Genomic DNA, 57671 nt, shown 5'->3' with positions numbered 1-57671 from the left:
AGCGTGCCGCCGTCAGCCTGTTCGAAGCGCCCGCGACGCAGATTCGCCGCGCCGGTGAACGCGCCTTTCTCATGGCCGAACAGCTCGGATTCCATCAGGTCCTTGGGGATCGCCGCCATGTTCAGCGCAATGAACGGCGAGGCCGCGCGCGGGCTGTGGCGGTGCAGGGCGTGGGCGACCAGTTCTTTACCGGTGCCGGATTCGCCGTTGATCAGCACGGTGATGTTGGAGTGGCTCAAGCGACCGATGGCGCGAAACACTTCCTGCATCGCCGGCGCTTCGCCGATGATTTCCGGGGTGCGGGTCAAAGCAGGCACGACTTCCAGGCCTTGCTGTTCTTGCGCATGCTGATTGGCACGCTTGACCAGCGACACGGCCTCATCAACGTCGAACGGCTTTGGCAGATACTCGAACGCGCCGCCCTGATACGAGGCGACAGCGCTGTCCAGATCGGAGTGAGCGGTCATGATGATGACCGGCAACCGTGGGTGCTGTTCGCGAATCCGCGCCAGCAGATCCAGACCGCTGGCACCGGGCATGCGAATGTCGGAAATGATCACGTCCGGCTGCTGACGGGCCAAGCGACTCATCACGCCATCGGCGCTGTCGAAGCTCTGGGTGGTCATGCCTTCCTGCTGCAAGGCCTTTTCCAGCACCCAACGGATAGAACGGTCGTCATCGACGATCCACACGGTTTCACTACGGCTCATGTCGATGTGGCTCCTTGTTCCAGTGGCAGAAAGATCGAGAAGGTGGTGTGGCCTGGATGGCTGTCACACTCGATCAGGCCCTGGTGCTGGCTGATGATGTTCTGGGTAATGGCCAGGCCCAGCCCGGTACCGTCCGGGCGACCGCTGACCATGGGAAAGAAAATGGTTTCCTGAAGTTCCGCCGGGATCCCCGGACCGTTGTCGATGATCTCGATCTTGGTCACCAGACGATGGCGGACGTGGCCGATGGTGAACTGGCGCATGGTTCGGGTGCGCAGACTGATGCGGCCCAGGCGCAGCTCGTTCTGGCTGCTGATCGCCTGCATCGCGTTGCGCACGATGTTCAACACCGCCTGAATCATTTGCTCGCGGTCGATCAAGACGTCGGGAATGCTTGGGTCGTAATCGCGCACCAAGGTGATGCAGCCCTGACTTTCGGCTTCAACCAGTTGGCAAACGCGCTCCAGCACTTCGTGGACGTTGCACATGGCCAGCGACGGCAGCTTGTTCGAGCCGAGCATGCGGTCGACCAGATTGCGCAGGCGGTCGGCCTCTTCAATGATCACGTTGGTGTAATCGCGCAGGCTGTCTTCCGGCAGCTCGCGGGCCAGCAGTTGCGCGGCGCCACGGATACCGCCGAGCGGATTCTTGATTTCATGGGCGAGACCGCGCACCAGCATCTTGCTGGTTTCCTGCTTGGACAGCTGCGCCTCTTCCTTGGTGATCCGCAGCAAGCGGTCACGCGGATGAACCTCCAGCAGGAGCATGGTCGCGCCGTTGCTGAGGATCGGCGTCACCGCGTAATCCACGGTCAAGGTCTGGCCGGTGAGGGCGGTGAGCATCGCTTCGCGTTTGGTAAACGGGTGCGCCTGCTCTACCGCTTGGCGCAACGAATTCAGCGCCTCGGTGGATTCGGTGAACAGCTCGCTGATGAATTGCCCATGGCTACGCTGCCCGCTGATGGCGAGCAGCATCTCCGCCGCCGGATTCATGTACTCGAGGCGCAATTCGGCGTCGAGCAGGATGGTGGCGGTGGTCAGGTTGTCGAGCAGCAAACGGTGGATTGCGTCGCTAATAGTCATCGGAGCCTCTTTTGGGGGCGGAGCGTGCGCAAATAACAAGCGTCGGTGAACGGAAAATGCAAAAACCAAACCAAGGCTCTGAAAAGAAGCGTTCAACGCCTGAAACAGGCGTTTGACGCTCGTTTGCGTGGCATTCGGCCGGCCTTTGCGGGTACTTTCGAACCAAAATGGGTTGAGATCTGGGTATGGCGCAGACTATTGCACCAATATAGTGCGCAAAGCTGAATGGCGTTAGAAGAAACGCAGGAAGGGATTTTTCGGCTCTGGCGGTTTGTCTTTCAGCGGACATTCCGGACGTACGCCGTAGTCGTCGGCGACGCAGGGTTTGACCTGACGTTTCTGCGCGAGAGAGATGCGCAGCATGTGGAACGGCTGGTTGGCGGTGCGTTCGACCGTTCGCCCTTCGGCGTCGAGGATTTCCACCGAAAGGTTGTGGCTGCCACGGTCGATGTTACTCAGAGGAAAAACCGGCGTCAGGCCGGGTTCGCCAGTGGCCTGCCCATCCAGCAACAGCCGATAGCGATGACCTTTTTGCAGGCCTGGTTCGCTGGTGACGCTGACGATGATTTCACCGGCGCTGCTGCGAATCGTTGCATCGGGCTCGGGCACCAGGATGCGTAGCATGTCGTAATGGAACGGCGGTTGTTCCGGGGATTTTGTTGCCGTGGTGATTGGCGTGGTGGTCGTTGGGGTTGCGGACATGCGATTGCTGGTCGCGATGGGCACACGCTTGGCATTGCCGCGCGGTTGGTCGGTGTAGACGCGGTTGCCTTGTGCGTCGGTGTAGGTGAAGACCTCTGCTGAAGCCTGCAGGGTCAGCAGCGCCAGCACGACGAACAAACATGCGCGGATCATGGCTTGTGCACCCGCTGTACGCTGAGGAGAACTGGCGGGCTCTGCTGTATGACCGTTTGCCCGTCAATCACCTGCACCGCTAAACGATGTTCGCCGCGATCTACGTTTACCAGTTGCAGGATTGGCACGTTGCTCGGCTGACCGTAAGGCTCATCGTCCAATACCAGCCTTAATTGATGCGGCGGCAGCAGGCGGGGTTTGATCAGCACTTGAACGGTGAACGTGCCGTTATTGGCGCGCAGGGCCTCTTCGGTGGGCAAACCAGCGAGTTCAAGAATGTCATAGGCGTTGGGCGCAGGTTCACGGTTGTCGGTTTCGGGCGCGGGTGGTGCGCTGGGCGCCTGAGGCTCGACCCGATTGAGCGGCGGCAATTCCACCGGTTGTGCCTGCACGCCGTCCGGCGAGTGATCGCTGTACACCGTGTGGCCGTTGGCATCGGTGTATTTGTAGATCTGCGCGGCGGCGGGCAGGGCGATCATCAGCAATAGAATGTAGAGAAAGGTGCGACCCATGAAATCGACCGGGATTGAAAGCGATGGGGTGCAGCATAGGACAGGTGTGGCGGTTGGCCCAACCCTGCACACATCCAGAGATCATTCATACACCACAATTGATCGTTCCCACGCTCTGCGTGGGTACGCCTCAAGGGACGCTCCGCGTCCAGTGACGCGGAGCGTCACGGGCTGCATTCCCACGCGGAGCGTGGGAACGATCAGCATCACGTCATAAATGGCAGGCAAGAAAAAAGGCCTCCCGAAGGAGGCCTCTTTTTGTCACGCCGAAAAACGCGGCGCTACCGGATCAGCAGCTGTAGTACAGCTCATATTCCAGTGGGTGTACGAAGGTGCGAACCTTGATTTCTTCTTCCGATTTCAGCGCGATGTAAGCGTCGATGAAGTCGTCGGAGAATACGCCGCCCTTGGTCAGGAACGCGCGGCCCTTGTCCAGCTCTTCCAGGGCTTCTTTCAAGCTGCCGCAAACTTGCGGGATCTCTTTCGCCTCTTCAGGCGGCAGGTCGTACAGGTTTTTGTCAGCAGCGTCGCCTGGGTGGATCTTGTTCTGGATACCGTCCAGACCGGCCATCAGCAGTGCTGCGAAGGCCAGGTAAGGGTTGGCAGCCGGATCCGGGAAGCGGGCTTCGATACGGCGGGCTTTCGGGCTCGACACGTAAGGAATACGGATCGAAGCGGAACGGTTGCGAGCCGAGTAGGCCAGCATCACCGGAGCTTCGAAGCCTGGTACCAGACGCTTGTAGGAGTTGGTCGCCGGGTTGGTGAAGCCGTTCAGGGCCTTACCGTGCTTGATGATGCCGCCGATGAAGTACAGAGCGGTATCGGACAGGCCGGCATAACCTTCACCTGCGAAGGTGTTCTTGCCGTCTTTCCAGATCGACATGTGCACGTGCATGCCCGAACCGTTGTCGCCGTACAGTGGCTTCGGCATGAAGGTCGCGGTGCGACCGTAAGCGTCAGCAACGTTGTGCACAACGTACTTCAGGGTTTGGGTTTCGTCGGCTTTCTTCACCAGGGTGTTGAACTTGACGCCGATTTCGTTCTGGCCGGCAGTCGCCACTTCGTGGTGGTGAACTTCGACGGTCAGGCCCATTTCTTCCAGTGCGTTGCACATGGAGGTACGGATTTCGTGGTCGTGGTCGAACGGCGGAACCGGGAAGTAGCCACCTTTGACGCCTGGACGGTGCCCCTTGTTGCCGCCTTCGATGTCCTGGTCGGACATCCACGAACCTTGCTCGGAGTAGATCTTGAACATCGAGCCGGAGATGTCCGACTTGAATTTCACCGAGTCAAAGATGAAGAATTCTGGCTCAGGACCGGCGAACACGGTGTCACCGATACCGGTGGCTTTCAGGTGTTCTTCGGCACGCTTGGCGATCGCACGTGGGTCGCGGTCGTAGCCTTGCATGCTCGAAGGTTCGATGATGTCGCACACCAGGATCAGGGTGGCGTCTTCGGTGAACGGGTCGAGTACGGCAGTTTCGTCAACCGGCATCAGGATCATGTCGGAGGCTTCGATGCCTTTCCAGCCAGCGATGGAGGAACCGTCGAACATTTTGCCGACTTCGAAGAAGTCTTCATCCAGCGCATCGCGAGCCGGCATGGTCACGTGGTGCTGAGTGCCTTTGGTGTCCGTGAAGCGCAGATCAATCCACTTGACGTCATGATCTTTGATGAGTTGAACCGTCTTCGACATATGTCCTCCGGGTGGCTTCGGGCTTAGTAGTGGATGCCCTTAGAATTTGGGTGATGCCGGCGCGAATACTCTGCCAAGGCAACCTGCCTCACAAGGGAGCAAATTGCATGCCAGTGCCCCAGCATGGGTTTTTTGCCCCAAATTCACGCTTATAAAGGTGCAAAGCGTCTCAATGCGGAAAATCTCGCCCTTTAATGTAGCGTCATAAATCGAAAATGACCCGTTTTGGTGCATGCAAAACCTTCTGCACATTAACTGGTTAAACCTTGAGCAATTTCCGCTATAATCCGCGCCCCCCTTTTTCGGCTGGCCGTTCGCGCGCTGTTTTCATGAAACTAATCGTAAAAGTCTTCCCCGAGATCACCATCAAAAGCCGACCTGTCCGGACGAAATTCATCCGCCAGCTGGCCAAGAACATCCGCACCGTGCTCCGCGACCTGGACCCGGCCGTGGTGGTGAACGGTGTGTGGGACAATCTCGAACTGGAAACCCGCGTTACCGACCCCAAAGCCTTGAAAGAGATGGGCGAGCGCCTGACCTGCATGCCGGGCATCGCGCACTTTCTGCAGATCGACGAGTACCCGCTGGGCGACTTCGACGACATCACCGAGAAGTGCAAACAGCACTACGGCGATGCACTGGCCGGGAAGATTTTCTCGGTGCGTTGCAAGCGTGCCGGCAAGCACGCATTCAGCTCGATGGATGTCGAAAAATACGTCGGCAGCAAGCTGCGCCGTGAGTGCGGTGCTGCCGGGATCGACCTGAAAGCGCCGGAAATCGAAGTCCGCATCGAAGTTCGCGACAAACGGTTGTTTGTGATTCACAGCCAGCACAACGGCATCGGCGGTTACCCGCTCGGCGCCCTTGAGCAGACGCTGGTATTGATGTCCGGCGGCTTTGACTCGACCGTTGCGGCCTACCAGATCATTCGCCGCGGCCTGATGACGCACTTCTGCTTCTTCAATCTGGGCGGTCGTGCCCACGAATTGGGCGTGATGGAAGTCGCGCATTTCATCTGGAAGAAGTACGGCAGCTCGCAACGCGTGCTATTTGTCAGTGTTCCGTTCGAAGAAGTGCTGGGCGAAATTCTCGGCAAAGTCGATAACAGTCATATGGGCGTCGTATTGAAGCGTATGATGTTGCGCGCGGCCTCCAATATCGCCGACCGCCTGCAGATCGAGGCGCTGGTCACCGGCGAGGCGATCTCCCAGGTGTCGAGCCAGACGCTGCCGAACCTGTCGGTGATCGACTGCGTGACCGACAAACTGGTCCTGCGTCCGCTGATCGTGGCGCACAAGCAGGACATCATCGACACGGCCAACGAGATCGGCACTGCCGATTTCGCCCGGCACATGCCGGAATACTGCGGGGTCATTTCGGTCAATCCGAAAACCGCCGCCAAACGCGGTCGTGTTGAACACGAAGAGAAAGAATTCGACATGGCAGTCCTCGAGCGTGCGCTCGAAAACGCCAAACTGGTGCCGATCGATCGGGTGATCGACGAATTGGGCCAGGACGTACAGATTGAAGAAGTCAGCGAAGCACTGGCCGGCCAGATCGTGATCGACATCCGTCACCCGGATGCCGCCGAGGATGAGCCGCTGGAACTCGCTGGCGTAGAAGTACAGACGATGCCGTTCTACGCAGTGAACGCTCGTTTCAAGGAGCTGGATCCGACTCGCCAGTACCTGCTGTATTGCGACAAAGGCGTGATGAGTCGCCTGCATGCTCACCATTTGCTCAGTGAGGGGCATGCCAATGTGCGCGTTTATCGACCGAGCTAAGTGCCCGGGGCTGTTTGCCTGTGGCCTGCGTCACCGGCCCCCCGACACCGCCGTCAAGCTGTAACGGCCATGCCGGACACTACTGCTAATCGCTGCCAAGACTTGTCAGCAAACCGAATCCTCTGATCGAGATACACAAGTGATCGAAAATCTACGCAACATCGCCATCATCGCCCACGTTGACCATGGTAAAACCACCCTGGTAGACAAACTCCTGCGTCAATCCGGCACCCTGGAACGCAACGAGCTCAACGACGAGCGCGTGATGGACTCCAACGACCAGGAAAAAGAGCGCGGTATTACCATTCTGGCGAAAAACACCGCCATCAACTGGAACGGCTACCACATCAACATCGTGGACACCCCGGGCCACGCCGACTTCGGCGGTGAAGTTGAACGCGTAATGTCGATGGTTGACTCCGTTCTGCTGCTGGTTGACGCTCAAGACGGCCCTATGCCGCAAACCCGTTTCGTGACCAAGAAGGCTTTCGAAGCCGGCCTGCGTCCAATCGTGGTAATCAACAAGGTTGACCGTCCAGGCGCGCGTCCGGACTGGGTTCTGGATCAGATCTTCGACCTGTTCGACAACCTCGGTGCTACCGAAGAACAACTGGACTTCCAGGTTGTTTACGCTTCGGCCCTGAACGGTATTGCCGGTCTGGATCACACCGCCATGGCGGAAGACATGACCCCGCTGTACCAAGCGGTAGTCGACCACGTTCCGCCTCCGGCCGTTGACCGTGACGGTCCGTTCCAGATGCAGATCTCCGCTCTGGACTACAACAGCTTCCTGGGTGTTATCGGTGTTGGCCGTATCGCTCGTGGTCGCGTCAAGCCGAACACCCCGGTTGTCGCTATCAGCGCCGACGGCAAGCGCCGCAACGGTCGTATCCTGAAGCTGATGGGTCACCACGGTCTGCACCGCATTGACGTTGAAGAAGCAGCAGCCGGCGACATCGTCTGCATCAGCGGCTTCGACGAGCTGTTCATCTCCGACACTCTGTGCGATATCAACACCGTCGAGGCGATGAAGCCGCTGACCGTTGACGAGCCAACCGTTTCCATGACCTTCCAGGTAAACGACTCGCCATTCTGCGGTAAAGAAGGCAAGTTCGTGACCTCCCGTAACATCAAGGATCGTCTGGACAAAGAGCTGCTGTACAACGTTGCACTGCGCGTTGAAGAAGGCGACTCGGCTGACAAGTTCAAGGTTTCCGGCCGTGGTGAGCTGCACCTCTCGGTACTGATCGAAACCATGCGTCGCGAAGGCTTCGAGCTGGCCCTGGGCCGTCCTGAAGTGATCATCCGTGAAGTTGACGGCGTGAAGCAGGAACCGTTCGAAAACGTAACCATCGACATCCCTGAAGAATCGCAGGGCAAGGTCATGGAAGAGATGGGTCTGCGTAAGGGCGACCTGAGCAACATGGTGCCGGATGGCAAGGGCCGTGTTCGTCTGGAATACAACATCCCTGCTCGCGGTCTGATCGGTTTCCGTAACCAGTTCCTGACCCTGACCAACGGTGCTGGCATCCTGACCTCGATCTTCGACCGTTACGCTCCAGTGAAGTCCGGCCACATGTCCGGCCGTCAGAACGGCGTTCTGGTTTCGGTTGAAACCGGTAAGGCACTGACCTACTCGCTGGAAACCCTGCAGGCTCGTGGCAAGCTGTTCGTAGAACACGGCCAAGAGATCTACAACGGTCAAATCGTTGGTCAGAACAGCCGCGACAACGACCTGGGTGTGAACCCAACCAAAGGCAAGAAGCTCGACAACATGCGTGCTTCGGGTAAAGACGAAACCATCGCTCTGGTACCACCTGTTCGCTTCACCCTGGAACAGGCTCTGGAATACATCCAGGAAGACGAGCTGTGCGAAGTGACTCCTAAGTCCATCCGTCTTCGCAAGAAGATCCTGGACGAAAGCGAGCGTACCCGCGCTGCCAAGAAAGCCAAGGCGTAATTTAGCTCTGGTATAAAAAACGCCCCCGGTCGCGAGACCGGGGGCGTTTTTGTTTGTCTGCGATCAGCAGCGAAGCAATGGGCGAATCAAGCGTCGAACCAGCGAAACGCGAGGAAGGTTTCCGCGATCTTGCGCAGTACAACCTTGTCCGCTTTGTTGGCTATTCCATCGCCGTTCACATCGGAGTTAGTGAAGGAGTCGAGGCTGCCGTCATTGTCACCATCGTACGCGGCTGCGCGTCGGATTTTGATGGGTTTGCTCAGCTCGCCATCGTCTTCACTGAATTGAAGCGTGACCACATTGGGTGTGCCGTCCTGATGATGGTCGGTTGCGCCAATTTTCAGATAGCGCTCCCAGTTATCGCCGGCATTGAACCAGTTGAGCTGCAGGAATACCTCGGCAAAGGCCGTGAGTAGCAACTGATCCTGAAAGTTCTGCTCGCCGTCGCTGTTGATATCGCCGGCGAAGCCGAACTCAATGCAGCCATCGGCGGACATATCCAATGCAAAAGCTTCGTGGACGAGGTTGGCAGAACCATTGTGGAAGTGCAGCTGCACGGCATCGGCCTTGCCGTTACCGCTACGATCCTGGGCTGTCACTTTTAAATAACGCATGAGCATCTTCTCTGAGGGAGTGATGCTCCACACTAGTGTTGGGGAGAGATACTTTCTGTCGGGTGAATGCTTGATAAAGCATAGGAAATTGCGACAAGCGGGTAGGGTCGAGTTACCCGTCCCTGTAAGAACAATCTACGGACGGCACTTTAAGTGCGGAGCTCGCCTTTGGCCCATTCCAGGGTTGGGTCAGAACCGCTCGATCGCCCGGAAATTCTGCTCGCGCACCACTTCCTTTGGCTTGTACGCGCAATACCCAGGTCGCGGCCCGATCTTCGGGTGATTGCGGCAGGTATCCGGGCGCTTGTCATAAATGGTGCACAAGCGGCTCTTACGATCCAGGTAGTAGCAATCGTTGTTGCTCATGCGCTGCAAGGTGAAGATGCCGGACTTCTGATTGAAACGTTCAACCAGGCCTTCCTTTTGCAGGCGCTTGGCGATGTTCTTCGGCGGATCGCCCAGTTCGAACTCGTCGACCACGCCGATACGCACCAGATCCTTGATCTTCACCTCAACCGGCAGCGTGCAGCAGCTGGACACGCAGGAACCGCACATCGGGGCTGAGTATTTTGCCCACGTATCGAGACGGTCGATCTCGGCGGCGGCAATCAGGTTGGGCTTCATCATCGGGAGTTACCAGGCGTGTGTGCATCAGGGCGCGCGATCATACCGGGACTGGTGGATTTTTGAACAACCTTTCGCCAGATTTTTTCTCGATGCAGGCAATTTGCCGGAAAAATCGGCACGGCCCCTGCATTGATTAGCTCACTCGACAAGGTAATGCCGGGCTATCTCACAGTCTCGGGAAAAACTGCCGAACCAGAGCCGCTACCGTCGGTCAGACCGTCTAGGCTCAGACAATTCCCCGCTCGCTCGAGGTCCTATCGATGACTCAAGAACCACTAGTTCGCGAAGCAGAGGTGGCCGCATTCCGCGACGCCGTCCTGACCAAACTCACCTATGCGGTGGGCAAAGACCCCGATCACGCCTTCGATCATGACTGGTTCGAAGCCATCGCCCTGGCAGCGCGTGATCACATGGTCGAACACTGGATGGACCACACCCGGCAGATTTATCGCAAAGGCCAGAAGCGAGTGTATTATCTCTCGCTGGAGTTTCTCATCGGCCGCTTGCTCTACGACAGCCTGAGCAACCTTGGCCTGCTCGACGTCGCCCGTGAAGCGCTGACTGAACTCGGTGTCGATCTGGAGCGTATCCGTTTGCTGGAACCTGACGCAGCGCTCGGTAACGGCGGCCTCGGGCGTCTGGCGGCGTGCTTCATGGAAAGCATGTCGACCCTCGGCATCGCCGGTCACGGCTACGGTATTCGTTATGAACATGGCTTGTTCCGCCAAGCCATTGTCGACGGCTGGCAGCAGGAGCAGACCGAGCACTGGCTGGATTTCGGCAACCCGTGGGAGTTCGAACGGCCGGAAGTGGTTTACACCATCGGCTTCGGCGGCAGCGTTGAAACCGTCACCGACATTTCCGGTAAGTCCAAACAAGTCTGGTCGCCGGCGGAAACCGTTCGCGCCATTGCTTACGACACGCCAGTGGTGGGCTGGCGCGGGGCGAGCGTCAACACTTTGCGGCTGTGGCGTGCGCGCGCCATGGAAGATTTGCACCTGGAGCGTTTCAACGCTGGCGACCACTTGGGCGCGGTGGCCGAAGTGGCCCGCGCCGAAAGTATTTCCCGCGTGCTCTATCCGGCGGACAGCACTGAAGCAGGGCAAGAGCTGCGCCTGCGTCAGGAGTACTTTTTCGTCGCGGCCTCGTTACAGGATCTGCTGCGTCGTCACCGCAACATGCACACCTCGGTGCTGACCTTGGGCGATCACGCGGCGATCCAGCTCAACGATACGCACCCTTCGATTGCCGTCGCCGAGCTGATGCGTCAACTCGTCGACGTCTACGACGTCGCGTGGGATGCCGCGTGGCAAGTGACCGTCGACACGCTGTCATACACCAACCACACGCTGCTGCCGGAAGCACTGGAAACCTGGCCGGTGGGCCTGATGGAACGCATGCTGCCACGGCACATGCAGATCATTTACCTGATCAATGCCCAGCACATCGATTCGCTGCGGGCCAAAGGCATTCACGATTTCGACGTGCTGCGCGCGGTGTCGCTGATCGAAGAAGACAACGGTCGCCGGGTGCGCATGGGCAACCTTGCGTTCCTCGGTTCGCACAGCGTCAACGGCGTGTCCGGATTGCACACGCAATTGATGCGCAAAACCGTGTTCGCCGAACTGCACAAGCTGTATCCGGAGCGGATCAACAACAAAACCAACGGCATTACCTTCCGCCGCTGGTTGTATCAGGCCAACTCTGAACTGACTTCGATGCTGGTCGACGCGCTCGGCCCGGATCTACTGGATAACCCCGAAGAGCGTCTGCTCGATCTCGAGCCGTTTGCCGAAAAAACTGCGTTCCGTAAAGCTTTTGCCGAACAACGGCTGCACAGCAAAAAAGCCCTGGCCTATCTGATTCATGAACGGCTGGGCATCGCGGTCAACCCGGCGGCGATGTTCGACGTGCAGGTCAAACGGATCCACGAATACAAACGCCAGTTGCTTAACCTGCTGCACACCGTGGCGCTGTATCAGGCGATTCGCGCGGAGCCGGAAGTCGACTGGGTGCCACGGGTGAAAATCTTCGCCGGTAAAGCGGCGGCGAGTTATCACCAGGCCAAACTGATCATCAAACTGACCAACGATATTGCCCGCGTGGTGAATAACGATCCGACCGTGCGCGGCTTGCTGAAAGTGGTGTTCCTGCCCAACTACAACGTCAGCCTGGCGGAGAGCATTATTCCGGCGGCGGACTTGTCCGAGCAGATTTCCACCGCCGGTTTCGAGGCGTCGGGCACCAGTAACATGAAGTTCGGCCTCAACGGCGCGCTGACCATCGGCACACTGGACGGCGCCAACGTGGAAATGTGCGAGCGCATCGGTGCCGAGCACATGTTTATTTTCGGCCTCAGCGCGCAGCAGGTTGAAGCGCGTAAACAGAATCACGAGTTCAGCGCTTTGCCGGACATCGCCGCCTCCCATCGTCTGAACGATGTGCTGCAAGCGATCCGCAGCGGGGTGTTTTCGCCGGACGACACGTCGCGTTACACCGGGCTGATCGATTCGCTGGTGGATTACGACCGCTTTCTGGTCTGCGCCGACTTCGACTCTTATTGGGAAGCGCAGAAGCGGGTTGAAGCGCATTGGCACGATTCCAACAACTGGTGGCGTTCAGCGGTGCTCAACACGGCGCGGATGGGCTGGTTCTCGTCAGACCGGACGATTCGCGAGTACGCCACGGATATCTGGAAAGCGCTGGAGTAACTTTCCGTTCGGCTCGATATAATCGCGTGCCGGAAAAGATCGCAGCCTTCGGCAGCTCCTACACAGGTGTTCGCATAACCCTGTAGGAGCTGCCGCAGGCTGCGATCTTTTTGGGTCAGGCTGCGCTAATCTTCCCGGATTGGCCTTCGCGCTTAGGGATATCGACCATGCAATGGATGTTCATGTTGATCGGGCTGGTGCTCGGCTGGCTGCTCGACGAGTCGTTCAGTGATGCGCTGTTGGGCGCGTTGTTGGGGCTGGCAATCGGGCAGACGATCCGCATCGCGCGGCTTGGCTCGCAGGCGATGGAGCAGCAACGTCAACTTGAGCAGGCGAAGGTCGCTTTGCAGGGTGTCGAGCAACGTCTGTTTTTACTGGAAGGCGCGCCCATTCATGCCGCGCCGCCACCGAGTGCGGCGCCGGTTACCGAGCCCGTCGTAGAACCGGTCAAAGCCGCTGAAGCAGCCCCGGCCCCCGAACTGGTCTGGGAACTGCCGCCCGAACTCGAATCCATTCCCGCCGTCGCCAGCGAAACCAGTCAACCGCTGCCCGCTGATGTGTGGCGCCTCGACGCCGTCACGCCCGAGCCAGCAAAACCCGCCGAGCCCCGTGGCCCGAACCTGATCGAACGCGGCATCAATGCTGCGCGTAACTGGCTGTTCGGCGGCAACACCGTGCTGCGCGTTGGCGTGGTGTTGTTGTTCTTCGGTCTGGCGTTCCTGCTGCGCTACGCCACCGAAGGAATGGTCGTGCCGATTGAAGTGCGTTACGCCGGTGTCGCGGCGGCCGCGTTGGGCTTGCTCGCGCTGGGTTGGTGGCTGCGGCGGCGCAACAGCAATTACGCGTTGATGCTGCAAGGCACCGGGATCGCGGTGCTGTACCTGACGGTGTTTGCGGCGATGCGTCTGCACCCGTTGCTCGATCCGTCCGCCGCGTTGGGCTTGCTGGTGGCTGTGACGGTGTTCTCGGCGATTCTGGCGATCACCCAAGACTCGCTGGCGTTGGCCGCCGTCGCCGCATTGGGCGGATTCGCCGCACCGATCCTGACCTCGACCGGCGCCGGCAACCACGTCGCGCTGTTCAGTTATTTCGCGCTGCTCAACGCCGGCATTCTCGCCATCGCCTGGTTCAAGGCCTGGCGTCTGCTCAACCTGATCGGTTTCGTCGGCACCTTCGGCATCGGTTTCGCCTGGGGCTTGCGTTCGTATACGCCGGAGCTGTTGTGGAGCACCGAACCGTTCCTGATTCTGTTTTTCCTGATGTACCTCGCCATCGGCCTGCTGTTCGCCCGGCGCAAATTGCTCGACATGCCGGATGCGCCGGCGGCGGACGACCGCGAGGCGTTGCTGCACTGGTCTGCGCGCAAGGGCGATTACGTCGACGGCACGATGCTGTTCGGCCCGCCGATCATTGGCTTCGGTCTGCAGTTTGCGTTGGTGCAGCATCTGGAGTTCGCGGCGGCCTTCAGTGCATTGGCGCTGGGTATGATCTACATGGCGCTGGCCAAGGTATTGATGGGCGGACGCGCGGTGCTGCTGGGCGAAACCTGTCTGGCGCTCGGGGTGATTTTTGCCAGTCTGGCGATCCCGCTCGGACTGGATGCGCGTTGGACCTCGGCGGCGTGGGCGGTGGAAGGCGCGGGGATTTTCTGGCTCGGTTTGCGCCAGCATCGACCGTTCGCCCGCGCGTTTGCCTTGCTGCTGCAACTGGGTTCCGCGTTAGCCTTCCTCAGTCAGTTGCGGGTCGGCGAAAGCAGTCTGCTTGACGGTGCACCGTTGGGCGCGTTGATGCTTGGCATTGCCCTGCTGTTCAGCTTCTATCAATTGCGCAAGGCCTCGCCGCAACAGGCATCACTTTGGGAGCGTCAAGGCTTGCCGGTGTTGGCGTGCCTGGGCCTGACCTTCCTCTATCTGCTGGCGCCGCTGTTCTTCTTCGTTCAGGCCACGGCCATCAGTTGGGCGCTGGCCGGTCTGGTGACGTTGTTTGTCGGTCTGCGGATTCAATCGCGCACCTTCCTGTTCACCGCGTTTGCCGTGCAGTTGCTTGGCGGTGCGTTGTTCCTGTTGCGTCTGCAAGGCGCGGGCGAGGATTCGGCAGCGGTGTTCAGCGCCGGCTGGAGTGGCTTGCTCAGTGCTTCGCTGATCGGTCTGGCGTTGATCGCCGGCATGCTGTTGGCGGCCCGTGATGAAATGGTGCGCGGTGATGTACGTCTGCTGCGCGGATTGTCGGTGGTGCTGTTGGCTGGTCTGGTGCTGATCAATCTGGCGGTGCTGTTTGTCCTGCCATGGCAGACCGCGAGCGCGGTGTGGGCGGCCAGTGGTTTGCTGATTATCTGGTTGAGCCTGTACCTCAAGCAGCGCGTGAGTTTTGTTTTCGGTTTGTTGTTGCAAGTGATCGGTGGCGCGGCGTTTTTGCTGGCCGGTCCGGAATTGCTCGGGCCACTGTCCAGCGAAGGTTTGAAACCGCTGGCCCATGGCGGATTCTGGACGCCGCTGGTACTGGGGCTGGCGGCGATGATCGGTGCGTGGCGCCTGCAACTGGGCAATCACGCCTCGGCATTCGATGCGTTGAGTTTGCAGCGCTTGTCCGAAGTATTGCTGGTGTGGGGCGCGGGTTGGTGGGCGCTGGCGTGGGTTAGCGAGATGCTGCGTTTTGCTGCTCCGAATTTGCAAGGCACGTTGCTGCTGTTGGTAGCAGCCGTAAGCGTGGCGGTGTGGACTGTGTTGGCGCTACGTTTGAAATGGCCGGCGCTGGGCTTGCTCTGCACCTTGCTGATTCCGGCGGCAGGTCTGGTGTTGCTCGCTGCTTGGCATTCGCGTTATCACCCGGCGACGGATTTCGGCTGGCTGGCGTGGGCGGCGGTGTTCGCCGTGCACTTCTTCAGTCTGCGGCGCCTGGCGCCGATGTTGCCGGCGCGCGCCTTGAGTACGGCGCATGTATTGGGCTGTTGGTTGCTGATTGGCGTGCTGGCGCTGGAATTGCGTTACGGGCTACTGCTGTTGTCCGAGCAATACAACGCCTGGCGTTGGTTGGGTTGGGCGATTCTGCCGAGCGTTTATCTGCTGCTGGCAGCGGCCCCGCGCTCTTGGCCGTGGCCGGTCGCAGCGTTTGCCCGCGAGTACCGCTTGTACGCCGCCGCGCCGCTGGCGGTGCTGATGCTCGCGTGGTTTTGGTTGGCGAATGGCGTCAGCGATGGCAACGCCGAACCGTTGCCGTATGTGCCGCTGCTGAACCCGCTGGAGCTGGGTCTGTTGTTTGCTTTGTTCGGCGTTTATGTCTGGTCGCGCAGTGCAGTTTCGCAACTGTCGATTCGTCAGGACTACGCCGAATACGCGACGCAACTGATCGCCGGGGTATCGCTGTTCGCTTTCTGCACCGCGCTGGTCACCCGCGCGGCACACCATTGGGCGGGGATTCCGTTCGAGCTCGATCAACTGCTCGGCTCGATGCTGGTGCAGGCCGGATTGTCCATCGTCTGGACGTTGATGGCGCTCGGGCTGATGATCGGCGGGCATCTGCGTCATCGTCGCGAAGTGTGGTTGATCGGCGCGGCGCTGATTGCGCTGGTGGTGGCCAAACTGATTTTTGTCGAACTGAGCAACCGTGGCGGCCTTGCCCGGATCGTCTCGTTTATCGGCGTTGGCGTGTTGCTGTTGGTGGTCGGCTACTTCGCGCCACTGCCGCCCAAACGCGTCGACGCTGACCCGGCGGCGGACAAACCGGCCCCGAACACCGAAGGAGTTTCATCTTGAGTCGCATGCGAAATCTGGGTTGGTTGGCGTTGGGCGTGGTGATGGTGGCCGGTGCTCAGGAAAAACCGGCGGACTTCGCCACGCAGGTGCCGCTGTCTGTGAGCGGCAACGGCCCGTGGTATCGCCTCGACTTACCGTTGAGCGTGCAATTGCAGGCGCGCCAGACTGATCTCAGTGACTTGCGGGTATTCAACGCCGCTGGCGAAGCGCAGGCCTACGCCTTGGCGCGCGAGTCGGCGCAGACCCGCGATGACGGCCAGTTGCACGAGGTGAAATGGTTCCCGCTGTACAACGCCGCCGACGCCAGTGAGCGCGCGCCGAATGTGCGCGTGCAATCGACCACCAACGGCACGTTGGTCGAAGTGCAGCCATCCAGCCAGTTGGAGGCGGGTGAAGAAGTGCTGCGTGGCTGGCTGCTGGATGCCAGCGCGATCAAGGCGCCGTTGCAGCAATTGATCCTCGACTGGACCAGTGAGCGCGACGGCTTTCAGCGTTTCAGCATTGAGGCCAGCGATGATTTGCAGCACTGGCAGCCGTGGGGCGAAGGTCAGGTCGCACGACTGACTTTTTCCGATGAGCGCATCGAGCAGCACGAAGTGACGTTGCCGGGGCAATCGGCGCGTTATGTGCGGCTATTGTGGGAGTCGCCGAACTCGGCGCCGATTTTGACGGCGGCACAATTGAAAAGCAGTGATCCGCGCGATTTGCCGCTGCCGTTGGTCTGGTCGCAGGCATTGGCCGGCAGCAGCACCAAGGCCGGGGAATATACCTGGCAGTTGCCGATGGGGCTGAATGTCGAACGCGTGCAGGTTGAACTCAAACAACCGAACAGTCTTGCGCCGGTGATATTGGCGGGGCGACGTGAAAGCAGCCTGCCGTGGCAGGAACTGAGCAGCGGCTTGCTCTATCGCCTGAGCCAGAATAATCAGGATGTGGTGCAGAACGAGTTGCAGCTCTACGGGCAGACCGTGCAGCAGCTGAAGCTGACGGTGGATGAACGTGGCGGTGGTCTGGGCGCGCAGGCGCCGAGCGTGAAATACGCAGTGCGGGCGACGCAGGTGATTTTCCTTGCTCGCGGGGAGGGGCCGTACAGTCTGGCGCTGGGTAATCCGACGGTGAAAACGGCGAACTTGCCGTTGGCGACGCTGATTCCGGATTTCAAGCCGCAGAAGCTGGCGTCGTTGGGCAAGGCGTCGGTGCAGGGTGAAGCGGTTGGTACGCAGACATCGACGGCGACCACAGCGGCGGTGGCGGAGACCAATTGGAAGAAGATTGGGTTGTGGGCAGTGTTGTTGTTGAGTGTGGTGTTTTTGGGGGCTATGGCGTTTAGCTTGTTGCGCAAGCCTCCAACCAACACCTGAGAATGGCTGGCGCTGCGCGCCAATCGCTGGCAAGCCAGCTCCCACAGGTTATTTGGTGTACACAAAATAGATGAACGACCGAAGTCCTTGTGGGAGCTGGCTTGCCAGCGATGACGGCCGATCAATCAACAAAAATCCTCTAACCGCCGCTATCACTCAACCACCATCCGTCCCGAACCGGTCTACGCTAAACCCGCTACCTGAACTCTCCACCCACATTCACGTCTCATGCAGGCAATTACACCCCAACGCACGTTACCGGGCGTCTTCGCTCGCTACGTTTTCAGACTCCCTGTAAACTGCGCGGGTTTTTAGCCCCCCATTCCACCGGAGCCGTCCATGTCCCGCGTTACCCTGAGTCGCTATTTGATTGAGCAGACCCGCAGCAATAACACTCCTGCCGATCTGCGTTTCCTGATCGAAGTGGTGGCGCGTGCTTGCAAAGAAATCAGCCACGCCGTGTCCAAAGGCGCCCTGGGTGGTGTTCTGGGCAGCATGGGCACTGAAAACGTCCAAGGCGAAGTGCAGAAGAAACTCGACGTGATCTCCAACGAGATCCTGCTCGAAGCCAACGAATGGGGCGGTCACCTGGCCGGCATGGCGTCCGAAGAAATGGACAATGCCTACCAGATCCCGGGCAAATACCCGAAAGGCGCCTATCTGCTGGTATTCGACCCACTGGACGGTTCGTCGAACATCGACATCAACGCTCCGGTCGGCACCATCTTCTCGGTACTGCGTTGCCCGAACGAATACCTGAGCCAGAACGAGCCGCTGAACGAGAAAGCTTTCCTGCAGCCAGGCACTCAGCAAGTTGCCGCCGGTTACGCGATCTACGGCCCGCAAACCATGCTGGTACTGACCCTCGGTGACGGCGTCAAAGGTTTCACCCTGGACCGCGAAATGGGCAGCTTCGTGCTGACCCACGAAGACATCACCATTCCTGAATCGACCCAGGAATTCGCCATCAACATGTCCAACCAGCGTCACTGGGAAGCACCGGTACAACGCTACGTGGGCGAGCTGCTGGCCGGTGAAGAAGGTCCGCTGAAAAAGAACTACAACATGCGTTGGGTCGCGGCGATGGTTGCCGACGTACACCGCATCCTGACCCGTGGCGGTCTGTTCATGTACCCGCGCGACAGCCGTGAGCCGTCCAAGCCAGGCAAACTGCGTCTGATGTACGAAGCCAACCCGATGTCGTTCCTCGTTGAACAAGCGGGCGGCGCGTCCACCGACGGTCATCAGCGTATTCTCGACATCCAGCCTGAAGGCCTGCACCAGCGCGTAGCAGTCTTCCTCGGCTCGAAAGAAGAAGTCGCTCGCGCTACGGCTTACCACAAGGAATAAACCATGACTGCGCCCTGGCAGCCGTTGCTCGATTGGTGGTTCGGACATGCCGAATCACCGGACGAGATTTCGGCTGACAAGGGCAAGTTGTGGTTCGGCAAGCGAGACAGCCAAGACCTCGAAGCGCAGACGCGTTTCGGGGTCTTTGTCGATCAGGCCCTGGCCGGCGAATTGACCGAGTGGACGCAACGTCCCGAAGGTTGGCTGGCGCTGGTGCTGTTGCTCGATCAATTGCCGCGAATGATCTTTCGCGACACTCCCAAAGCGTTTTCCGGTGATCTGCGCGCGCAGAAACTCGTTGCCCAAGGCATTGCGGCGGATTTCGATCGGCAGTTGAAACCGATTCAGCGTGTATTCATTTATCTGGTGTTCGAACACTGCGAAAACCTCGCGGTGCAGAATGAGGCGGTTTCCAGATTTATCGAGCTGGTGGCTGAACAGCCGGGGTCGGAGCGGGCGGTGTTTGCGGATAATCTGGATTATGCCGAGCGGCATCAAAAGGTGATTGCGCGGTTTGGCCGGTTTCCGCATCGCAATGCGGTGTTGGGGCGGGAGTCAACGGCTGAAGAGTTGGTCTTTCTTTCCGAACCTGGGTCAAGGTTTTAAGGGCTTACCCTCACCCTAGCCCTCTCCCAGGGGGAGAGGGGACTGACCGAGGTGGATGTTGGAGGTACATCGACTTGAGAGACCTGAGTCGAACTCAGGTTTTGAAAGGCTTGAAGATCTGCTCCCTTTCCCCCCTCGCCCCCCTGGGGGCGGTCCGACGTTTCGGGAGGGCTGGGGTGAGGGGGTAAAGCCCTTGATCTTTAAATCCTGAAACTACCCACCAACTGCTTCAACCGCGCCGCCTGCTGCTCCAGATCCGAGCACGCCCGCAACGTTGCCTGCAAGTTCTCCACACCTTCCTGATTCAGCGTGTTGATCTCGTTGATATCGACGTTGATCGACTCGACCACAGCGGTCTGCTCTTCAGTCGCGGTGGCCACCGACTGGTTCATCCCGTCGATCTCACCAATACGCTGAGTCACGCTGCCCAACCGCTCACCGGCCTGGTTGGCGATGCCGACGCTGCTTTCACTCTCGCGCTGGCTCTCGGTCATGATGCTGACCGCCTGGCGCGCGCCGACTTGCAGCTCTTCGATCATCTTCTGCACTTGCTGCGCCGAATCCTGGGTGCGGTGCGCGAGGTTGCGCACTTCGTCGGCAACCACGGCGAAACCACGACCGGCTTCACCGGCACGCGCCGCTTCGATCGCGGCGTTGAGCGCGAGCAGGTTGGTCTGCTGGGAAATACTGGTGATCACTTCGAGAATCTGGCCGATGTTCACCGTGTTGCTGTTCAGGGTTTCGATGTTGCCGCACGAATCGCTGATCTTCGCCGACAGCTGCTGCATGGCGTGGATGGTTTTATCGACAACCTGCTGGCCGTCGACCGCGAGGCTGCGCGCATCGCTGGAGTGCTGCGAGGCGAGGGCGGCGTTCTGGGCGATTTCCTGCGCGGCGGCGCCGAGTTGGTTGATCGCCGCGGCCACGCTGTTGGTGCGCGAGGCTTGCTGATCGGAGTTGTACATCGACGAGTTCGACGCTGCGACCACGCGCAGGGCGACTTCGTTGACCTGGCCGGTGGCCGAGGACACTTCACGAATCGAAGTGTGAATGCGCTCAACAAAACGGTTGAATGAGGTGCCCAGTGCGCCGAACTCATCGTTGCCGTGGATCACCAGACGTTTGGTCAGGTCGCCTTCACCTTCGGCGATGTCGTGCATCGCGCGGCCCATGGTCAGCAGCGGTTGCATCAACACGCGAATGAGCATGCCGAGCAGGGCGATGATGATTACCACGGCAATAACCATGGCGATCAGCGCCGAGGTGCGGAATTCGCTGAGCATGGCGAACGCGGTGTCTTTATCGAGCACCAGCGCCACGTACCAGTCGGCCGACGGCACGCCGTTGACGCGGGTGAAGGAGATCAACTGCGTCTTGCCGTCGAACTCGACTTCTTTCAGGCCCGGGCTGACTTTTGGTGCGCCGTTCGGGTAGGCCTCGGCGAGGGTCTTGAGCACCAGTTTGCTGTCCGGGTGGATAAGGATCTTGCCATCGGCACTGACGATGAACGCGTGGCCGTGGCCACCGAAGTTCAGCGAGTTGATGATCGCGCTGACGCTGGTCAGGTCGATGTCGGCACCGGCGACGCCGAGCATCTGGCCCTGGCGCTGCACCGGGGTGGCGACAGTGATTACCAGTTTGCCCGAGGACGCGGCGATGTACGGTTCGGTGACGATGGTCTGTTGCGCGCTGTTGGCCGCTTTGTACCAGCCGCGTGCGCGTGGATCGTAATCCGGCGCGCGATTGCCGGCCGGCACCGAGAACATCACGCCGTCGGCGCCGCCAAAATAGCTGAGCTGGAAATTGCCGGTGTAGGCGGGCAGGTCGATGATGCGTTTCAGGCTGGCGGGGGCGTTGCCGTCGACAGCCACTTGCTGCGACAGCGATTGCAGCAATTGAATGCGGCTTTCCAGCCAGGTCTGGATGTTGCTGGTGGTCAGGCTGCCCAGTTCCTGCATCGAGGCTTCGGTGCTGCTGCCCAAGGCTTCGCGCTGTCGATAGTCGTTGAAGAAAATGAAACAGGCGAACGCAACGGCCACCACGAGGGCGGCAGCCAACAAGATCTTGTGGCTGAATTTCATGTTTCTGGTCATCGAATGAACTACCGCGAAGGGGCTGGTCAAGAAAGGGCGGCAATTTGCCACACTCGGGGGCTTTGCGCTGCTCTTATTTCGACCGCGACGCGCCAAAGATTAGGCGTCTTTGGCGAAAGGCGACGAAATGCTCAATAGCCCTACAAAGTGTCTGATTTATCGGCAAATGCCAGACAGGCGGGCTAATAAATAGCCGTCCGCCCACGGAACCAGATGAGGGTTTTCTCTTCTAAGCTTCTGGTTGGCACCATGCCATCCCCCCTCGTTCCAGGAGTTACACCATGTCGCTGCGATCTATCGCCCTTCTGACGTTTTGCGTGCTGTTGGCCGCATGCAGCAAGGTCAATCAGGAAAACTATTCGAAGCTTTCGGCCGGTATGGCCAAGGCCGAAGTCGAGACTCTGCTCGGCAAGCCCACCGATTGCTCGGGCGCGCTCGGCATGTCCAGTTGCACCTGGGGCGACAAGAACAGCTTTATCAGCGTGCAGTATGCCGGTGACAAAGTGCTGATGTTTTCCGGCCAAGGCCTGAAGTAAACCGGGGCTTCGCGCCCACGGAGAAGAAAAATGAAGCGGTTATTGCTGATCCTTTTTGCCGGCCTGGTACTGGCCGGCTGCGCCACTTCCGGCGTAGACCCGTTGGCGCCGAAAACCGTCAACAGCGTCAATCTCAAGCGTTATCAGGGCACCTGGTATGAGCTGGCGCGCTTGCCGATGTACTTCCAGCGCAATTGCGCGCAGTCCGAAGCCCATTACACCCTCAAGCCTGACGGCAATGTCGCGGTGCTCAATCGCTGCCTGACGCCGCAATGGCAGTGGGAAGAGGCCAAGGGCACGGCTTATCCACAGGTGCCGGGCAAGACCGATAAACTCTGGGTCGAATTCGATACCTGGTTCTCACGCCTGATTCCGGGTGTGGCAAAAGGCGAATACTGGGTGTTGTACGTCAGCGATGACTACAAGACCGCCATCGTCGGCGACCCGAGTCGCAAGTACATGTGGTTGCTGTCACGCACGCCGACCGTCAACGGTGTGGTGCGTGAAGAGCTGCTGAGCAAGGCGCGTCAGCAGGGTTATGACACGACGCGACTGATCTGGCGTGCGACTGATCGACAGATGGCCAAGACTTCAAACTAAAGAACACCGCCAACCCCCTGTAGGAGTGAGCCTGCTCGCGATAGCGGTTTGTCAGCCATAAATATGTGACTGATACACCGCTATCGCGAGCAGGCTCACTCCTACATTGGGTTATGTGTGTCAGCCTAAAAGGTCGCGCAGGACCTGGGTGAAGGCACGAGCACTGTCCTCTTCCCCTGCATGCCGACCATCACGCACTACCCACTGGCCGTTGACCAGCACATCGCGCACCTGCCGATCGCCGCCGGCAAACAACCAGCGATTCAAAATCCCGTCACCCGTGGCCGTCGCCAGATACGGATCGCTGCCATCGAGCACAATCCAGTCCGCACGCTTGCCCACCTCCAGCGCACCAACCGGCTGCCCCATCGCCTGCGCACCACCGTCCAGCGCCGCGTCATACAACGTACGTCCAACCATCGGCTGATCCGCGCCATACAAGCGATTACGCCGCTGATCACGCAGGCGCTGGCCGTATTCCAGCCAACGCAATTCCTCGACCACACTGAGCGAGACATGGCTGTCGGAACCGATACCCATGCGCCCACCCTGGGCGAGGAAATCCACCGCCGGGAAAATTCCGTCGCCGAGATTCGCTTCGGTGGTCAGGCACAGCCCGGCGATGGCGCGACTTTTGGCCATCAGCGTGACTTCTTCCGGGTTGGCGTGGGTGGCGTGCACCAGACACCAGCGTTGATCGACTTCGGTATTTTCGTAGAGCCATTGCAGCGGACGCCGACCGCTCCAACTCAAGCAGTCATCGACCTCTTTCTGCTGTTCGGCGATGTGAATGTGCACGGGGCATTGCTTGTCGCTGGCCGCCAAGACTTCGCTGATCTGCTGCGGGGTCACCGCGCGCAACGAGTGGAAGCACAGGCCCAACGACTGCGCCTTTTGCTGCGCCAGTAACGGCTGCAAACGCGATTGCAGATTCAGGTAATTTTCGGTGCTGTTGATGAAGCGGCGCTGGCCGTCATTCGGCGTCTGGCCGCCAAAACCGGAGTGGCTGTAGAGCACCGGCAACAGGGTCAGACCAATGCCGCTTTCGCTTGCGGCCTGACTGATGCGCAACGCCAATTCAGCCGGATCGGCATACGGCTGACCATTGCTGTCGTGGTGCACATAGTGAAATTCAGCGACCGAAGTGTAACCGGCCTTGAGCATTTCGATGTACAGCTGACGGGCAATCACGCCGAGCTGATCCGGGCTGATTTTTCCGACGAGCCGATACATCAGATCGCGCCAGGTCCAGAAACTGTCGTTCGGATTGCCGGCCACTTCAGCCAGACCTGCCATCGCTCGCTGGAAGGCATGGGAGTGCAAATTCGGCATGCCCGGCAGCAGCGGGCCGCTCAGCCGTTCAGCGCCATCTGCGGTGGAATCGGCCTGGATTCGGGTCAGCAAGCCCTCGGCGCTGACCTCAAGACGTACATTGTTGGCCCATCCGTTAGGCAGCAGCGCGCGTTCGGCAAAGAAGGCGGACATGGTTCAGCACCCCATCGTGTGTTATTTGTATATACATATACAGACGTTTGCCTGCCCGGTAAACTCCGGCAAGCTAGCCACTTTCATCCAATGAACAGGGATCAACCGTGCCGACTCCGCCTCCAGTCTCCCCGTTGGCCGCGAACATGGGCGACAGTCCGGCGCCCTTGTACGCCCGCGTCAAACAGATGATCACCCAGCAGATCGACAGCGGAAACTGGCCGCCGCACTACCGCGTGCCGTCCGAGAGCGAGCTGGTCAATCAACTCGGTTTCAGCCGCATGACCATCAACCGTGCCCTGCGCGAGATGACCGCCGACGGTCTGCTGGTGCGCATGCAAGGCGTCGGCACGTTTGTCGCTGAACCGAAGAGCCAGTCCGCGCTGTTCGAAGTGCACAACATCGCCGACGAAATTGCCTCCCGTGGCCATCGCCACACCTGCCAGGTGATCACCCTCGAAGAAGAGGCCGCCGGTTCCGAACGTGCGCTGGCACTGGACATGCGCGAAGGGCAGAAGGTGTTCCACTCGCTGATCGTGCATTACGAAAACGACATTCCGGTGCAAATCGAAGACCGTTTCGTCAACGCGCTGGTCGCTCCGGAATACCTCAAACAGGATTTCACTCTGCAAACGCCGTACGCCTATCTGAACCAGGTGGCGCCGCTGACCGAGGGCGAGCACGTGGTTGAAGCGATCCTCGCCGAATCCTCAGAGTGCAAGTTGCTGCAGATTGAAAAGGGTGAGCCGTGCTTGTTGATTCGTCGCCGCACGTGGTCGGGGCGTCAGCCGGTTACCGCTGCACGATTGATTCACCCGGGTTCCCGTCATCGTCTGGAAGGGCGGTTCCATAAATAGAGAGCATAAATGAATGGTTTGAGGGTTTTACGCGCCGAAGGCTACCCGCGCATGCCGTGGAAAAACGGCGGCGGCAGCACTGAAGAAATCACCCGTGACGCGGGTGCCGGGCTGGACGGTTTTGGCTGGCGTCTGTCGATTGCCGACATCGCCGAATCCGGTGGTTTTTCAACATTCGCCGGTTATCAGCGGGTGATCACCGTGTTGCAGGGTGACGGCATGACCTTGTGCGTTGACGGCGACGATACGCGGCCGCTGTTACCGCTCGACCCGTTTGCCTTTAGCGGTGAAAGCCAGGTGTTGTGCACGCTGCTCGGCGGTGCGATTCGCGATTTCAACCTGATCTATATGCCGCAGCGTTACAGCGCGCGGTTGCAGTGGCTGGACGGTGAGCAGCGTTTCTTCAGCTCGGCGGGGACGGTGTTGGTGTTCAGTGTCAGTGAGTTGCTGGAAGTCCGGATCGGTGACAGTGTTTCGCAGTTGGGGCGACATGATTGCCTGCAACTGGACGGCAACAGCGGTCTGGCCGAAGTCTCCACCAATGCGGGTTGCTGCGTCATTGAACTGACTGGACGCTGATTCAGAAATCTTAAAAGATCGCAGCCTTCGGCAGCTCCTACAGGGTGTACATCAAACCCAGTGTAGGAGCTGCCGAAGGCTGCGATCTTTTGCTTTTGGGGTGTTCCCAACCCACGCACCAACTTGTTACCGAACGCCCCAGCGTGGCGCAAAACCACGCTCATGTAACAAAGCCCGCGCCTCCCTAAATCATCCCCAGGAAAAATTTCATCCACGCCTGAACCCTTGATTCAGGCGCTCTCCAGCCTTTCCGGCGATTTTTCTTGAACGACCCTCCAACAAGTTGGCCGCTTGATTGCATATGCTTGTATGTACAAGTAAAGACGTATGCGTATGAGTCGCTCGAGACTCTCCGCAGCGTCCACTGATTCGCTTGTCGCGCATCGAAGCGCACAGGCTGCTTGCCCACTGCCAGGGTTGGTTTGAATTGATCGCTGAGGAGTCTTTTTCGTGACTGACAATAAGCCTACAAAGTTTCGCAACGTTGAGATCCGCGCCGCCCGCGGCAACAAGCTGACCGCCAAGAGCTGGCTGACCGAAGCGCCGCTGCGCATGCTGATGAACAATCTCGACCCGGAAGTTGCCGAGAACCCGAAAGAGCTGGTGGTCTACGGTGGTATCGGTCGCGCCGCGCGTAACTGGGAGTGCTACGACAAGATCGTCGAGAGCCTGACCAACCTGAACGACGACGAGACCCTGCTGGTGCAATCGGGCAAGCCGGTCGGCGTGTTCAAGACTCACAGCAACGCCCCGCGTGTGTTGATCGCCAACTCCAACCTCGTGCCGCACTGGGCCAGTTGGGAACACTTCAACGAACTCGACGCCAAAGGCCTGGCCATGTACGGCCAGATGACCGCCGGCAGCTGGATCTACATCGGCAGCCAGGGCATCGTCCAAGGCACCTACGAAACCTTCGTTGAGGCCGGTCGCCAGCACTACAACGACAACCTCACCGGCAAGTGGGTTCTCACCGCTGGCCTCGGTGGCATGGGCGGCGCACAACCTCTGGCGGCAACTTTGGCCGGCGCGTGCTCGCTGAACATCGAATGCCAGCAGGTCAGCATCGATTTCCGTCTGAAAAGCCGTTACGTCGACGAGCAAGCCACAGACCTCGACGACGCTCTGGCGCGCATCGATAAATACGCCAAGGAAGGCAAAGCGATCTCCATCGCCCTGTTGGGTAACGCCGCAGAAATTCTCCCGGAACTGGTAAAGCGCGGCGTGCGCCCGGACATGGTCACCGACCAGACCAGTGCCCACGATCCGCTCAACGGTTACCTGCCTGCCGGCTGGACCTGGGACGAGTACCGCGCCCGCGCCAAGACCGAACCGGCCGCGGTGATCAAAGCCGCCAAGCAGTCGATGGCTGTGCACGTCAAAGCCATGCTGGAATTCCAGAAGCAAGGCATCCCGACCTTCGACTACGGCAACAACATCCGTCAGATGGCACAGGAAGAAGGCGTCGAAAACGCGTTCGATTTCCCGGGCTTCGTACCGGCCTACATCCGTCCGCTGTTTTGCCGTGGCATCGGCCCGTTCCGCTGGGCGGCACTGTCGGGTGATCCGCAAGACATCTACAAAACCGACGCCAAGGTCAAAGAGCTGATCCCGGATGACGCGCACCTGCACAACTGGCTGGACATGGCCCGCGAGCGCATCAGCTTCCAGGGTCTGCCGGCACGTATCTGCTGGGTCGGCCTGGGCCTGCGCGCCAAGCTCGGTCTGGCCTTCAACGAAATGGTCCGCAGCGGCGAGTTGTCGGCGCCAATCGTGATCGGTCGCGACCACCTTGACTCCGGCTCGGTCGCTAGCCCGAACCGTGAAACCGAATCGATGCAGGACGGTTCCGACGCCGTGTCCGACTGGCCATTGCTCAACGCATTGCTCAACACTGCGAGCGGGGCGACCTGGGTTTCCCTGCACCACGGCGGCGGCGTCGGCATGGGCTTCTCGCAGCACTCGGGCATGGTGATTGTCTGCGACGGTACTGACGAAGCGGCCGAGCGCATCGCGCGCGTGCTGCACAACGACCCGGCCACCGGCGTCATGCGTCACGCCGATGCCGGTTACCAGATCGCCATCGACTGCGCCAAAGAACAGGGCCTGAACCTGCCGATGATTACCGGCAAATAAATGCAAAACCCCTGTAGGAGCTGCCGCAGGCTGCGATCTTTTGATGTTGGTTTTTCAAGATCAAAAGATCGCAGCCTGCGGCAGCTCCTACAGAGAATCTAACAATCCACAGAGGTTGAATCATGGCTGTCAACACCGATCGTGCAGGCAACAAACCGTTGATCGAAAGGCGTTCGATCGACTACATCCCGGAAGCGGAAAGACACGGTCGTCTGTTTAGCCAGTTCACCCTGTGGATGGGCGCCAACCTGCAAATCACCGCGATTGTCACCGGGGCCTTGGCCGTGGTGCTCGGCGGTGATGTGTTCTGGTCGTTGATCGGTCTGTTGATCGGTCAATTGCTGGGCGGTGGAGTGATGGCGCTGCATGCCGCGCAAGGCCCGAAGCTGGGCCTGCCACAGATGATCTCCAGCCGCGTGCAGTTTGGCGTTTACGGCGCGGCGATCCCGATCGTGCTGGTGTGCCTGATGTACCTGGGTTTCACCGCGACGGGCACTGTGCTTTCCGGCCAGGCGCTGGGGCAGTTGTTTAACGTCAGCGACAGTGTCGGCATCCTGATTTTTGCCAGCGTCATCGTGCTGGTGACGGTGCTCGGTTATCGGGTGATCCACTGGATCGGCCGTGTTGCCAGCGTCATTGGCGTGATCGCTTTCGTGTTCCTGTTCTGGCGTTTGATGAGCCAGACCGATGTCGGCGCACTTCTGCAAATCCGTCACTTCAGCTGGAGCAGCTTCCTCCTCGCGGTGTCGCTCGCGGCCTCCTGGCAGATCGCATTCGGCCCGTACGTGGCTGACTATTCCCGTTACCTGCCGAGCAATACCTCGGCGGTCAAAACATTCTTCGCCGCCGGTGCCGGCTCTGTGGTTGGCGCACAAGTGGCGATGATCCTCGGCGTGTTCGCCGCGGCTTCCTCCAACGGTCAGTTCGCCGGTCATGAAGTCGCCTACATCGTCGGTCTGGGCGGCACCGGTGCCACCGCGGCGCTGCTGTACTTCAGCATCGCGTTCGGCAAGGTGACCATCTCGACGCTGAACTCCTACGGCAGCTTCATGTGCATCGCGACCATCATCAGTGGTTTCAAAGGCCATCTGACGGTGACCCGGATGCAGCGGCTGGTGTTTGTGCTGGTGATCGTCGGCGCCGCTACTCTGATCGCGCTGCTCGGTCAGCACTCGTTCCTCGGTGCGTTCAAGTCTTTCATCCTGTTCCTGCTCGCCTTCTTCACCCCGTGGAGCGCGATCAACCTGGTCGACTACTACTGCATCACCCGTGAGCGCTACGACGTGCCGGCGCTGGCCGACCCGAATGGCCGCTACGGTCGCTGGAACCTGCTCGGCATCAGCGTCTATGTGTTCGGTGTGCTGGTGCAGTTGCCGTTCATCTCCACCAAGTTCTATACCGGTCCGCTGGTGGCCGCCCTCGGTGACGTCGATATCTCCTGGATCATCGGCCTGGTGCTGCCGGCCGTCGTCTACTACGTGTGCGCAAAAAAATGGCACAGCGCAGTGCCCGATCAACTGATTCTGCCGGTCGAGCAGAACAGCGTTGTACAACCTAAAACAAGCGGGGCCGGTCGCGCTGCGGCGCAGGCCTGATTTGGACGTGGACAGGGCTGGATGCCTCTTGACTGCCGTAAGCCAATTCATGATTAGGAGCGTCACAACAATGAAATCGAACAAGACCCTGCTGACCACATTGCTGTCCATGGGCCTGCTGGCCAGTGCCGGTGCGTCCCAAGCCGCGGGCTGGTGCGAATCGGGCAAACCGGTGAAGTTCGCCGGGCTGAACTGGGAAAGCGGCATGCTGCTGACCGACGTCCTGCAAGTGGTGCTGGAGAAAGGTTACGACTGCAAGACCGACAGCCTCCCGGGCAACTCCATCACCATGGAAAACGCCCTGAGCAGCAACGATATTCAAGTGTTCGCCGAAGAATGGGTCGGCCGCAGCGAGGTCTGGAACAAGGCCGAGAAGGCCGGCAAGGTCGTCGGTGTCGGCGCTCCGGTAGTGGGCGCGGTGGAAGGCTGGTACGTGCCGCGTTACGTGATCGAAGGCGACGCCAAGCGCAAGCTTGAGCCGAAAGCTTCAGACCTGAAAAACATCGCTGACCTGGGCAAATACGCCGCCGTGTTCAAGGACGCTGAAGAGCCGTCCAAGGGCCGTTTCTACAACTGCCCGGCCGGCTGGACCTGCGAACTCGACAACAGCGAAATGCTGAAAAGCTACGGCCTAGAAAGCAGCTACACCAACTTCCGCCCGGGCACCGGTCCTGCGCTGGATGCAGCAGTGCTGTCGAGCTACAAGCGTGGCGAGCCGATCCTGTTTTACTACTGGTCGCCAACCCCGCTGATGGGCCAGGTGGATCTGGTCAAACTGGAAGAAAAACCGGGCGTCGACAAGACCGTGAGCATCAAGGTCGGCCTGTCGAAAACCTTCCACGACGAGGCCCCGGAACTGGTCGCCGTGCTGGAAAAGGTCAACCTGCCGATCGACCTGCTGAACCAGAACCTGGGCCGTATGGCCAAGGAGCGTATCGAGTCGCCGAAACTGGCGAAAATCTTCCTCAAGGAACATCCTGAGGTCTGGCATGCGTGGGTGAGTGCAGACGCAGCCAAGAAAATCGACGCGGCGCTGTAGGTCGATACCTCCCGGTCAACCGTGAGGCTGGCCGGGGGATATGCCGTAAACGCTTGATTGAGATTTCTGATTGAGAGCCGCTTATGTTTCCCGAAAGCTTTACCTTTTCCATCGCCGACTGGGTCAACGGTTGGGTCGATTCGCTGGTCACCAACTACGGTGATGTGTTCCGCCACATCTCCGACACACTGCTCTGGGCCATCGTCAACCTCGAAGGCTTGCTGCGCGCAGCGCCGTGGTGGTTGATGCTGGCGATCGTTGGTGTGGTCGCTTGGCATGCCACGCGTAAAGTCGTGACCACAGCAGTCATCGTCGGTCTGCTGTTCCTCGTCGGCGCCGTTGGCTTGTGGGACAAGCTCATGCAGACCCTGGCGTTGATGATGGTCGCGACGATCATTTCGGTGCTGATCGGCATTCCGCTGGGGATTCTTTCGGCGCGCAGCAATCGCTTGCGTTCGGTGCTGATGCCGCTGCTCGACATCATGCAAACCATGCCGAGTTTCGTGTACCTGATCCCGGTGCTGATGCTGTTCGGTCTGGGCAAGGTCCCGGCGATTTTCGCCACGGTGATCTACGCCGCACCGCCGCTGATTCGCCTGACTGATCTGGGCATTCGCCAGGTCGACGGCGAAGTGATGGAAGCGATCAACGCCTTCGGTGCCAACCGCTGGCAGCAGCTGTTCGGCGTGCAACTGCCGCTGGCGCTGCCAAGCATCATGGCCGGGATCAACCAGACCACCATGATGGCCCTGTCGATGGTGGTGATCGCCTCGATGATCGGTGCCCGTGGCCTGGGTGAAGATGTGCTGGTGGGGATTCAGACCCTCAACGTCGGACGCGGCCTCGAAGCCGGTCTGGCGATCGTGATTCTCGCAGTGGTCATCGACCGCATTACTCAGGCGTACGGTCGGCCACGGCATGAGGTGAGCAAATGAGCAACGCAACCGTGAGCAAGATCGAAGTCAAAAACGTCTTCAAGATTTTCGGCAACCGCGCCAAGGATGCGCTGGCCATGGTCGGCCAGGGCAAGACCAAGGATCAGGTGCTGAGTGAAACCGGTTGCGTGGTCGGCGTTAACGACCTGTCGCTGAGCATCGGCACTGGCGAGATCTTTGTGATCATGGGCCTGTCCGGTTCCGGAAAATCGACACTGGTGCGCCACTTCAACCGGTTGATCGACCCGACCAGCGGCGCGATCCTCGTCGATGGCGTCGACATCCTGCAATACGACATGGATGCCCTGCGCGAATTTCGTCGACACAAGATCAGCATGGTGTTCCAGAGCTTCGGCCTGCTGCCGCACAAGACCGTGCTCGATAACGTCGCCTACGGCCTGAAAGTGCGTGGCGAGAGCAAGCAAATGTGCTCGGAACGCGCGCTGCACTGGATCAACACGGTCGGCCTCAAAGGCTACGAAAACAAATACCCGCACCAGCTCTCCGGCGGCATGCGCCAGCGTGTCGGCCTGGCCCGCGCCTTGGCGGCGGACACCGACATCATCCTCATGGACGAAGCGTTCAGTGCGCTGGATCCGCTGATCCGCGCCGAGATGCAGGACCAGTTGCTGGAGCTGCAAAAGACCCTGCACAAGACCATCGTCTTCATCACCCATGACCTCGACGAGGCGGTGCGTATCGGCAACCGCATTGCGATTCTCAAGGATGGTCGCCTGATTCAGGTCGGTACGCCGCGCGAGATTCTGCATTCGCCGGCGGATGAGTATGTTGACCGGTTCGTGCAGCGGCGGGCGGCAGTGGTTTGATCTGAATTATGCAGTGCACTGACTGGCCCTATCGCTGGCAAGCCAGCTCCCACAGGGGTTGTGTGAACAATGAGGGCTCGCAGGCCCAGTTCCTACAGAGATTGTGTGAACACTGGAGATCCTGTGGGAGCTGGCTTGCCAGCGATGAGGCCGGTAAAGCTGCATCAATATTACGGTTGAGGTTTTAGATGTCTCAGGCTGAAAAAATCGTTATCACCGGCGCCCCTCTGCGCTGGCAGGACTTGGTCGCCGTTGCCCGTCATGGCGCGCTTCTGGAGCTGTCCAGCGACACCTGGGCGCGCATCGAAAACGCCCAAGGCATCGTCCAGCGCATCGTCGCCAGCGGCGAGCGCGCCTATGGCGTCAATACCGGCCTGGGCGGTTTGTCCAACGTCTCGCTGCAGGACGAACAACTCAGCCAGCTCTCGCGCAACACCTTGCTCAGCCACGCCTGTGGCGTCGGCCCGGTGCTTGCCGACGAACAGACTCGCGCGATCATCTGCGCCGCCATTCACAACTACAGCCACGGAAAATCCGGTCTGCATCGCCGGGTCGTCGAAGCCCTGCTGGCGCTGCTCAATCGCGGCATCACCCCGCAAGTGCCGTCGCAAGGTTCGGTGGGCTACCTGACGCATATGGCGCACATCGGCATCGCGTTGCTCGGCGTCGGCAATGTCAGCTATCGCGGGCAGATCATTTCGGCGCAACAAGCGCTGGCCGAAGAGGGGTTACAACCGGTTCAGCTCGGCGCAAAAGACGGTTTGTGCCTGGTCAACGGCACGCCGTGCATGACCGGCCTCAGCTGTCTGGCGATTGCCGACGCGACGCGTCTGGTGCAATGGGCCGACGTCATCGGCGCGATGAGTTTTGAAGCCCAGCGCGGCCAGATCGATGCGTTCGACGCTGAAATCATCGCGCTGAAACCGCATCCGGGCATGCAGCAGGTTGGCGTCAATCTGCGCGCCTTGCTCGATGGCAGCGAAGTGATTGCGTCGAGCAAAGGCATTCGCACTCAGGATGCGCTGAGCATCCGTTCGATCCCGCAAGTTCACGGCGCCGCGCGCGATCAGCTCGATCATGCAATCAAGCAGGTCGAGGCCGAACTCAACGGCTGCACTGATAACCCATTGTTGCTAGGCACGCCGGACAACTTCCGGGTGATGTCGCAAGCCAACCCGCACGGCCAATCGGTAGCTATGGCGGCGGATTTGCTGGCGATTGCCATGGCCGAAATCGGCTCGATTGCCGAACGTCGTCTGGATCGTCTGGTGAATCCGCACGTCAGCGGTCTGCCGGCATTTCTGGTGGCCAATCCGGGGGTGAACTCCGGGATGATGATCGTCCAGTACGTCGCTGCGTCACTGTGTGCGGAAAACCGCCAATTGGCGCAACCGGCGGTGCTCGACAACTACATCACTTCGGGCCTGCAGGAAGACCATTTGAGCATGGGCACCAACGCTGCGCTCAAGCTGCATCGTGCGCTGGAAAACTGCACGCAGATTCTCGCCATCGAATATCTGCTGGCGGCGCAGGCCTTTGAATTTCTCAAGGAACAGCGCTTCGGCGCGGGCACTGACCGCGCGTGGCGACTGCTGCGCGAAACGGTCCCGGCCTACGATCAGGATCGCTGGCTGGCGCCGGATATCGCCGCCGCCGCGAGCGTGTTGAAAGCCCCGAATGTGCTGGGCAACGTTTTACCGAATTTGCACTGAAAAATACCCACGCCAGCGTGCCAAGGCGCGACTCCCCAAAAGGCGAGACGCGACGGACAACGGACATCTCCGGAGCGTCTGGCGAGTTAATAACAAACTCTCAAAAGGAGCACAAAATGACTGCGCTGAACCTGATTCCCGGCCAACTGAGCCTGGCCCAACTGCGTGACGTCTACCAGAACCCGGTCAAGCTGACGCTCGACAACAGCGCCTCGGCGCAGATCGAAGCCAGCGTCGCTTGCGTCGAGCAGATCCTCGCCGAGAACCGCACCGCCTACGGCATCAACACCGGTTTCGGCCTGCTGGCCTCGACGCGCATCGCCAGCGAGGACCTGGAAAACCTCCAGCGTTCGCTGGTGCTGTCCCATGCCGCCGGTGTTGGCCAGCCGATCAGTGATGAGCTGGTGCGACTGATCATGGTGCTTAAGGTCAACAGCCTCAGCCGTGGTTTCTCCGGTATTCGCCGCGTGGTGATCGATGCGCTGATCGCGCTGATCAATGCCGAGGTTTATCCGCATATTCCGCTGAAAGGTTCGGTGGGCGCTTCGGGCGATCTGGCACCGTTGGCGCACATGTCTCTAGTGCTGCTGGGCGAGGGCAAGGCGCGCTACAGGGGCGAGTGGATGGAAGCCACCGAAGCGCTGAAAGTGGCTGGCCTGACGCCGCTGACGCTGGCGGCGAAAGAAGGTCTGGCGCTGCTTAACGGTACTCAGGTTTCCACGGCGTTCGCGCTGCGTGGTCTGTTTGAAGGTGAAGATTTGTTCGCGGGCGCGCTGGCGCTGGGTGGTTTGACGGTTGAAGCGGTATTGGGTTCGCGTTCGCCGTTCGACGTGCGTATCCATGCGGCTCGTGGCCAGAAAGGTCAGATCGATGCTGCCGCTGCGTACCGTGATCTGCTCGGCGATCGCAGCGAAGTCTCCGACTCGCACCAGAACTGCGAGAAGGTGCAGGATCCGTACTCGCTGCGCTGCCAGCCACAAGTCATGGGCGCCTGTCTGACGCAGTTCCGTCAGGCCGCTGAAGTACTGGCGGTCGAAGCCAACGCCGTATCGGATAACCCGCTGGTCTTCGCCGCTGAAGGCGATGTGATTTCCGGTGGTAACTTCCACGCCGAACCGGTGGCCATGGCCTCTGACAACATGGCCCTGGCTATCGCCGAAATCGGCTCGCTGAGCGAACGCCGCATCTCGCTGATGATGGACAAGCACATGTCGCAGCTGCCGCCGTTCCTCGTCGCCAATGGCGGCGTGAATTCCGGTTTCATGATCGCTCAGGTGACAGCAGCGGCGCTGGCCAGCGAGAACAAGGCCTTGTCGCATCCGCATTCGGTGGACAGTCTGCCGACCTCGGCTAACCAGGAAGACCACGTATCGATGGCCCCGGCGGCTGGCAAGCGGCTGTGGGAAATGGCTGAAAACACCCGCGGGATTCTCGCGGTGGAATGGCTCGCGGCGGTGCAAGGACTGGACCTGCGTAACGGTCTGAAGACCTCGGCGAAGCTGGAGCAGGCCCGGGCGATTCTGCGTAAGGAAGTGCCGTTCTATGAGAAAGATCGGTTCTTTGCGCCGGATATCAATGCGGCGACTGAATTGTTGGCTTCGCGGTGCCTGACCGAGCTGATTCCGGCGAAACTTTTGCCTAGTTTGTAAGTGTTTTTTCAGGGAGAGCTTTGTTGTTACTGACATCGATCCCCCTCACCCCAGCCCTCTCCCCCAAGGGGGGAGAGGGGGAAGGGAGCCGATCTTCGTGGTTTTCAAAGCCTGAGTTCGGCTCAAGATTTCCAGGTCGATGTACCTCGACAGAGCAACCCGGTCAGTCCTGCTTCTTCCTGGCAAGAGCAGGGAGCCGATCTTCATGGTTTTCAGAACCTGAGTTCGGCTCAAGACTTTCAGGTCGGTGTACTTCGACAGAACAACCCGGTCAGTCCCCTCTCCCTCCGGGAGAGGGCTAGGGTGAGGGGCTTTTCAGAGGCTACCCACCAAACCAAACACAACGGAGGCCAACAGTGAAAACCCTCTGGCAACACTGCCACGTCGCAACCATGGCGCAGGGCGTCTACTCGATCATCGAGGATGCGGCCATCGTGACGTCCGGTGCGCTCATCGAGTGGATCGGCCCGCGTAATCAACTGCCATCCGGCGAATACCCGGCGGTCAATGACCTGCAAGGCGCGTGGGTCACGCCCGGCCTGATCGACTGCCACACCCACACGGTGTTCGGCGGCAACCGCAGCGGCGAATTCGAAAAGCGCCTGCAAGGCGTCAGCTACGCCGAGATCGCAGCCTCCGGCGGAGGCATCGCCAGCACCGTGCGCGCGACTCGCGAGGCCACTGAAGACGAGCTGTTCGCCAGCGCCGCCAAGCGCCTGAAAAGCCTTATGCGTGACGGCGTGACCACGGTTGAAATGAAGTCCGGTTACGGCCTCGATCTGGTCAACGAACGCAAAATCCTTCGTGTCATCCGTCGCCTGGAAAAAGAGCTGCCGATCAGCGTACGCAGCACCTGCCTGGCCGCCCACGCGTTGCCACCGGAATACAAAGATCGTGCCGACGACTACATCGATCTGATCTGCAGCGAGATGCTGCCCGCTCTGGCTGCCGAAGGACTGGTCGATGCCGTGGATGCGTTCTGCGAATACCTGGCGTTCTCGCCAGAGCAAGTCGAGCGCGTGTTCATCGCCGCGCAAAAACTCGGTCTGCCGGTGAAACTGCACGCCGAACAATTGTCGTCGCTGCATGGCTCCAGCCTCGCCGCGCGTTACAAGGCGTTGTCCGCCGATCACCTGGAATTCATGGACGAAGCCGACGCCATCGCCATGGCCGAGTCCGACACCGTCGCGGTGCTGCTGCCGGGCGCGTTCTACTTCCTGCGTGAAACCCAATTGCCGCCAATGGACGCCCTGCGCAAGCACAAGGTGAAAATCGCCATCGCCAGCGACCTCAACCCCGGCACTTCGCCCGCGCTATCGTTGCGGCTGATGCTGAACATGGCCTGCACCTGCTTCCGCATGACTCCGGAGGAAGCCCTGGCCGGTGCGACGATTCATGCCGCGCAAGCGCTGGGCATGGCCGACACCCACGGTTCGCTGGAAGTCGGCAAGGTCGCGGATTTTGTTGCCTGGCACATTGATCGTCCGGCGGATCTGGCCTATTGGCTCGGCGGTGATCTGGACAAACGCGTCGTGCGTCACGGCGTCGAATCAAATCTGTAGGAGGGCGGTTGTGGATAAGGTTCTGAACTTCAAACAAGGACGCGTGCCGCTGCTGATCAGCATGCCTCACGCCGGTGTGCGCCTGACCCCAGCGGTGGAAGCCGGGTTGATCGCCGATGCGAAAAGCCTGCCGGACACTGACTGGCATATCCCGCAGCTTTACGATTTTGCTGAACAACTCGGCGCCAGTACGTTGGCTGCCGAGTACTCGCGATTCGTCATCGATTTGAACCGGCCGTCCGACGACAAACCGTTGTATGCGGGCGCTACCACCGGGCTCTACCCGGCGACGCTGTTCGACGGCATTCCGTTGTTCCGCGAAGGCCACGAGCCGTCGAAAGAAGAACGCGCGACTTATCTGGAGCAGATCTGGACGCCGTATCACCGTACGCTTCAGGAAGAGCTGGCACGGCTGAAGGCCGAATTCGGTTACGCGCTGCTGTTCGACGCGCACTCGATCCGCTCAATCATCCCGCACCTGTTCGACGGCAAACTACCGGACTTCAACCTCGGCACCTTCAATGGCGCCAGTTGTGATCCGCAATTGGCCGCGCAACTGGAAGCGATCTGCGCTGGTCATAGCAACTACAGTCATGTTCTGAACGGACGCTTCAAGGGCGGCCACATCACCCGTCATTACGGCAACCCGGCCGAGAACATCCACGCGGTGCAACTGGAGTTGTGCCAGAGCACCTACATGGAAGAGTTCGAACCGTTCCGCTATCGCCCTGACCTCGCCGAGCCAACGCGGGTGGCACTAAAGGAATTGCTGCAAGGCTATCTGGCCTGGGGCGAAAAACACTACCGCGGCTGACTCACCCCTGTAGGAGCTGCCGAAAGCTGCGATCTTGATCGTTCCCACGCAGAGCGTGGGAACGATCAGGCCCCGGAGCATGCTCATTGACGTAAATCGGGTTTATGATGCCCAACGGCAGAATAATAGAAGTCCCCCCAGGGATGACCTCGACCCCTTACGGAGCGCGCAATGCAGACTTTGTTTCCGCAGATCAAACCTCACGCCCGGCACGATCTGGCTGTCGATGACACCCATACGCTGTACGTCGACGAAAGCGGTTCACCGGAGGGTTTGCCGGTTGTGTTCATTCATGGCGGCCCCGGCGCCGGTTGCGACGCGCAGAGCCGTCGCTATTTCGATCCGAACCTGTATCGCATTGTAACCTTCGACCAGCGCGGTTGCGGGCGTTCCACGCCGCACGCCAGCCTGGAAAACAACACCACCTGGGATCTGGTTGCCGACCTTGAGCGCATCCGCAAACACCTGGGCATCGACAAATGGGTGCTGTTCGGCGGCTCGTGGGGTTCGACCCTGGCGCTGGCCTATGCGCAAACCCACCCTGAGCGTGTTCACGGTCTGATCCTGCGTGGGATCTTTCTCTGCCGTCCGCAGGAAATCGAGTGGTTCTATCAGGCCGGTGCCAGTCGTCTGTTCCCCGATTATTGGCAGGATTACATTGCGCCAATCCCGCTGGACGAGCGCGACGATCTGCTTAGCGCATTCCACAAGCGCCTGACCGGCAACGACCAGATCGCCCAGATGCACGCGGCCAAGGCTTGGTCGACGTGGGAAGGGCGCACCGCGACCCTGCGGCCGAACCCGCTGGTGGTCGATCGCTTCTCCGAGCCGCAGCGCGCGCTGTCGATTGCGCGGATCGAATGCCATTACTTCACCAACAACGCCTTCCTTGAGCCGAACCAGCTGATTCGCGACATGGGCAAGATCGCCCATCTGCCCGGCGTGATCATTCACGGTCGCTATGACGTGATCTGCCCGCTCGACAACGCCTGGGAACTGCATCAAGCCTGGCCGAACAGCGAACTGCAGGTGATCCGTGATGCCGGCCACGCCGCATCCGAACCGGGCATCACCGATGCACTGGTGCGCGCCGCGGGCAATATGGCTCGGCGCCTGCTCGACCTGCCGCCCGAAGAAGCATGAAGGGGCTTCTACAGCGGGTACGCGGTGCGCGGGTTGAAGTCGCGGGTGAGGTAGTCGGGGCGGTCGATCACGGTTTGCTGGTGCTGGTGGCGGTCGAACCCGACGACACGCGTACCAGCGCCGACAAACTTCTGCATAAGCTGCTTAACTATCGGGTATTCAGTGATGCGGAGGGCAAGATGAACTTGTCCCTCGCCGATGTCGGTGGCGGGTTGCTGCTGGTCTCGCAGTTCACCCTTGCGGCCGACACCAAAAGCGGGTTGCGCCCGAGCTTTTCGACAGCCGCGCCACCGGCGTTGGGCGAGGAATTGTTCGACTATCTATTAAGCAGTGCGAAACAGGTGCATGGCACTGTGGCATCAGGTAGATTCGGCGCCGATATGCAGGTGCATTTGGTCAACGATGGCCCGGTTACCTTTTTGTTACAGACCTGAAAGCGCTTGAAACACCTTTTTGGGAAATTTCGACCGTTTTTAGGGTGTTTTCGCGATAAATACTTTGTTACCCCTGATGCGTTGTCATGCGGGCTACTAGATAATCGCGCGCACTGGGATCAGCGTTCGCTGATCCATTTTCACTTAGGTAGAGACTTGTCCGGATCCGATTGGGGAATCATTTTGCCCCAGCGGAGTCGGAACAATGCTCGCCAACCTGGCATATAGATAGCTGGCCGTTGGTTTTTTGATCTGTTTTCGGCGAGGGTTGCTCGTGATTGTTAGTCCCTGTAATGCAGCAAAAATGTCTGCCAAACGCATGCGAAGTGCCCTGGTAGCGGGTTCGGCGCTCCTGTGCCTGCTCAGCGCCGGCCAGCTTTGGGCGTTCAATCTTGACGATGTATCGGCGAAGGCGAAAGAACTGGCCGGGCAGAAGTTCGAAGCCCCGCGCAGCAATCTGCCGAACGAATTCCGCGACATGAAGTTCGCGGACTATCAGAAAATCCGCTTCCTCACCGAAAAGGCTGAGTGGGCTGATCAGAAAACCCCGTTCAAACTGTCCTTCTATCACCAGGGTATGCACTTCGATACACCGGTGAAAATCAACGAAATCACAGCGAACACCGTCGAAGAGATCAAATACGATCCGACGCGCTTCGATTTCGGCGACCTGAAATTCGATCCGAAAGCCACCGAACAACTGGGTTATGCCGGTTTCCGTGTGCTGTACCCGATCAACAAGGCCGACAAGCAAGACGAAATCATGACCATGCTCGGCGCGAGTTACTTCCGCGTTGTCGGCAAGGGCCACACCTACGGCCTCTCGGCGCGTGGTCTGGCGATTGATACCGCGCTGCCGTCGGGTGAGGAATTCCCGCGTTTCCGCGAGTTCTGGATTCAACAGCCGAAGCCGGGCGACAAGCATCTGGTGATCTTCGCCCTGCTGGATTCGCCGCGTGCCACCGGTGCCTACCGTCTGATCCTGCGTCCGGGCAGCGACACCATTGTCGACGTCAAAGCGCAGATGTTCCTGCGTGACAAGGTCGGCAAACTGGGCATCGCGCCACTGACCAGCATGTTCCTGTTCGGCGCCAACCAGCCGTCGAAAGTCCTCAACTACCGTCGTGAACTGCACGACTCCAGCGGTCTGTCGATCCATGCCGGTAACGGCGAGTGGATCTGGCGTCCACTGAACAACCCGAAACACCTGGCCGTGAGCAACTTCAGCATCGAGAACCCGCGTGGTTTCGGTCTGCTGCAACGTGGCCGCGACTTCAGCCACTACGAAGACCTCGACGACCGCTACGACAAGCGCCCAAGCGCCTGGATCGAGCCGAAGGGCGAGTGGGGCAAGGGCACCGTTGATCTGGTAGAAATTCCGACCGCCGACGAAACCAACGACAACATCGTTGCGTTCTGGAGCCCGGAAAAAATGCCGGAGCCGGGTCAGCCGCTGGAATTCGCCTACCGCATGCACTGGACCATGGACGAAGCGGCGATTCATGCGCCGGACAGCGCCTGGGTTTCGCAGACTCTGCGTTCGACCGGTGACGTCAAGCAATCGAACCTGATCCGTCAGCCGGATGGCAGCGTTGCCTACTTGGTCGACTTCGAAGGTCCATCGCTGGCCGCGCTGACCCCGGATGCCGACGTGCGCAGTCAGGTCAGTGTTGGTGACAACGCCGAGCTGGTTGAAAACAGCGTGCGCTACAACCCGGAAACCAAAGGCTGGCGCTTGACCCTGCGCATGAAGATCAAGGACGCGAGCAAGTCGACCGAGATGCGTGCCGCCCTGGTTCAGCCAGTCGTGACTGCTGATCTGGCGAAATCGGTGCCGGCGTCCAACTCGTCCGTTGCCAAGGCCGACAAGGTTGCCGCCAAGCAACAAGAGAAACTCGACAAGGAAGCCAAGGCCGCCGAGGCCAAACAGGCCGACGCCAAGCCAGCTGCAGATGCCAAGGACAAGGCCAACAAAGACGCCAAGCAGCCAGCGGCTGCGGACGCGGCCCCAGCCACACCGGAATCGGCACCGACTGAAGAAGTCCTGACCGAGACCTGGAGCTATCAGTTGCCTGCCGATGAGTAACTCTCAAGTACAGCCAGAGACTCTGTCCGAGTATCTGGCGCATCTGCCGATGACCGACGAGCAGCGCGCGGAACTCGCGGGCTGCCAGTCGTTCAGCGAGCTGCATGAACGCCTGTCGTCTTCAACGTTCGACGCTCCTGCCGAGGCCGCCCAGGCTTCGGTGGGCAAGCGCCTGACCCTGAGCACCGCCGAAGAACTTGAAGACGCGGAGATGCTGGTGCTCGACGCCAGCGGTCGCGTCAGCATGAAGGCGACGCCGCCGATCCGTCGGACCAAGGTCGTGCCGGAGCCGTGGCGCACCAATATTCTGGTGCGTGGCTGGCGCCGTATGACCGGTCGTACCAACCCGCCGCAGCCGCCGAAGGACGAAAACGTCTTGCCGGCCGCGCGCTGGCGCACCGTCGGCTCGATCCGCCGCTACATTCTGTTGCTGCTGATGCTCGGTCAGACCATCGTCGCCGGCTGGTACATGAAAGGCATCATGCCGTACCAGGGCTGGTCGTTCGTCGATCTGGAAGAAGTCCTGCATCAACCGCTGCTGCAAACCGCCACGCAAGTGCTGCCGTATGCGCTGCAAACCAGCATTCTGATTCTGTTCGGGATCCTGTTCTGCTGGGTGTCGGCTGGTTTCTGGACGGCGCTGATGGGCTTCCTCGAGTTGCTCACCGGTCACGATAAATACCGTATCTCCGGCAAAAGCGCCGGCAACGAGCCGATTGCCAAAGACGCGCGTACCGCGCTGGTGATGCCGATCTGCAACGAAGACGTGCCGCGTGTATTCGCCGGTTTGCGAGCAACGTTCGAATCGGTTGCTGCCACTGGTGATCTGGACCGCTTTGACTTCTTCGTGCTCAGCGACAGTAATGACACAGACATCTGCGTCGCCGAACAACAGGCCTGGCTGGATGTCTGCCGCGAAGCCAAAGGTTTCGGCAAGATCTTCTACCGTCGCCGTCGCCGTCGTGTGAAGCGCAAGAGCGGCAACCTCGACGACTTCTGCCGTCGTTGGGGCGGTGACTACAAGTACATGGTCGTGCTCGACGCCGACTCGGTGATGAGCGGTGAGTGCCTGACCAGTCTGGTGCGCTTGATGGAAGCCACGCCGGACGCCGGGATCATCCAGACCGCGCCGCGTGCGTCGGGCATGGACACTCTCTATGCGCGTATGCAGCAGTTTGCGACCCGCGTGTACGGCCCGCTGTTTACCGCCGGTCTGCACTTCTGGCAGTTGGGTGAATCCCACTACTGGGGTCACAACGCGATCATCCGCATGAAGCCGTTTATCGACCACTGCGCCTTGGCGCCGTTGCCGGGTAAAGGCGCGTTCTCGGGTGCGATTCTGTCCCACGACTTCGTTGAAGCCGCGTTGATGCGCCGTGCCGGTTGGGGCGTGTGGATTGCCTACGACTTGCCGGGCAGCTACGAAGAACTGCCGCCGAACCTGCTCGACGAACTCAAGCGTGACCGTCGCTGGTGCCACGGCAACCTGATGAACTTCCGTTTGTTCCTGGTCAAAGGCATGCACCCGGTGCACCGCGCGGTGTTCCTCACCGGCGTGATGTCGTACCTGTCGGCGCCGTTGTGGTTCTTCTTCCTGGTGCTGTCAACCGCGCTGCTGGCGGTGAACACGCTGATGGAGCCGCAGTACTTCCTCGAGCCGCGCCAGCTCTATCCGCTGTGGCCACAATGGCACCCGGACAAGGCGATCGCGCTGTTCTCGACGACCATCGTGCTGCTGTTCCTGCCGAAACTGTTGAGCATCATCCTGATCTGGGCCAAGGGCGCGAAAGAGTTCGGCGGCAAGTTCAAGGTGACCCTGTCGATGCTGCTGGAGATGCTGTTCTCCATGCTGCTGGCGCCAGTGCGGATGATTTTCCACACGCGTTTCGTCCTCGCCGCGTTCCTCGGCTGGGCCGCGACCTGGAACTCGCCGCAGCGTGACGACGACTCGACGCCATGGAGCGAGGCGGTCAAACGCCACGGTCCGCAGACCCTGCTGGGCTTCTGCTGGGCGCTGCTGGTGATCTGGCTGAACCCGAGCTTCCTCTGGTGGCTGGTGCCGATCGTCGGTTCGCTGATGCTGTCGATCCCGGTGTCGGTGATTTCCAGCCGCGTTGGTCTGGGCCTGAAGTCCCGTGACGAGAGCCTGTTCCTCATTCCTGAGGAATACAATCCGCCACAGGCGCTGCTGGCGACCGACCAGTACACCCACGAAAACCGTTACCACGCCCTCAACGACGGCTTTGTCCGCGCGGTGGTCGATCCGCAGCAGAACGCTTTGGCGTGTTCGCTGGCGACCTCGCGTCACGGTCAGGCCGAGCCGATCGAATGGCTGCGTCAGGAGCGTGTGCGTCACGCGATCAAGGTTGGCCCGGCCGGGCTGAATAATCATGATCGCTTGCAACTGCTGAGCGACCCTGTTGCCTTGGCGCGTTTGCATGAGCAGGTCTGGGCCGAAGGTCACGCTGAGTGGCTGGATGCATGGCGGGCTTCGGTGAAAGCCGATCCCCATGCGCCGTTGCTGCCGCTGCGACCGGTGAGTATGCAGGCGCAACCGGCCTGATGAGAAAACCCCGCTGATTCAGCGGGGTTTTTTTATGGCGCCGAAAAGCCCCTCACCCTAGCCCTCTCCCCGAGGGAGAGGGGACCGACCGAGTTGGATGTTCGAGTTACACCGACCTGAGATATCGAGTCGAACTCAAGTGTTGAATATTCCCCGATCTGCTCCCTTTCCCCCTCGCCCCCTCGCCCCCTTGGGGGAGAGGGTTGGGGTGAGGGGGTAGCTCTTGATTGTTAAACAAATCGTCCATTAAACCTTGTGCAAAAAAACGAGTGCGTTAGCATCCGTCCCCGAATTGGCGCACCCGGGCTTTTTTGCCTGTCTCTGTTGGTTTTCGCGCCGCACACGCAATGGTTTTGGGGACTTGAAGATGAAGAAGTATCTGTCGATGCTGCTGGTCGGCGTCACGGCACTGGTTGCAGTCAATGCGGCGCAGGCCGGCGCAATCGATGACGCGGTCAAGCGCGGCACGTTGAAAGTCGGTATGGATCCGACCTACATGCCGTTCGAAATGACTAACAAGCGCGGCGAAATCATCGGTTTCGAAGTCGACATCCTCAAAGCCATGTCCAAGGCCATGGGCGTCAAACTGGAGCTGGTTTCGACCGGTTACGACGGCATCATCCCGGCGCTGATGACCGACAAGTTCGACATGATCGGCAGCGGCATGACCTTGACTCAGGAGCGCAACCTGCGCCTGAATTTCAGCGAACCGTTCATCGTGGTCGGCCAGACCCTGCTGATCCGCAAGGAGCTGGAAGGCACTATCAAGTCGTACAAAGACCTGAACACCGCCGACTACCGCATCACCTCCAAGCTCGGCACCACCGGCGAAATGGTCGCCAAGAAGCTCATCTCCAAGGCCAAGTACCACGGCTACGACAATGAGCAGGAAGCGGTGCTCGACGTGGTCAACGGCAAGGCTGATGCCTTCATCTATGACGCGCCGTACAACGTCGTCGCGGTGACCAAGGTTGGTGCCGGCAAACTGGTGTTCCTCGACAAGCCGTTCACCTACGAGCCTTTGGCCTTCGGTCTGAAGAAGGGTGACTACGACAGTCTCAACTTCATCAACAACTTCCTGCACCAGATCCACGAAGACGGCACCTACGATCGCATCCATGACAAGTGGTTCAAGAGCACCGAGTGGCTCAAGGACATGGAATAACGCGCATCCGCTGATCGTTTCCACGTCGAGGCGTCGAACCGTCCGCGTGGGAACGCATCCTGTGACGCTCCGCGTCACGAACAGGCAGGGACGCAGAGCGTCCCGAGCGGCATTCCCACGCAGAGCGTGGGAACGATCATCCGAGAACCTGCAATGAAACAGAAAAAAGCCCAATGGCCCTGGCACGTACTCACCGTGCTGGTGCTGGTCGGCCTGGCGGGCGCGTTGTATTACGCGACGTCGCTGATGTCCTACGAATGGCGCTGGAACCGCGTGCCGCAGTACTTCGCCTATCAGGCCGAAGAAACCCAGCGTGCCACTGACATTTCCACCGTCACCGAACTCGTGCGCAAGGGCAGCAGCGCGCAAGTCACCCTGCGCAATGACGCCGGTGACAAGCAGCACCTGACCGTCGACGAGAACAGCCTGCAATTCGCTCAGGGCGACGATGTGGCCGAAGGCGACGTCGTGGGCGTGACCCGGCATTGGGCGGCAGGACCGCTGCTGTGGGGGTTGTGGACGACACTTTGGCTGTCGGTGGTCTCCGGCATTCTCGGTTTGCTGATCGGTCTGGTCACCGGCCTCTGCCGTCTGTCGAGCAACCCGACCCTGCGCGACCTCTCGACCATTTACGTCGAACTGGTGCGCGGTACGCCGCTGCTGGTGCAGATTTTCATTTTCTATTTCTTCATCGGCACGGTGATGAACCTGTCCCGCGAATTCGCCGGGATCGCCGCGCTGTCGCTGTTCACTGGCGCCTACGTGGCCGAGATCATCCGTTCCGGCGTGCAATCGATTGCCCGTGGCCAGAACGAAGCGGCGCGTTCGCTCGGTCTGAGTGCCGGTCAATCGATGCGTCACGTGGTGCTGCCGCAAGCATTCAAACGCGTGCTGCCGCCGCTGGCCGGGCAGTTCATCAGTCTGGTCAAGGACACCTCGCTGGTGTCGGTGATTGCCATCACCGAGCTGCTGAAAAGCGGCCGTGAAGTCATCACCACCTCGTTCTCGCCGTTCGAGATTCTGTTCTGCGTCGCCGGTCTGTACCTGTTGATCAACCTGCCGCTGTCGAAAATCGCCAGCCGGCTTGAGCGGAGGCTCGCGCAAAGTGATTGAAGTCCGCGATCTGGTAAAAGTCTTCGACACCCGTGGCCAGGTGGTGCGCGCGGTGGATAACGTCAGCACCACAGTCGCCAAGGGCGAAGTGCTGGTAGTGATCGGCCCGTCGGGTTCCGGCAAGTCGACCTTCCTGCGTTGCCTCAATGGCCTGGAAGAGTTCGATTCCGGTTCGGTAAGCATCGACGGCCTGCAACTGGCCGACCCGAAAACCGACGTCAACGCCTACCGCCGCGAAGTCGGCATGGTCTTCCAGCATTTCAACCTGTTCCCGCACATGACCGTGCTGGAAAACCTCTGTCTGGCGCAGAAAGTCGTGCGCAAGCGCGGCAAGAAAGAGCGCGAAGCCAAGGCTATGGAGTTGCTGAAAAAGGTCGGGATTGCACAGAAGGCCAACGAGTTTCCGTCACGCCTGTCCGGCGGTCAGCAACAGCGCGTGGCGATTGCCCGGGCGCTGGCGATGGAACCGAAGGTGATGTTGTTTGACGAGCCGACTTCGGCGCTTGACCCGGAAATGGTCGGTGAGGTGCTGGACGTGATGAAAAACCTGGCCGTGGAAGGCATGACCATGGTCTGCGTGACCCACGAAATGGGTTTTGCCCGGGAAGTGGCGGATCGGGTGTTGTTCTTCGATCACGGCAAGCTGTTGGAAGATGCCGCGCCTGCCGAATTCTTTGATACACCGAAGGATCCGCGTGCGCAGGCCTTCCTGCGTCAGGTTCTGTAACTGCGGCGTTCTCTCGGCCGCCATCGCTGGCAAGCCAGCTCCCACAGGGTTTGTAGTCGATCACAAAGTTTGTGTTCAACCCATTCACTGTGGGAGCTGGCTTGCCAGCGATAGCATCACCTCGGTTCAGAGCGAACCGAGCTGGATGAATCACCTCAAACCTTGAAGCGCCCCACCAGCATCTGCAAGTGAGTACCCAGGCGCGCCAGCTCAACGCTGGACGCCGCGGTCTCTTCACTCGCCGCCGACGTCTGATCCGACACATCCCGCACATTCAGCACGCTACGGTTGATCTCTTCCGCCACCGCGCTCTGCTGCTCGGCCGCTGCCGCAATCTGCTGGTTCATCGCCTGAATCGCCGAAACCGTGCGGGTGATGCTTTCCAGCGACCCGCCCGCGCGACGGGTCAGCTCAACGCTGCTGTCGGTCAGGGTACGGCTGTTGTCCATGATCGTTGCCACTTGTTGGGTGCCGTTCTGCAGGCCGACGATCAGCTCTTCGATTTCCTCGGTGGACTTCTGCGTGCGCTGCGCGAGGCTGCGCACTTCATCGGCCACCACGGCAAACCCACGCCCGGCTTCACCGGCACGCGCCGCCTCGATGGCCGCGTTGAGGGCCAGCAGGTTGGTTTGCTGCGCCACCGACTTGATCACGTCGAGGACGCTGCCGATCTTGTCGCTTTCGCGCTTGAGTTCGCCCATGGCTTCGGTGGAATGACCAACCTCAACCGCCAGACGCTCGATCTGCGCGATCGCTTCGCCGACGACCTTGTCCCCTTCGCGGGCCTGCTGGTCAGCAGCCACGGCGGCTTCGGAGGCTTCCTCGGCGTTACGCGCGACTTCCTGCACGGTGGCGGCCATTTCATTCATGGCGGTGGCGACCTGATCGGTCTCGATTTTCTGATTATTGACCCCGGCGCTGGTTTGCTCGGTCACCGCTGAGAGTTCTTCGGCAGCGCTGGCAATCTGAGTGACGCCATCGCTGATGCCGCCCACCAGTTCACGCAGGCCTTGGGTCATGCTCTGCATCGAGCGTTGCAGTTGGCCCAGTTCATCGCGGCGCAGGGACACCAGATTGTGGGTGAGGTCACCGGCAGCGACGCGCTCGGCGACTTTCAGAGTCTGGTTCAGCGGGATGATGATCTGGCGAGTGATCGCCCAGGCGGCCAGCAAGCCGAACGCTACGGCCAGCAGGGTGGCGATGATCAGCATGTTTTTGGCGTGCGCGGCATCGGTGTCGCGCACTACGGTTTGCGATTCAGTGAGCTTCTTGCTGACGTCGATGAGGATGTCGCCCTGAGTCGACATGCGTGCGGCGGCCTTGGCGTTGTTGACCTGGGAGTCGCGGAACTGTGCAACCGCGGCACGATAGGCTTTGATCGAATCAGTGGCCTGTTGCAGGTTGGCAATGTGCTGTTCCGGCAATTTGGCCGGCAGGCTGTCGAGGTTTTTCAGGGCGTTGTCGATGGCATCGAGCGCCGGTTGCTCGGCTTCGGCCTTACCGCTGTAGGTGTAGCCGCGCACTTGGTAGCGTGCTTGCTGCAGCAGTTTGCTCAGATCGATCACGCTGTTGAATTGCGCGACGCTATCACCCGCCAGCATGGATTTTTCCACTTCCGCGACTTTCGCCACGGCGTTGTCGGCACTCGCGCCAAGCTTGCTGCGGGCATCTTCGCGCTGCACGGTGGCTTGGGTCATGTCGGCAAAGGCACGTTTGTACTCGGCGACGGCGGCCAGCTGTTGATCGACCATCGCCGCATCGGCCGGCTGTTCAATCAGGCTGCGAGCGGTTTGCAGGCCGCTGTCGAGTTTGTTCAGCAGATCGGTGACCGCCCCCGGACCTTGTTCGCCACGACGTGCTTCGTAGTCCAGACGCGCGAGACGCAGGTCCTTGGTCAGCTCGTTGAGGCTGGAGATAAAGCCGAGTTTGTCACCACGGCTGATGATGCCGCTCATGCCGGTCCAGCCGGTGAAGGTGATCAACAGTGTCAGCAACAGCACCAGGCCGAAACCGATTCCCAGCTTGCGTTTGACGCTGACGTTTCCAAGATTCTCGGCTAACCAACGGTACATGCGACGACTCCCCGACCACTAATTGGACTTATGGAGAGGGTATCGGCCGGATGATGGCAATCTGTAACGCCATTTATCTGGTGCGAAGAATCAGAAGAGCCGGGCGAGGAGGGCGGTGACGGCGGTTTCGACGCGCAGGATGCGCTCGCCGAGTTGCACCGGTTGCAGGCCGGACTTGGCCAGCAGATCGATTTCGTAGGGGATCCAGCCGCCTTCAGGGCCGATGGCAAGCGTCACTGGTTCGCTGAGCGCGCGCGGGCACGGTGGGTAGTTGCCGGGATGGCCGACCAGCCCGAGGGTGCCTTCGGTAATCGCCGGCAGCCGGTCTTCAACGAATGGCTTGAAGCGCTTCTCGATGATGATTTCCGGCAGCACGGTATCGCGGGCCTGTTCGAGGCCGAGGATCAAATTTTCGCGAATCGCCTCAGGCTCAAGAAACGGTGTCTGCCAGAAGCTTTTTTCGACCCGATAGCTGTTGACCAGAATCACCTTGGACACGCCCATGGTCGCCACGGTCTGAAACACTCGGCGGAGCATTTTCGGCCGCGGCAGCGCCAGCACGAGAGTCAGCGGCAGTTTGGCCGGTGGCGGCTGATCGAGAGTGACGCGCAGCTCGACTTCACCCGCTTCCAGTCGCAGCAACTCAGCCGAACCCATCAGTCCGTTGATGCGGCCGACGCGCAGGCTGTCACCGACTTCCGAACGGTGAACTTCCTGCATATGGGTCAGGCGGCGATCACGCAGGACCACACGGTCGGCCGCAATGAAATCGGCCTCTTCGAGCAACAGCAGGTTCATGCCTGGGTCGCTGGCGGCTGGTCGTTGTGGTCGTCGGCCGGGTTCTCGTCCGGACGTTCGCGCTTGCTGATCAAACCACCGAACAGGATGCCGATTTCGAACAGCATCCACATCGGCACGGCCAGCAGGGTTTGCGAGAAGATGTCCGGCGGCGTCAGGATCATGCCGACCACGAAGCAGCCGATGATCACGTACGGGCGGATCTTCTTCAGGTAGGCCACGTCGACCACGCCGATCCACACCAGCAGCACCACGGCCACCGGAATCTCGAACGCCACGCCGAAGGCGAAGAACAGCGTCATGACGAAATCGAGGTAACTGGCGATGTCGGTCATCATTTCCACGCCGGCCGGGGTGGCCGCAGCGAAGAATTTGAAGATCAGCGGGAACACGAAGTAATAGGCGAACGCCATGCCGGTATAGAACAGCAAGATGCTGGAAACCAGCAGCGGCACCGCGATGCGCTTTTCATGCTTGTACAGGCCCGGCGCGATAAAGCCCCAGATCTGATGCAGGATTACCGGGATCGCGAGAAACAGCGAGACCATCATCGTCAGCTTCAGCGGCGTCAGGAACGGCGACGACACATCGGTGGCGATCATCGTCGCGCCGACCGGCAGGTATTGGCGCAGCGGCGTCGAGACGAAGGTGTAGATCTGCTGGGTGAACGCAAACAGCCCGGCGAAGATGATGAAGATCGCCGCCACACAACGCAGCAGGCGGGTGCGCAACTCGGTGAGGTGCGAAACCAGCGGCATGTGCTGGTCGTTTTCGGGGAGATCGCTCATGGGGCTCGCGGCGGCAATGTTGGGTCGTGAGGCGCGGGTGTAATCGGCGCGGCGGTTGGGGCTACGTGTTCAACCGAGGTTTGTGCAGGCGCTGGTTCTGTCGGCGCTACAACGGCAGCAGGTGCAGGTGTCGGAGCAGGCGCGACGGGTGCAGTCGGCGCATGAATCGTCTGCTGACCCACATGCTCAACCGGCGTCGGCTCCTGCTGAACCGGCGAGAAAATCTTCCGCGCCTCCTGCTCCAGCGACAGAATGTGCTCGTTGTGCAGTTGCCGACGAATCTCGTCGGCACCGATTTCACGTTCAACTTCCTGTTTGATCGCGTTGAAGCTGCGCTTCAGCCGACCGACCCACAGGCCGGCGGTGCGTGCAGCGCCCGGCAGACGCTCGGGGCCCAGCACCAGCAGGGCGACCAGGCCGACGAGCAGCAGTTCAGAGAAGCTGATACCAAACATTAGTCAGTGCTCACACGTCTTTGCGGATCGGCTCTTCGACTTTCTGCGCCTGCACATCGATGGTGTGCGGCGGGTTGGCCTGAGCGGTGGCTTGCGGCTGCACCGGTGGTACCGGCTGCGCAGGCGTCACGGTTGGATCGGCAGCCGGTTTTTCATCGTCGTTCATGGCTTTGCGGAAGCCCTTGATCGACTCGCCAACGTCGGTGCCGAGGTTTTTCAGTTTCTTGGTGCCGAACACCAGCACCACGACAACCAGAATGACGATCCAGTGTTTCCAGTCAAAAATGCCCATGTTGCTGTTCCTCTCTAAAAGTTGTTCAGGCGGACGGACGCGAGGCTTTCTCGACGTGTCCGGACAGGCCGAAGCGACGGTCCAGTTCATCCAGCACGGCCTGCGGATGCTGCCCCAGTTGGGCGAGCATGACCATGCTGTGGAACCACAGGTCGGCGGTCTCGTAGATCACGTCGCTGCAGTCGCCACTGATCGCGGCGTCCTTGGCGGCAATAATGGTTTCGACCGACTCTTCGCCGACTTTCTCCAGAATCTTGTTCAAACCCTTGTGATACAGACTGGCCACATAGGAGCTGTCGGCGGCTGCGCCTTTGCGCTCTTCGAGCACTTCGGCCAGGCGGGTCAGGGTGTCACTCATGTTTGTGTCCTGCGGAATAGATAGCGTGCGGGTCTTTCAGGACCGGGTCGACGGTTTTCCAGTCGCCGTTCTCGAAGACACGGTAAAAGCAGCTTTGACGGCCGGTATGGCAAGCGATGTCGCCGATCTGTTCAACCATCAGGATGATCACGTCGGCGTCACAGTCCAGACGCATCTCATGCAGCGTCTGCACATGCCCTGACTCCTCGCCCTTGCGCCACAGCTTGCCACGGGAACGTGACCAGTAGATTGCACGGTTTTCCGCGGCGGTCAGTTCCAGCGCTTCGCGGTTCATCCAGGCCATCATCAGCACGCGTCCGGTCTTGTGATCCTGGGCAATCGCCGGCACCAGGCCATCAGCGTCCCACTTGATCTCGTCCAGCCAGTTTTTCATCTTCGACTCCGACAGCGAACCCCACACTTCAATAGTCGGGTTCAGGCATTGAAACAGTGTGCCAGCCGATCACGAAACTGGCTATCGGCGAACGACCAGATACAAGCCGACTGCCACCATGATTCCCGCAGGCCAATGCCCCAACTCGTTAAGCGGGCCACCGATAGCGAGGATCACCCCGCCTGCCAGATGCGCGCAACCGAGCAAGCGCAGGAACCAGTCGTCCTTGCGTTTATGCCATGGCGGCGGTGGATCGTAGGCGTGCGGTTGCGACATGCGTTCGAGCAGGTCGCGGGCCATGTTGGCCAGATGCGGCAGTTGTTCGAACTGGCTCTGCACGTTGCCCAGCAAGGCTTTGGGGCTGACGCGCTCGCGCATCCAGCGTTCGAGGAATGGCTGCGCGGTGTTCCACAGATCCAGATCCGGATACAACTGACGGCCGAGGCCTTCGATGTTCAGCAGGGTCTTTTGCAGCAGCACCAGTTGCGGTTGCACTTCCATGTTGAAGCGCCGCGCGGTCTGGAACAGACGCATGAGCACCTGGCCAAATGAAATATCTTTTAACGGTTTTTCGAAGATCGGTTCGCACACGGTGCGGATCGCCGCTTCGAATTCGTTGAGTTTGGTTTCCGCCGGCACCCAGCCCGAATCGATGTGCAACTGCGCCACACGACGGTAGTCACGCTTGAAGAAGGCGAACAGGTTGCGCGCCAGATAGTCCTGGTCTTCCGGGGTCAGGCTGCCGACGATGCCGCAGTCGATCGCGATGTACTGCGGGCTCCACGGGTTGACGGTGCTGACGAAGATGTTGCCCGGGTGCATGTCGGCGTGGAAGAAACTGTCGCGGAACACTTGGGTGAAGAAAATCTCCACACCGCGTTCGGCGAGCATTTTCATGTCGGTGCGCTGATCGGCGAGGGTCGCCAGATCGGTGACCTGAATGCCGTAGATGCGCTCCATCACCAGCACTTTCGGCCGGCACCAGTCCCAATACACTTGCGGTACATAGAGCAGCGGCGAACCTTCGAAGTTGCGCTTCAACTGGCTGGCGTTGGCCGCCTCGCGCAGCAGGTCGAGTTCGTCGTAGATGGTTTTTTCGTAGTCCTGGACCACGTCGACCGGGTGCAGCAGACGCGCGTCGGCCGAGAGTTTTTCGGCGGCGCGGGCGAGGATGAACAGCCACGCCAGATCCTGCGCGATGATCGGCTTCAGGCCCGGGCGGATCACCTTGACCACGACTTCTTCGCCGGTTTTCAGCTGCGCGGCATGCACCTGCGCAACCGAGGCTGAGGCCAGCGGCTCGACGTCGAAACGGCTGAACACGTCGCTGATTTTCTTGCCCAGTTGTTCTTCGATCAGCTTGATCGACAGTTGCGAGTCAAACGGCGGCACGCGGTCCTGCAACAGCATCAGCTCATCGGCGATGTCTTCCGGCAGCAGGTCGCGGCGGGTCGAGAGAATCTGCCCGAACTTGATGAAAATCGGCCCCAGATCCTGCAACGCCAGACGCAGACGCGCGCCACGGCTCAGGTCCAGCGGCTTGCGCGGGAACCAGCGCCACGGCAGCACATAGCGCAGCGCCAGGAGGAACCAGGGCAGCGGCAGATCGAACAGCAGGTCATCGAGGCGGTAGCGGATCACGACAGACTGGATGCGCAACAGACGGCGGACGGCGAGCAGCTTCATGCGTTATCGCTTGGGTCGAGGGATCGGGAAAGGCGCTCGAAACGCGCCTCGAGACGTTCCAGATCAAGTTTGATCCGGTCCAGTTCGCTGAACCGCGCTTCGGCTTCGCGCTGCCCGACGAGGGTGCGCGATTCTTCGGCGAGGTATTCGGCGAGGTTCTGGTTGAGGCTGGCAAATCCTTGTTGATACCAGCGCGCGCGGCTGCGCAGATGGCCACCGACCAGTTGCGTGGTGACCGGGCCGAGCCAGCGCGAGAGTTCGTACTCCCAGTCCAGCTCAAGGTCTTGCAGGACACCGGCCAGCTCCAGCAGCACGCCGCTGTCGCCATCGAGCTCGACTTCCGGGGCGTGCAACACCGCGGTCTTGTCTTTGCTCACGGCCAGTTTGATCAGGCTGGAGGCCGGCGCGCGCAGGGTGCAGTCGACACCGGTTTCCCAGTGCGAGGCCAGCATCAAACCTTCGTCGCTCGGCAGAATGAACAGTTGCAGCGCCGGGCTGCGGCAGTCGACGGCAATCACCTTGCCGGTCAAATGCGCCAGCCGCGGCAGCGCCGTGCTGTCGAGACGCAGCACCCGGTTGAGGCCGAGTTCAACGCTGGCGAGCAGCCCGGTGAGCAACATCAGGGCTTGATGCCGCGGTGCAGGGCGACGATGCCTGCGGTCATGTTGTGATAGGTCACGCGGTCGAAACCGGCGTCGACCATCATCGACTTCAGGGTTTCCTGATTCGGGTGCATGCGGATCGATTCGGCCAGGTAGCGATAGCTTTCCGAGTCGTTGGTGATCAGCTTGCCCATCAGTGGCATGAAGGCGAACGAATAGGCGTCGTAGGCTTTCGACATCAGCGCATTGGTCGGCTTGGAGAACTCCAGCACCAGCAGACGACCGCCCGGCTTGAGTACGCGCAGCATCGAGCGCAGGGCGTCTTCTTTGTGCGTGACGTTGCGCAGGCCGAAGGCGATGGTCACACAGTCGAAATGATTGTCCGGGAACGGCAGTTTTTCCGCGTCCGCCTGAACGAATTCGACGTTGCCGGCGACACCCAGATCGAGCAGGCGGTCACGACCGACCTTGAGCATCGATTCGTTGATATCGGCCAACACCACTTGACCGGTCGGGCCGACCAGGTGCGAGAACTTTTTGGTCAGGTCACCGGTACCGCCGGCGATGTCCAGCACGCGGTTACCGCTGCGCACGCCCGACAGTTCGATCGCGAAACGCTTCCACAGACGGTGCATGCCGCCCGACAGAAGGTCGTTCATCAGGTCGTACTTGGCGGCTACCGAGTGGAAAACCTCAGCGACTTTTTCCGCTTTCTGGCTTTCCGGAACGTTTTTGAAGCCGAAGTGAGTGGTGGGTTCGGCATCGCTGCCTTTGCGCTGATCAGTCATATCGCTGTCACCAAAAGAGAATGCGCGACATTCTAATCCCCAAGCCATGCTTTGTCTTGGAATGGCTAAAGGTAAGATGGGCAACCCTCGGGACGATTTGCCGCAGCGGCGGTCAAGATTTACCGACACATCTTTTTCGCCCCATTCAAAAAACAGGAGTCAATCAATGGCCAAAATCACTGTTGAGCGTGCCCACAATCTGGGTAAGGAAGCCGCCCGCGAGAAGGCCGACAAGCTGGCGCAAAAACTCTCCGAGCAATATGGCCTGGAGCCGCAATGGTCCGGCGACACCCTGAACCTCAAGCGCTCGGGCGTGAAAGGCGCGGTGCATGTGGCGGACGATTCGATCAAGGTCGACGTTGAGCTGGGCCTGATGATGTCGGCCATGAGCGGCATGATCAAAGCCGAAATCGAAAAAGCCCTCGACAAAGCTTTGGTTTGAACATCAAAAGATCGCAGCCTTCGGCAGCTCCTACAGACGTACACATTCCCCTGTAGGAGCTGCCGAAGGCTGCGATCTTTTCATTCAGGCACCACCGATTCATGTCAGTTGTTAGGGTGCCGTTTCTAATTTTTCTGCCTACTTTGTGCCTGAGCCCGACACTTTCCCGGGCAGTTCCTCAAACCTTCTGCGCGTGAGGTGCACCATGGCCAAAGTTATTTTGAAGAAAAAAATCGACGTTTCGACTTCTGCTCTGAGCGACGTCAAATCCTATGCCCGCAAGATCTGGCTGGCAGGCCTGGGTGCCTACGCCAAGGTCGGCCAAGAGGGCAGCGACTACTTTCAAGAGTTGATCAAGGCTGGTCAAACTGTTGAAAAGAAAGGCAAAAAAGCCGTCACCGAAAAACTCGAAGCGGCCAACGCCGAGATCGATGAAGCCAAGAGCGAAGTGAGTTCTTTCAAAGGTCGTGTCGAAGTTCAGCTCGACAAGGTCGAGAAGGCGTTCGACTCCCGTGTAGCAAGCGCCTTGAATCGTATCGGCATTCCGTCTAAACATGACGTTGAGACACTCTCTGCTAAGCTCGATGAGCTGACGGCATTGCTCGAACGCGTCGCGCGTAAATCTTAAGGAGAACGGGATGGCTGGTAAAAAGAACACCGATAAAGAAGGCAGCTCGTGGATCGGGAAAGTCGAAGACTACTCCCGCAAAATCTGGCTGGCTGGTTTAGGCGTGTACTCGAAGATCGACACTGACGGCAGCAAGCTCTTCGATACATTGGTCAAAGACGGCGAGAAAGCCGAGAAGCTCACCAAGTCCGCAGTCGGCAAAAAAGTCGATGCCGCCAAGGACTCTGCTTCTTCGGCCAAGTCGCGCATCAGCGGCGTGAAAGATCGCGCACTGGGCAAGTGGGACGAGCTGGAAGGGGCTTTCGACAAGCGCCTGAACAGCGCGATTTCGCGCCTGGGTGTACCGAGCCGCAATGAGGTCAAGGCACTTAACAGCAAGGTCGACACACTGACCAAACAGATCGAAAAACTCACCGGTCTGAAGGCTCAACCTGTGGCGGCGAAAACCGCTGCGGCAAAACCGGCAGCGAAAACTGCGGCGGCCAAACCAGCGGCAAAATCCGCTGCCAAGCCACTGGCAAAAGCAGCGGCCAAGCCTGCAGCAAAAACCGCAGCGGCCAAGCCAGCTGCTAAAGCTGCAGCCAAACCGGTTGCTGCCAAAGCCGCCGCCAAACCGGCAGCAAAACCTGCGGCCAAAACGGCAGCGAAACCAGCCGCCAAGCCAGCCGCGAAAACCGCTGCCGCCAAACCGGCTGCCAAGCCTGCGGCCAAACCCGCTGCGGCGAAGAAGCCTGCCGTGAAAAAACCGGCCGCAGCGAAAGCCGCCGCGCCGAAACCGGCCGCACCTGCTACAGCCAAACCGGCCACTCCGGCAGCTCCGGTAAGTGCGTCGAACTCCGCCGCAGCACCGACTCCGGCGGCCACCCCGACTGCTGCATCGACGCCGTCGACGCCAACCAGTCAGTCCTGATTCTTCAGGGCAAAACAAAACGCCCGGCCTGTGAAGGTCGGGCGTTTTTGTATCTGAATTCCAACAGCCCCTCACCCTAGCCCTCCCGAAACGTCGGACCGCCCATAGGGAGAGGGGACCGATACGCGGATGCTTCAGTCTTACACTGACCTGAAAGTGTCGTATTGAATCCATACTCGACTCGATTTTTC

Annotated in this window: 49 protein-coding genes and 2 pseudogenes (1 of these 51 running past the window's edge); 30 read left to right on the top strand and 21 right to left on the bottom strand. The window is 59.9% G+C overall.

The window, feature by feature from the left end; genetic code table 11:
* The 5 genes from ntrC to glnA form a co-directional block, all read right to left on the bottom strand.
* Positions 1–710, bottom strand: partial view of a nitrogen regulation protein NR(I) gene (gene ntrC, locus ACM6IN_RS13245; RefSeq protein ID WP_007909238.1) — the 5' portion only. The gene continues 727 nt to the left of window position 1, outside the view; the window shows 710 of its 1437 coding nt (coding positions 1–710); the start codon lies at positions 708–710; its stop codon lies beyond the left edge, outside the window.
* Complete coding sequence (gene glnL / locus ACM6IN_RS13240; protein ID WP_007909240.1) at positions 707–1792, bottom strand: nitrogen regulation protein NR(II); 1086 nt, start codon at positions 1790–1792, stop codon at positions 707–709. The genes ntrC and glnL overlap by 4 nt, the downstream gene beginning before the upstream one ends.
* Before the next feature lie 231 nt (positions 1793–2023).
* Positions 2024–2647, bottom strand: coding sequence for a DUF4124 domain-containing protein (locus ACM6IN_RS13235; protein ID WP_414916177.1), 624 nt, complete (start codon positions 2645–2647; stop codon positions 2024–2026).
* Positions 2644–3159 carry a DUF4124 domain-containing protein gene (locus ACM6IN_RS13230; protein ID WP_414916176.1) on the bottom strand — a complete coding sequence of 172 codons (516 nt, stop codon included), beginning with the start codon at positions 3157–3159 and terminating at the stop codon, positions 2644–2646. Before ACM6IN_RS13230 ends, ACM6IN_RS13235 begins: the two co-directional genes overlap by 4 nt.
* A 289-nt stretch (positions 3160–3448) precedes the next feature.
* Entirely contained in the window at positions 3449–4855 is a 1407-nt protein-coding gene (glnA, locus tag ACM6IN_RS13225; protein ID WP_007909254.1) for a type I glutamate--ammonia ligase, read from the bottom strand.
* 329 nt (positions 4856–5184) lie between these two features.
* On the opposite strand from glnA, the gene thiI reads away from it, so the two are divergent.
* The gene (gene thiI, locus ACM6IN_RS13220; RefSeq protein ID WP_007909256.1) at positions 5185–6639 is read left to right on the top strand and encodes a tRNA uracil 4-sulfurtransferase ThiI; all 1455 of its coding nucleotides are present in this window, start codon (positions 5185–5187) and stop codon (positions 6637–6639) included.
* 139 nt (positions 6640–6778) lie between these two features.
* Positions 6779–8599 carry a translational GTPase TypA gene (gene typA, locus ACM6IN_RS13215; RefSeq protein ID WP_003220792.1) on the top strand — a complete coding sequence of 607 codons (1821 nt, stop codon included), beginning with the start codon at positions 6779–6781 and terminating at the stop codon, positions 8597–8599.
* A gap of 86 nt (positions 8600–8685) precedes the next feature.
* Here the strand turns inward: typA and ACM6IN_RS13210 are convergent, their stop codons facing one another.
* Positions 8686–9213 carry a hypothetical protein gene (locus ACM6IN_RS13210; protein WP_414916175.1) on the bottom strand — a complete coding sequence of 176 codons (528 nt, stop codon included), beginning with the start codon at positions 9211–9213 and terminating at the stop codon, positions 8686–8688.
* 189 nt (positions 9214–9402) lie between these two features.
* The gene (locus ACM6IN_RS13205) at positions 9403–9840 is read right to left on the bottom strand and encodes a YkgJ family cysteine cluster protein (RefSeq protein ID WP_007909261.1); all 438 of its coding nucleotides are present in this window, start codon (positions 9838–9840) and stop codon (positions 9403–9405) included.
* 260 nt (positions 9841–10100) lie between these two features.
* Here ACM6IN_RS13205 and ACM6IN_RS13200 point away from each other — a divergent pair, with 260 nt between their 5' ends.
* The 5 genes from ACM6IN_RS13200 to ACM6IN_RS13180 all read left to right on the top strand — a co-directional run bounded on the left by ACM6IN_RS13200 (position 10101) and on the right by ACM6IN_RS13180 (position 19620).
* Positions 10101–12551 (top strand): glycogen/starch/alpha-glucan phosphorylase, encoded by a 2451-nt coding sequence (locus tag ACM6IN_RS13200; protein ID WP_414916174.1) that lies wholly within the window; start codon positions 10101–10103, stop codon positions 12549–12551.
* A 167-nt stretch (positions 12552–12718) separates the two neighbouring features.
* Complete coding sequence (locus ACM6IN_RS13195) at positions 12719–16303, top strand: DUF2339 domain-containing protein (RefSeq protein ID WP_414916173.1); 3585 nt, start codon at positions 12719–12721, stop codon at positions 16301–16303.
* Entirely contained in the window at positions 16300–17664 is a 1365-nt protein-coding gene (locus ACM6IN_RS13190; RefSeq protein WP_007909264.1) for a DUF3999 domain-containing protein, read from the top strand. Before ACM6IN_RS13195 ends, ACM6IN_RS13190 begins: the two co-directional genes overlap by 4 nt.
* Positions 17665–18003: 339 nt before the next feature.
* Entirely contained in the window at positions 18004–19014 is a 1011-nt protein-coding gene (locus ACM6IN_RS13185; RefSeq protein WP_007909265.1) for a class 1 fructose-bisphosphatase, read from the top strand.
* 3 nt (positions 19015–19017) lie between these two features.
* Positions 19018–19620 carry a DUF924 family protein gene (locus ACM6IN_RS13180; protein WP_414916172.1) on the top strand — a complete coding sequence of 201 codons (603 nt, stop codon included), beginning with the start codon at positions 19018–19020 and terminating at the stop codon, positions 19618–19620.
* A gap of 200 nt (positions 19621–19820) precedes the next feature.
* Here the strand turns inward: ACM6IN_RS13180 and ACM6IN_RS13175 are convergent, their stop codons facing one another.
* Both ACM6IN_RS13175 and ACM6IN_RS13170 read right to left on the bottom strand, forming a co-directional pair.
* Positions 19821–20585 (bottom strand): methyl-accepting chemotaxis protein, encoded by a 765-nt coding sequence (locus tag ACM6IN_RS13175; protein ID WP_371260421.1) that lies wholly within the window; start codon positions 20583–20585, stop codon positions 19821–19823.
* A gap of 93 nt (positions 20586–20678) precedes the next feature.
* A pseudogene (locus tag ACM6IN_RS13170) lies at positions 20679–21701 on the bottom strand (cache domain-containing protein); the annotation flags it as partial.
* A gap of 293 nt (positions 21702–21994) precedes the next feature.
* Here ACM6IN_RS13170 and ACM6IN_RS13165 point away from each other — a divergent pair.
* Together ACM6IN_RS13165 and ACM6IN_RS13160 are read left to right on the top strand one after the other, a co-directional pair.
* Entirely contained in the window at positions 21995–22249 is a 255-nt protein-coding gene (locus ACM6IN_RS13165; protein WP_003220802.1) for a hypothetical protein, read from the top strand.
* A gap of 30 nt (positions 22250–22279) precedes the next feature.
* Positions 22280–22849 carry a lipocalin family protein gene (locus ACM6IN_RS13160; RefSeq protein WP_095113972.1) on the top strand — a complete coding sequence of 190 codons (570 nt, stop codon included), beginning with the start codon at positions 22280–22282 and terminating at the stop codon, positions 22847–22849.
* A gap of 120 nt (positions 22850–22969) precedes the next feature.
* Here ACM6IN_RS13160 and ACM6IN_RS13155 read toward each other — a convergent pair whose 3' ends face one another.
* A complete protein-coding gene (locus ACM6IN_RS13155; RefSeq protein ID WP_095113973.1) occupies positions 22970–24334 on the bottom strand; it encodes a formimidoylglutamate deiminase in 1365 nt (454 codons plus the stop codon).
* 146 nt (positions 24335–24480) lie between these two features.
* Between ACM6IN_RS13155 and hutC the strand changes: the two genes are divergently transcribed.
* From hutC to ACM6IN_RS13065, 18 genes are all read left to right on the top strand, one after another.
* Positions 24481–25191 carry a histidine utilization repressor gene (hutC, locus tag ACM6IN_RS13150; protein WP_162130175.1) on the top strand — a complete coding sequence of 237 codons (711 nt, stop codon included), beginning with the start codon at positions 24481–24483 and terminating at the stop codon, positions 25189–25191.
* A 9-nt stretch (positions 25192–25200) separates the two neighbouring features.
* The gene (locus ACM6IN_RS13145; RefSeq protein ID WP_414916171.1) at positions 25201–25770 is read left to right on the top strand and encodes a HutD family protein; all 570 of its coding nucleotides are present in this window, start codon (positions 25201–25203) and stop codon (positions 25768–25770) included.
* A 450-nt stretch (positions 25771–26220) separates the two neighbouring features.
* The gene (gene hutU / locus ACM6IN_RS13140) at positions 26221–27903 is read left to right on the top strand and encodes a urocanate hydratase (RefSeq protein ID WP_414916170.1); all 1683 of its coding nucleotides are present in this window, start codon (positions 26221–26223) and stop codon (positions 27901–27903) included.
* 122 nt (positions 27904–28025) lie between these two features.
* Positions 28026–29498, top strand: a complete 1473-nt coding sequence (locus ACM6IN_RS13135; RefSeq protein WP_095113976.1) for a purine-cytosine permease family protein — start codon at positions 28026–28028, stop codon at positions 29496–29498.
* Positions 29499–29568: 70 nt separating this feature from the next.
* A complete protein-coding gene (locus ACM6IN_RS13130) occupies positions 29569–30537 on the top strand; it encodes an ABC transporter substrate-binding protein (RefSeq protein ID WP_414916169.1) in 969 nt (322 codons plus the stop codon).
* Between the two features lie 83 nt (positions 30538–30620).
* On the top strand, positions 30621–31472 hold the full coding sequence (locus ACM6IN_RS13125; protein ID WP_007949591.1) for an ABC transporter permease: 852 nt from the start codon (positions 30621–30623) through the stop codon (positions 31470–31472).
* Complete coding sequence (locus tag ACM6IN_RS13120) at positions 31469–32299, top strand: quaternary amine ABC transporter ATP-binding protein (RefSeq protein WP_007909304.1); 831 nt, start codon at positions 31469–31471, stop codon at positions 32297–32299. The genes ACM6IN_RS13125 and ACM6IN_RS13120 overlap by 4 nt, the downstream gene beginning before the upstream one ends.
* A gap of 188 nt (positions 32300–32487) precedes the next feature.
* On the top strand, positions 32488–34011 hold the full coding sequence (gene hutH, locus ACM6IN_RS13115) for a histidine ammonia-lyase (RefSeq protein WP_414895015.1): 1524 nt from the start codon (positions 32488–32490) through the stop codon (positions 34009–34011).
* Positions 34012–34127: 116 nt separating this feature from the next.
* Positions 34128–35660 (top strand): histidine ammonia-lyase, encoded by a 1533-nt coding sequence (gene hutH / locus ACM6IN_RS13110; protein ID WP_414916168.1) that lies wholly within the window; start codon positions 34128–34130, stop codon positions 35658–35660.
* A gap of 356 nt (positions 35661–36016) precedes the next feature.
* Entirely contained in the window at positions 36017–37222 is a 1206-nt protein-coding gene (hutI, locus tag ACM6IN_RS13105; RefSeq protein ID WP_095113980.1) for an imidazolonepropionase, read from the top strand.
* A 10-nt stretch (positions 37223–37232) separates the two neighbouring features.
* Entirely contained in the window at positions 37233–38036 is an 804-nt protein-coding gene (gene hutG / locus ACM6IN_RS13100) for an N-formylglutamate deformylase (protein ID WP_414916167.1), read from the top strand.
* A gap of 171 nt (positions 38037–38207) precedes the next feature.
* Entirely contained in the window at positions 38208–39179 is a 972-nt protein-coding gene (gene pip, locus ACM6IN_RS13095; protein WP_008080611.1) for a prolyl aminopeptidase, read from the top strand.
* Complete coding sequence (gene dtd / locus ACM6IN_RS13090) at positions 39176–39613, top strand: D-aminoacyl-tRNA deacylase (protein ID WP_007909321.1); 438 nt, start codon at positions 39176–39178, stop codon at positions 39611–39613. Before pip ends, dtd begins: the two co-directional genes overlap by 4 nt.
* Before the next feature lie 274 nt (positions 39614–39887).
* Positions 39888–41699: a glucan biosynthesis protein G gene (locus ACM6IN_RS13085; protein WP_007909332.1), complete on the top strand. Its 1812-nt coding sequence runs from the start codon at positions 39888–39890 to the stop codon at positions 41697–41699.
* Entirely contained in the window at positions 41692–44262 is a 2571-nt protein-coding gene (gene mdoH / locus ACM6IN_RS13080) for a glucans biosynthesis glucosyltransferase MdoH (protein ID WP_095113983.1), read from the top strand. The genes ACM6IN_RS13085 and mdoH overlap by 8 nt, the downstream gene beginning before the upstream one ends.
* Positions 44263–44629: 367 nt before the next feature.
* On the top strand, positions 44630–45427 hold the full coding sequence (locus ACM6IN_RS13075; RefSeq protein WP_034152980.1) for a transporter substrate-binding domain-containing protein: 798 nt from the start codon (positions 44630–44632) through the stop codon (positions 45425–45427).
* A gap of 153 nt (positions 45428–45580) precedes the next feature.
* Positions 45581–46540 carry an amino acid ABC transporter permease gene (locus ACM6IN_RS13070; RefSeq protein WP_414916166.1) on the top strand — a complete coding sequence of 320 codons (960 nt, stop codon included), beginning with the start codon at positions 45581–45583 and terminating at the stop codon, positions 46538–46540.
* On the top strand, positions 46533–47267 hold the full coding sequence (locus tag ACM6IN_RS13065; RefSeq protein ID WP_007909337.1) for an amino acid ABC transporter ATP-binding protein: 735 nt from the start codon (positions 46533–46535) through the stop codon (positions 47265–47267). Before ACM6IN_RS13070 ends, ACM6IN_RS13065 begins: the two co-directional genes overlap by 8 nt.
* Positions 47268–47422: 155 nt before the next feature.
* Here the strand turns inward: ACM6IN_RS13065 and ACM6IN_RS13060 are convergent, their stop codons facing one another.
* The 11 genes and pseudogenes from ACM6IN_RS13060 to ubiE form a co-directional block, all read right to left on the bottom strand.
* A complete protein-coding gene (locus ACM6IN_RS13060; protein ID WP_371850961.1) occupies positions 47423–48136 on the bottom strand; it encodes a methyl-accepting chemotaxis protein in 714 nt (237 codons plus the stop codon).
* Between the two features lie 141 nt (positions 48137–48277).
* Positions 48278–49222 (bottom strand): annotated as a pseudogene (locus tag ACM6IN_RS13055) (methyl-accepting chemotaxis protein); the annotation flags it as partial.
* Between the two features lie 207 nt (positions 49223–49429).
* Entirely contained in the window at positions 49430–50137 is a 708-nt protein-coding gene (locus ACM6IN_RS13050; RefSeq protein WP_414916165.1) for a 16S rRNA (uracil(1498)-N(3))-methyltransferase, read from the bottom strand.
* Positions 50134–50925 (bottom strand): twin-arginine translocase subunit TatC, encoded by a 792-nt coding sequence (gene tatC / locus ACM6IN_RS13045; RefSeq protein WP_007909342.1) that lies wholly within the window; start codon positions 50923–50925, stop codon positions 50134–50136. The genes ACM6IN_RS13050 and tatC overlap by 4 nt, the downstream gene beginning before the upstream one ends.
* Entirely contained in the window at positions 50922–51380 is a 459-nt protein-coding gene (gene tatB / locus ACM6IN_RS13040) for a Sec-independent protein translocase protein TatB (protein WP_123375587.1), read from the bottom strand. The genes tatC and tatB overlap by 4 nt, the downstream gene beginning before the upstream one ends.
* Positions 51381–51390: 10 nt before the next feature.
* A complete protein-coding gene (locus tag ACM6IN_RS13035) occupies positions 51391–51672 on the bottom strand; it encodes a twin-arginine translocase TatA/TatE family subunit (protein WP_003220847.1) in 282 nt (93 codons plus the stop codon).
* A gap of 25 nt (positions 51673–51697) precedes the next feature.
* On the bottom strand, positions 51698–52030 hold the full coding sequence (locus tag ACM6IN_RS13030) for a phosphoribosyl-ATP diphosphatase (protein ID WP_007909355.1): 333 nt from the start codon (positions 52028–52030) through the stop codon (positions 51698–51700).
* The gene (gene hisI, locus ACM6IN_RS13025) at positions 52023–52424 is read right to left on the bottom strand and encodes a phosphoribosyl-AMP cyclohydrolase (RefSeq protein WP_007909357.1); all 402 of its coding nucleotides are present in this window, start codon (positions 52422–52424) and stop codon (positions 52023–52025) included. The genes ACM6IN_RS13030 and hisI overlap by 8 nt, the downstream gene beginning before the upstream one ends.
* 81 nt (positions 52425–52505) lie before the next feature.
* Positions 52506–54110: a ubiquinone biosynthesis regulatory protein kinase UbiB gene (ubiB, locus tag ACM6IN_RS13020; RefSeq protein ID WP_007909358.1), complete on the bottom strand. Its 1605-nt coding sequence runs from the start codon at positions 54108–54110 to the stop codon at positions 52506–52508.
* The gene (locus ACM6IN_RS13015; protein WP_414916164.1) at positions 54107–54730 is read right to left on the bottom strand and encodes an SCP2 domain-containing protein; all 624 of its coding nucleotides are present in this window, start codon (positions 54728–54730) and stop codon (positions 54107–54109) included. Before ACM6IN_RS13015 ends, ubiB begins: the two co-directional genes overlap by 4 nt.
* The gene (gene ubiE / locus ACM6IN_RS13010; protein WP_008080626.1) at positions 54730–55500 is read right to left on the bottom strand and encodes a bifunctional demethylmenaquinone methyltransferase/2-methoxy-6-polyprenyl-1,4-benzoquinol methylase UbiE; all 771 of its coding nucleotides are present in this window, start codon (positions 55498–55500) and stop codon (positions 54730–54732) included. Before ubiE ends, ACM6IN_RS13015 begins: the two co-directional genes overlap by 1 nt.
* 166 nt (positions 55501–55666) lie before the next feature.
* On the opposite strand from ubiE, the gene ACM6IN_RS13005 reads away from it, so the two are divergent.
* The 3 genes from ACM6IN_RS13005 to ACM6IN_RS12995 all read left to right on the top strand — a co-directional run bounded on the left by ACM6IN_RS13005 (position 55667) and on the right by ACM6IN_RS12995 (position 57480).
* Positions 55667–55942, top strand: a complete 276-nt coding sequence (locus ACM6IN_RS13005) for a polyhydroxyalkanoic acid system family protein (protein ID WP_007909364.1) — start codon at positions 55667–55669, stop codon at positions 55940–55942.
* Positions 55943–56147: 205 nt separating this feature from the next.
* Entirely contained in the window at positions 56148–56570 is a 423-nt protein-coding gene (locus ACM6IN_RS13000) for a phasin family protein (protein WP_095113427.1), read from the top strand.
* Between the two features lie 10 nt (positions 56571–56580).
* Complete coding sequence (locus ACM6IN_RS12995; RefSeq protein WP_414916163.1) at positions 56581–57480, top strand: phasin family protein; 900 nt, start codon at positions 56581–56583, stop codon at positions 57478–57480.
* The last annotated feature ends 191 nt before the right edge of the window (positions 57481–57671 follow it).

This window comes from Pseudomonas sp. IT-P395 (genome assembly GCF_949767675.1).
Classification (GTDB): domain Bacteria; phylum Pseudomonadota; class Gammaproteobacteria; order Pseudomonadales; family Pseudomonadaceae; genus Aquipseudomonas.
The sequence above is the reverse complement of the archived record's forward strand: the minus strand, read 5'-3'. Positions and strand labels throughout refer to the sequence as shown.

Coding starts and splice junctions, on each gene's coding strand:
- ACM6IN_RS13155 (WP_095113973.1), bottom strand. CDS start 24,334: ATGTCCGCCTTCTTTGCCGAACGCGCGCTGCTGCCTAACGGATGGGCC.
- ACM6IN_RS13180 (WP_414916172.1), top strand. CDS start 19,018: ATGACTGCGCCCTGGCAGCCGTTGCTCGATTGGTGGTTCGGACATGCC.
- ACM6IN_RS13005 (WP_007909364.1), top strand. CDS start 55,667: ATGGCCAAAATCACTGTTGAGCGTGCCCACAATCTGGGTAAGGAAGCC.
- ACM6IN_RS13145 (WP_414916171.1), top strand. CDS start 25,201: ATGAATGGTTTGAGGGTTTTACGCGCCGAAGGCTACCCGCGCATGCCG.
- glnA (WP_007909254.1), bottom strand. CDS start 4,855: ATGTCGAAGACGGTTCAACTCATCAAAGATCATGACGTCAAGTGGATT.
- ACM6IN_RS13120 (WP_007909304.1), top strand. CDS start 31,469: ATGAGCAACGCAACCGTGAGCAAGATCGAAGTCAAAAACGTCTTCAAG.
- ACM6IN_RS13165 (WP_003220802.1), top strand. CDS start 21,995: ATGTCGCTGCGATCTATCGCCCTTCTGACGTTTTGCGTGCTGTTGGCC.
- ACM6IN_RS13000 (WP_095113427.1), top strand. CDS start 56,148: ATGGCCAAAGTTATTTTGAAGAAAAAAATCGACGTTTCGACTTCTGCT.
- glnL (WP_007909240.1), bottom strand. CDS start 1,792: ATGACTATTAGCGACGCAATCCACCGTTTGCTGCTCGACAACCTGACC.
- ACM6IN_RS13135 (WP_095113976.1), top strand. CDS start 28,026: ATGGCTGTCAACACCGATCGTGCAGGCAACAAACCGTTGATCGAAAGG.
- ACM6IN_RS13210 (WP_414916175.1), bottom strand. CDS start 9,213: ATGCGTTATTTAAAAGTGACAGCCCAGGATCGTAGCGGTAACGGCAAG.
- ACM6IN_RS13230 (WP_414916176.1), bottom strand. CDS start 3,159: ATGGGTCGCACCTTTCTCTACATTCTATTGCTGATGATCGCCCTGCCC.
- ACM6IN_RS13185 (WP_007909265.1), top strand. CDS start 18,004: ATGTCCCGCGTTACCCTGAGTCGCTATTTGATTGAGCAGACCCGCAGC.
- dtd (WP_007909321.1), top strand. CDS start 39,176: ATGAAGGGGCTTCTACAGCGGGTACGCGGTGCGCGGGTTGAAGTCGCG.
- ACM6IN_RS13060 (WP_371850961.1), bottom strand. CDS start 48,136: ATGAATGAAATGGCCGCCACCGTGCAGGAAGTCGCGCGTAACGCCGAG.
- ACM6IN_RS13130 (WP_414916169.1), top strand. CDS start 29,569: ATGAAATCGAACAAGACCCTGCTGACCACATTGCTGTCCATGGGCCTG.
- hutH (WP_414895015.1), top strand. CDS start 32,488: ATGTCTCAGGCTGAAAAAATCGTTATCACCGGCGCCCCTCTGCGCTGG.
- thiI (WP_007909256.1), top strand. CDS start 5,185: ATGAAACTAATCGTAAAAGTCTTCCCCGAGATCACCATCAAAAGCCGA.
- ACM6IN_RS13175 (WP_371260421.1), bottom strand. CDS start 20,585: ATGTACAACTCCGATCAGCAAGCCTCGCGCACCAACAGCGTGGCCGCG.
- mdoH (WP_095113983.1), top strand. CDS start 41,692: ATGAGTAACTCTCAAGTACAGCCAGAGACTCTGTCCGAGTATCTGGCG.
- hutC (WP_162130175.1), top strand. CDS start 24,481: ATGGGCGACAGTCCGGCGCCCTTGTACGCCCGCGTCAAACAGATGATC.
- pip (WP_008080611.1), top strand. CDS start 38,208: ATGCAGACTTTGTTTCCGCAGATCAAACCTCACGCCCGGCACGATCTG.
- ACM6IN_RS13050 (WP_414916165.1), bottom strand. CDS start 50,137: ATGAACCTGCTGTTGCTCGAAGAGGCCGATTTCATTGCGGCCGACCGT.
- ACM6IN_RS13075 (WP_034152980.1), top strand. CDS start 44,630: ATGAAGAAGTATCTGTCGATGCTGCTGGTCGGCGTCACGGCACTGGTT.
- tatB (WP_123375587.1), bottom strand. CDS start 51,380: ATGTTTGGTATCAGCTTCTCTGAACTGCTGCTCGTCGGCCTGGTCGCC.
- ACM6IN_RS13200 (WP_414916174.1), top strand. CDS start 10,101: ATGACTCAAGAACCACTAGTTCGCGAAGCAGAGGTGGCCGCATTCCGC.
- ACM6IN_RS12995 (WP_414916163.1), top strand. CDS start 56,581: ATGGCTGGTAAAAAGAACACCGATAAAGAAGGCAGCTCGTGGATCGGG.
- ACM6IN_RS13015 (WP_414916164.1), bottom strand. CDS start 54,730: ATGTTGCTCACCGGGCTGCTCGCCAGCGTTGAACTCGGCCTCAACCGG.
- hutH (WP_414916168.1), top strand. CDS start 34,128: ATGACTGCGCTGAACCTGATTCCCGGCCAACTGAGCCTGGCCCAACTG.
- ACM6IN_RS13125 (WP_007949591.1), top strand. CDS start 30,621: ATGTTTCCCGAAAGCTTTACCTTTTCCATCGCCGACTGGGTCAACGGT.
- ACM6IN_RS13030 (WP_007909355.1), bottom strand. CDS start 52,030: ATGAGTGACACCCTGACCCGCCTGGCCGAAGTGCTCGAAGAGCGCAAA.
- tatC (WP_007909342.1), bottom strand. CDS start 50,925: ATGAGCGATCTCCCCGAAAACGACCAGCACATGCCGCTGGTTTCGCAC.
- ACM6IN_RS13035 (WP_003220847.1), bottom strand. CDS start 51,672: ATGGGCATTTTTGACTGGAAACACTGGATCGTCATTCTGGTTGTCGTG.
- ACM6IN_RS13070 (WP_414916166.1), top strand. CDS start 45,581: ATGAAACAGAAAAAAGCCCAATGGCCCTGGCACGTACTCACCGTGCTG.
- ACM6IN_RS13195 (WP_414916173.1), top strand. CDS start 12,719: ATGCAATGGATGTTCATGTTGATCGGGCTGGTGCTCGGCTGGCTGCTC.
- hisI (WP_007909357.1), bottom strand. CDS start 52,424: ATGAAAAACTGGCTGGACGAGATCAAGTGGGACGCTGATGGCCTGGTG.
- ACM6IN_RS13205 (WP_007909261.1), bottom strand. CDS start 9,840: ATGATGAAGCCCAACCTGATTGCCGCCGCCGAGATCGACCGTCTCGAT.
- ACM6IN_RS13160 (WP_095113972.1), top strand. CDS start 22,280: ATGAAGCGGTTATTGCTGATCCTTTTTGCCGGCCTGGTACTGGCCGGC.
- ACM6IN_RS13235 (WP_414916177.1), bottom strand. CDS start 2,647: ATGATCCGCGCATGTTTGTTCGTCGTGCTGGCGCTGCTGACCCTGCAG.
- ubiB (WP_007909358.1), bottom strand. CDS start 54,110: ATGAAGCTGCTCGCCGTCCGCCGTCTGTTGCGCATCCAGTCTGTCGTG.
- ubiE (WP_008080626.1), bottom strand. CDS start 55,500: ATGACTGATCAGCGCAAAGGCAGCGATGCCGAACCCACCACTCACTTC.